The organism is Lactiplantibacillus mudanjiangensis, from assembly GCF_005405385.1.
GTDB lineage: Bacteria > Bacillota > Bacilli > Lactobacillales > Lactobacillaceae > Lactiplantibacillus > Lactiplantibacillus mudanjiangensis.
Window position 1 is genome coordinate 115,344 of the sequence record NZ_BJDY01000005.1, and the last position, 57,671, is coordinate 173,014.

At 42.9% G+C, this 57,671-nt stretch carries 58 protein-coding genes and 2 tRNA genes (2 of these 60 cut by a window edge); 12 read left to right on the top strand and 48 right to left on the bottom strand.

Annotated features, from left to right (window positions below; all coding sequences use genetic code 11):
• The 26 genes from FFM84_RS11675 to FFM84_RS11800 form a co-directional block, all read right to left on the bottom strand.
• A protein-coding gene (locus tag FFM84_RS11675; RefSeq protein WP_130845655.1) for an L-lactate dehydrogenase crosses the window boundary here: on the bottom strand, positions 1–714 show its 5' portion. 213 nt of this gene lie to the left of the window's left edge; 714 of the gene's 927 nt are visible here — the first part of the coding sequence; the start codon lies at positions 712–714; the stop codon falls past the left edge of the window.
• 151 nt (positions 715–865) lie between these two features.
• Positions 866–1,696, bottom strand: coding sequence for a MetQ/NlpA family ABC transporter substrate-binding protein (locus FFM84_RS11680; RefSeq protein ID WP_130845654.1), 831 nt, complete (start codon positions 1,694–1,696; stop codon positions 866–868).
• A gap of 40 nt (positions 1,697–1,736) precedes the next feature.
• A complete protein-coding gene (locus FFM84_RS11685) occupies positions 1,737–2,426 on the bottom strand; it encodes a methionine ABC transporter permease (protein ID WP_130845653.1) in 690 nt (229 codons plus the stop codon).
• Positions 2,419–3,453: a methionine ABC transporter ATP-binding protein gene (locus tag FFM84_RS11690; protein ID WP_130845652.1), complete on the bottom strand. Its 1,035-nt coding sequence runs from the start codon at positions 3,451–3,453 to the stop codon at positions 2,419–2,421. The genes FFM84_RS11685 and FFM84_RS11690 overlap by 8 nt, the downstream gene beginning before the upstream one ends.
• A gap of 381 nt (positions 3,454–3,834) precedes the next feature.
• Positions 3,835–4,131 carry a glycine cleavage system H family protein gene (locus FFM84_RS11695; RefSeq protein ID WP_130845651.1) on the bottom strand — a complete coding sequence of 99 codons (297 nt, stop codon included), beginning with the start codon at positions 4,129–4,131 and terminating at the stop codon, positions 3,835–3,837.
• Between the two features lie 29 nt (positions 4,132–4,160).
• Positions 4,161–5,366 (bottom strand): FtsW/RodA/SpoVE family cell cycle protein, encoded by a 1,206-nt coding sequence (locus FFM84_RS11700; protein WP_130845650.1) that lies wholly within the window; start codon positions 5,364–5,366, stop codon positions 4,161–4,163.
• A gap of 89 nt (positions 5,367–5,455) precedes the next feature.
• Entirely contained in the window at positions 5,456–5,686 is a 231-nt protein-coding gene (locus FFM84_RS11705; RefSeq protein ID WP_130845649.1) for a DUF2969 domain-containing protein, read from the bottom strand.
• Positions 5,670–5,945, bottom strand: coding sequence for a membrane protein insertion efficiency factor YidD (gene yidD / locus FFM84_RS11710; protein WP_130845648.1), 276 nt, complete (start codon positions 5,943–5,945; stop codon positions 5,670–5,672). Before yidD ends, FFM84_RS11705 begins: the two co-directional genes overlap by 17 nt.
• 6 nt (positions 5,946–5,951) lie before the next feature.
• On the bottom strand, positions 5,952–6,947 hold the full coding sequence (locus FFM84_RS11715; protein WP_130845647.1) for a rod shape-determining protein: 996 nt from the start codon (positions 6,945–6,947) through the stop codon (positions 5,952–5,954).
• Positions 6,948–7,054: 107 nt separating this feature from the next.
• Complete coding sequence (locus tag FFM84_RS11720) at positions 7,055–7,609, bottom strand: GNAT family N-acetyltransferase (protein ID WP_130845646.1); 555 nt, start codon at positions 7,607–7,609, stop codon at positions 7,055–7,057.
• A gap of 95 nt (positions 7,610–7,704) precedes the next feature.
• On the bottom strand, positions 7,705–9,021 hold the full coding sequence (gene murA / locus FFM84_RS11725) for a UDP-N-acetylglucosamine 1-carboxyvinyltransferase (protein WP_130845645.1): 1,317 nt from the start codon (positions 9,019–9,021) through the stop codon (positions 7,705–7,707).
• Positions 9,022–9,436: 415 nt separating this feature from the next.
• A complete protein-coding gene (locus FFM84_RS11730) occupies positions 9,437–9,865 on the bottom strand; it encodes a F0F1 ATP synthase subunit epsilon (protein WP_130845644.1) in 429 nt (142 codons plus the stop codon).
• A gap of 11 nt (positions 9,866–9,876) precedes the next feature.
• Positions 9,877–11,280: a F0F1 ATP synthase subunit beta gene (gene atpD, locus FFM84_RS11735; RefSeq protein ID WP_130845643.1), complete on the bottom strand. Its 1,404-nt coding sequence runs from the start codon at positions 11,278–11,280 to the stop codon at positions 9,877–9,879.
• A 24-nt stretch (positions 11,281–11,304) separates the two neighbouring features.
• Complete coding sequence (locus tag FFM84_RS11740) at positions 11,305–12,249, bottom strand: F0F1 ATP synthase subunit gamma (RefSeq protein WP_130845642.1); 945 nt, start codon at positions 12,247–12,249, stop codon at positions 11,305–11,307.
• 30 nt (positions 12,250–12,279) lie between these two features.
• Positions 12,280–13,800, bottom strand: coding sequence for a F0F1 ATP synthase subunit alpha (gene atpA / locus FFM84_RS11745; protein WP_130845641.1), 1,521 nt, complete (start codon positions 13,798–13,800; stop codon positions 12,280–12,282).
• Positions 13,801–13,830: 30 nt separating this feature from the next.
• A complete protein-coding gene (gene atpH, locus FFM84_RS11750) occupies positions 13,831–14,376 on the bottom strand; it encodes an ATP synthase F1 subunit delta (RefSeq protein WP_130845640.1) in 546 nt (181 codons plus the stop codon).
• Entirely contained in the window at positions 14,366–14,881 is a 516-nt protein-coding gene (gene atpF / locus FFM84_RS11755) for a F0F1 ATP synthase subunit B (RefSeq protein ID WP_130845639.1), read from the bottom strand. The genes atpH and atpF overlap by 11 nt, the downstream gene beginning before the upstream one ends.
• Before the next feature lie 53 nt (positions 14,882–14,934).
• On the bottom strand, positions 14,935–15,147 hold the full coding sequence (atpE, locus tag FFM84_RS11760; protein WP_130845638.1) for a F0F1 ATP synthase subunit C: 213 nt from the start codon (positions 15,145–15,147) through the stop codon (positions 14,935–14,937).
• Between the two features lie 42 nt (positions 15,148–15,189).
• Complete coding sequence (atpB, locus tag FFM84_RS11765; protein ID WP_130845637.1) at positions 15,190–15,903, bottom strand: F0F1 ATP synthase subunit A; 714 nt, start codon at positions 15,901–15,903, stop codon at positions 15,190–15,192.
• A gap of 278 nt (positions 15,904–16,181) precedes the next feature.
• A complete protein-coding gene (locus FFM84_RS11770; RefSeq protein ID WP_130845636.1) occupies positions 16,182–17,462 on the bottom strand; it encodes a uracil-xanthine permease family protein in 1,281 nt (426 codons plus the stop codon).
• 502 nt (positions 17,463–17,964) lie between these two features.
• The gene (upp, locus tag FFM84_RS11775) at positions 17,965–18,594 is read right to left on the bottom strand and encodes a uracil phosphoribosyltransferase (protein ID WP_130845635.1); all 630 of its coding nucleotides are present in this window, start codon (positions 18,592–18,594) and stop codon (positions 17,965–17,967) included.
• Positions 18,595–18,877: 283 nt separating this feature from the next.
• Positions 18,878–20,116 (bottom strand): serine hydroxymethyltransferase, encoded by a 1,239-nt coding sequence (gene glyA / locus FFM84_RS11780; RefSeq protein WP_130845634.1) that lies wholly within the window; start codon positions 20,114–20,116, stop codon positions 18,878–18,880.
• Positions 20,117–20,172: 56 nt separating this feature from the next.
• Positions 20,173–21,192: an L-threonylcarbamoyladenylate synthase gene (locus FFM84_RS11785; RefSeq protein WP_130845633.1), complete on the bottom strand. Its 1,020-nt coding sequence runs from the start codon at positions 21,190–21,192 to the stop codon at positions 20,173–20,175.
• A 9-nt stretch (positions 21,193–21,201) separates the two neighbouring features.
• Complete coding sequence (prmC, locus tag FFM84_RS11790; RefSeq protein WP_130845632.1) at positions 21,202–22,068, bottom strand: peptide chain release factor N(5)-glutamine methyltransferase; 867 nt, start codon at positions 22,066–22,068, stop codon at positions 21,202–21,204.
• Positions 22,061–23,143, bottom strand: coding sequence for a peptide chain release factor 1 (gene prfA / locus FFM84_RS11795; RefSeq protein WP_130845631.1), 1,083 nt, complete (start codon positions 23,141–23,143; stop codon positions 22,061–22,063). Before prfA ends, prmC begins: the two co-directional genes overlap by 8 nt.
• A gap of 14 nt (positions 23,144–23,157) precedes the next feature.
• Positions 23,158–23,736: a thymidine kinase gene (locus FFM84_RS11800; protein ID WP_130845630.1), complete on the bottom strand. Its 579-nt coding sequence runs from the start codon at positions 23,734–23,736 to the stop codon at positions 23,158–23,160.
• Between the two features lie 214 nt (positions 23,737–23,950).
• Here FFM84_RS11800 and FFM84_RS11805 point away from each other — a divergent pair, with 214 nt between their 5' ends.
• Together FFM84_RS11805 and FFM84_RS11810 are read left to right on the top strand one after the other, a co-directional pair.
• A complete protein-coding gene (locus tag FFM84_RS11805) occupies positions 23,951–25,297 on the top strand; it encodes a Mur ligase family protein (RefSeq protein ID WP_130845629.1) in 1,347 nt (448 codons plus the stop codon).
• Between the two features lie 2 nt (positions 25,298–25,299).
• Positions 25,300–26,022 carry a type 1 glutamine amidotransferase gene (locus tag FFM84_RS11810; RefSeq protein WP_130845628.1) on the top strand — a complete coding sequence of 241 codons (723 nt, stop codon included), beginning with the start codon at positions 25,300–25,302 and terminating at the stop codon, positions 26,020–26,022.
• Positions 26,023–26,249: 227 nt separating this feature from the next.
• Here the strand turns inward: FFM84_RS11810 and manA are convergent, their stop codons facing one another.
• The 3 genes from manA to FFM84_RS11825 form a co-directional block, all read right to left on the bottom strand.
• Positions 26,250–27,215, bottom strand: a complete 966-nt coding sequence (gene manA / locus FFM84_RS11815) for a mannose-6-phosphate isomerase, class I (RefSeq protein WP_130845627.1) — start codon at positions 27,213–27,215, stop codon at positions 26,250–26,252.
• Positions 27,216–27,280: 65 nt separating this feature from the next.
• Entirely contained in the window at positions 27,281–28,306 is a 1,026-nt protein-coding gene (locus tag FFM84_RS11820) for a serine hydrolase domain-containing protein (RefSeq protein ID WP_225425314.1), read from the bottom strand.
• 129 nt (positions 28,307–28,435) lie between these two features.
• On the bottom strand, positions 28,436–29,464 hold the full coding sequence (locus tag FFM84_RS11825; RefSeq protein ID WP_130845626.1) for a branched-chain amino acid aminotransferase: 1,029 nt from the start codon (positions 29,462–29,464) through the stop codon (positions 28,436–28,438).
• Between the two features lie 170 nt (positions 29,465–29,634).
• On the opposite strand from FFM84_RS11825, the gene FFM84_RS11830 reads away from it, so the two are divergent.
• Positions 29,635–29,964 (top strand): hypothetical protein, encoded by a 330-nt coding sequence (locus tag FFM84_RS11830; RefSeq protein WP_130845625.1) that lies wholly within the window; start codon positions 29,635–29,637, stop codon positions 29,962–29,964.
• A 129-nt stretch (positions 29,965–30,093) separates the two neighbouring features.
• Here FFM84_RS11830 and FFM84_RS11835 read toward each other — a convergent pair whose 3' ends face one another.
• The 4 genes from FFM84_RS11835 to FFM84_RS11850 all read right to left on the bottom strand — a co-directional run bounded on the left by FFM84_RS11835 (position 30,094) and on the right by FFM84_RS11850 (position 35,455).
• A complete protein-coding gene (locus FFM84_RS11835) occupies positions 30,094–31,062 on the bottom strand; it encodes a hypothetical protein (RefSeq protein ID WP_130845624.1) in 969 nt (322 codons plus the stop codon).
• Positions 31,063–31,076: 14 nt separating this feature from the next.
• Positions 31,077–32,963, bottom strand: coding sequence for an ABC transporter ATP-binding protein (locus tag FFM84_RS11840; RefSeq protein ID WP_130845623.1), 1,887 nt, complete (start codon positions 32,961–32,963; stop codon positions 31,077–31,079).
• Entirely contained in the window at positions 32,963–34,693 is a 1,731-nt protein-coding gene (locus FFM84_RS11845) for an ABC transporter ATP-binding protein (protein WP_130845622.1), read from the bottom strand. Before FFM84_RS11845 ends, FFM84_RS11840 begins: the two co-directional genes overlap by 1 nt.
• Before the next feature lie 369 nt (positions 34,694–35,062).
• Positions 35,063–35,455, bottom strand: a complete 393-nt coding sequence (locus FFM84_RS11850; RefSeq protein ID WP_165444351.1) for a YxeA family protein — start codon at positions 35,453–35,455, stop codon at positions 35,063–35,065.
• A gap of 229 nt (positions 35,456–35,684) precedes the next feature.
• Here FFM84_RS11850 and FFM84_RS11855 point away from each other — a divergent pair, with 229 nt between their 5' ends.
• From FFM84_RS11855 to FFM84_RS11875, 5 genes are all read left to right on the top strand, one after another.
• Complete coding sequence (locus FFM84_RS11855; RefSeq protein WP_130845621.1) at positions 35,685–36,530, top strand: polysaccharide deacetylase family protein; 846 nt, start codon at positions 35,685–35,687, stop codon at positions 36,528–36,530.
• Positions 36,531–37,455: 925 nt separating this feature from the next.
• Positions 37,456–38,115, top strand: a complete 660-nt coding sequence (locus FFM84_RS11860; RefSeq protein ID WP_130845620.1) for an amino acid ABC transporter permease — start codon at positions 37,456–37,458, stop codon at positions 38,113–38,115.
• Positions 38,096–38,785: an amino acid ABC transporter permease gene (locus FFM84_RS11865; RefSeq protein WP_130845619.1), complete on the top strand. Its 690-nt coding sequence runs from the start codon at positions 38,096–38,098 to the stop codon at positions 38,783–38,785. The genes FFM84_RS11860 and FFM84_RS11865 overlap by 20 nt, the downstream gene beginning before the upstream one ends.
• Positions 38,782–39,522, top strand: coding sequence for an amino acid ABC transporter ATP-binding protein (locus FFM84_RS11870; RefSeq protein ID WP_130845618.1), 741 nt, complete (start codon positions 38,782–38,784; stop codon positions 39,520–39,522). The genes FFM84_RS11865 and FFM84_RS11870 overlap by 4 nt, the downstream gene beginning before the upstream one ends.
• A gap of 25 nt (positions 39,523–39,547) precedes the next feature.
• On the top strand, positions 39,548–40,393 hold the full coding sequence (locus FFM84_RS11875) for a transporter substrate-binding domain-containing protein (protein WP_130845617.1): 846 nt from the start codon (positions 39,548–39,550) through the stop codon (positions 40,391–40,393).
• A gap of 117 nt (positions 40,394–40,510) precedes the next feature.
• Here FFM84_RS11875 and FFM84_RS11880 read toward each other — a convergent pair whose 3' ends face one another.
• The 3 genes from FFM84_RS11880 to FFM84_RS11890 form a co-directional block, all read right to left on the bottom strand.
• Positions 40,511–41,737, bottom strand: coding sequence for an ArgE/DapE family deacylase (locus FFM84_RS11880; protein WP_130845616.1), 1,227 nt, complete (start codon positions 41,735–41,737; stop codon positions 40,511–40,513).
• Between the two features lie 243 nt (positions 41,738–41,980).
• Positions 41,981–42,053: transfer RNA gene (locus tag FFM84_RS11885), tRNA-Glu, on the bottom strand.
• A 45-nt stretch (positions 42,054–42,098) separates the two neighbouring features.
• The gene (locus FFM84_RS11890; RefSeq protein WP_130845615.1) at positions 42,099–42,305 is read right to left on the bottom strand and encodes a hypothetical protein; all 207 of its coding nucleotides are present in this window, start codon (positions 42,303–42,305) and stop codon (positions 42,099–42,101) included.
• 113 nt (positions 42,306–42,418) lie between these two features.
• Between FFM84_RS11890 and FFM84_RS11895 the strand changes: the two genes are divergently transcribed.
• The 3 genes from FFM84_RS11895 to FFM84_RS11905 all read left to right on the top strand — a co-directional run bounded on the left by FFM84_RS11895 (position 42,419) and on the right by FFM84_RS11905 (position 43,684).
• Positions 42,419–42,491, top strand: a tRNA-Gln gene (locus tag FFM84_RS11895).
• 669 nt (positions 42,492–43,160) lie between these two features.
• Positions 43,161–43,388, top strand: coding sequence for a hypothetical protein (locus tag FFM84_RS11900; RefSeq protein WP_165444350.1), 228 nt, complete (start codon positions 43,161–43,163; stop codon positions 43,386–43,388).
• Between the two features lie 23 nt (positions 43,389–43,411).
• Positions 43,412–43,684 carry a hypothetical protein gene (locus FFM84_RS11905; RefSeq protein ID WP_130845613.1) on the top strand — a complete coding sequence of 91 codons (273 nt, stop codon included), beginning with the start codon at positions 43,412–43,414 and terminating at the stop codon, positions 43,682–43,684.
• Between the two features lie 99 nt (positions 43,685–43,783).
• Here FFM84_RS11905 and FFM84_RS11910 read toward each other — a convergent pair whose 3' ends face one another.
• From FFM84_RS11910 to FFM84_RS11945, 8 genes are all read right to left on the bottom strand, one after another.
• Positions 43,784–43,975, bottom strand: coding sequence for a hypothetical protein (locus FFM84_RS11910; protein ID WP_130845612.1), 192 nt, complete (start codon positions 43,973–43,975; stop codon positions 43,784–43,786).
• A 97-nt stretch (positions 43,976–44,072) separates the two neighbouring features.
• Positions 44,073–45,425: a glucose-6-phosphate isomerase gene (locus FFM84_RS11915; protein ID WP_130845611.1), complete on the bottom strand. Its 1,353-nt coding sequence runs from the start codon at positions 45,423–45,425 to the stop codon at positions 44,073–44,075.
• A gap of 224 nt (positions 45,426–45,649) precedes the next feature.
• Positions 45,650–46,507: a GRP family sugar transporter gene (locus FFM84_RS11920; RefSeq protein ID WP_130845610.1), complete on the bottom strand. Its 858-nt coding sequence runs from the start codon at positions 46,505–46,507 to the stop codon at positions 45,650–45,652.
• A 243-nt stretch (positions 46,508–46,750) separates the two neighbouring features.
• Positions 46,751–47,932 (bottom strand): class I SAM-dependent methyltransferase, encoded by a 1,182-nt coding sequence (locus FFM84_RS11925; RefSeq protein ID WP_130845609.1) that lies wholly within the window; start codon positions 47,930–47,932, stop codon positions 46,751–46,753.
• 167 nt (positions 47,933–48,099) lie between these two features.
• Entirely contained in the window at positions 48,100–49,617 is a 1,518-nt protein-coding gene (locus tag FFM84_RS11930; RefSeq protein ID WP_130845608.1) for an ATP-binding protein, read from the bottom strand.
• Entirely contained in the window at positions 49,614–50,342 is a 729-nt protein-coding gene (locus tag FFM84_RS11935; protein WP_130845607.1) for a winged helix-turn-helix domain-containing protein, read from the bottom strand. Before FFM84_RS11935 ends, FFM84_RS11930 begins: the two co-directional genes overlap by 4 nt.
• Before the next feature lie 208 nt (positions 50,343–50,550).
• Positions 50,551–51,894: a PFL family protein gene (locus tag FFM84_RS11940; RefSeq protein ID WP_130845606.1), complete on the bottom strand. Its 1,344-nt coding sequence runs from the start codon at positions 51,892–51,894 to the stop codon at positions 50,551–50,553.
• A 9-nt stretch (positions 51,895–51,903) separates the two neighbouring features.
• Positions 51,904–52,173: an ACT domain-containing protein gene (locus FFM84_RS11945; RefSeq protein WP_130845605.1), complete on the bottom strand. Its 270-nt coding sequence runs from the start codon at positions 52,171–52,173 to the stop codon at positions 51,904–51,906.
• A gap of 285 nt (positions 52,174–52,458) precedes the next feature.
• Here FFM84_RS11945 and FFM84_RS11950 point away from each other — a divergent pair, with 285 nt between their 5' ends.
• Positions 52,459–53,385 (top strand): DMT family transporter, encoded by a 927-nt coding sequence (locus tag FFM84_RS11950; RefSeq protein ID WP_130845604.1) that lies wholly within the window; start codon positions 52,459–52,461, stop codon positions 53,383–53,385.
• A gap of 247 nt (positions 53,386–53,632) precedes the next feature.
• Here the strand turns inward: FFM84_RS11950 and FFM84_RS11955 are convergent, their stop codons facing one another.
• The 4 genes in view from FFM84_RS11955 to FFM84_RS11970 are tightly spaced (at most 4 nt apart) and all read right to left on the bottom strand, a layout consistent with a single transcriptional unit that may run on beyond the window.
• On the bottom strand, positions 53,633–55,021 hold the full coding sequence (locus tag FFM84_RS11955) for a glycoside hydrolase family 1 protein (protein WP_130845603.1): 1,389 nt from the start codon (positions 55,019–55,021) through the stop codon (positions 53,633–53,635).
• The gene (locus tag FFM84_RS11960; protein WP_130845602.1) at positions 55,014–55,907 is read right to left on the bottom strand and encodes an ROK family protein; all 894 of its coding nucleotides are present in this window, start codon (positions 55,905–55,907) and stop codon (positions 55,014–55,016) included. The genes FFM84_RS11955 and FFM84_RS11960 overlap by 8 nt, the downstream gene beginning before the upstream one ends.
• Entirely contained in the window at positions 55,885–57,405 is a 1,521-nt protein-coding gene (locus FFM84_RS11965; RefSeq protein ID WP_130845601.1) for a sialate O-acetylesterase, read from the bottom strand. Before FFM84_RS11965 ends, FFM84_RS11960 begins: the two co-directional genes overlap by 23 nt.
• A gap of 4 nt (positions 57,406–57,409) precedes the next feature.
• Positions 57,410–57,671, bottom strand: partial view of a PTS lactose/cellobiose transporter subunit IIA gene (locus FFM84_RS11970; RefSeq protein ID WP_130845600.1) — the 3' portion only. It continues 71 nt past the right edge of the window; the window shows 262 of its 333 coding nt (coding positions 72–333); its start codon lies beyond the right edge, outside the window; it ends in the stop codon at positions 57,410–57,412.

The following is a 57,671-nucleotide window of genomic DNA, read 5'->3' on the forward strand; positions in this document are numbered from 1 at the left end:
GCGAACACCACAAGTCGCAATTGCAAAGTTGGTATAGTGTTTACCATTCATAACCGCGAACGCCCCTTGCCGCGCATCTTCTTCTAATTGATCTAAATCCAAGTTCGCATTCTTTTGGAAATGGGCAATTGGTTGACCGTTAACACGCACCGTTGACCAGGCCACAAATTGAGAATTACCGTGTTCACCATAAACGTAGCCGTCCACGTTTTTACTGTTGGTATGTAACGCTTGACCGACACATTTTTGCATCCGCGCCGTATCTAAGAACGTCCCAGTCCCAAACACCCGATTGTGATCAAAACCAGTTAACCGTTGTAAGTAATCCGTCATCACGTCACAAGGATTCATAATATCAATTAAGATACCTTTGAAGCCGGAAGCCACAATCTTGGGCGCAATATCACGAACAATCGCTTGATTCGAGTCGTATTCACCAAAACGACCCTTTGAGCTATTCATGTCAATGGCTTTAATATTACCACTCGCAATGATTAGCACTTCAGCATCGGCTAAGGCCGAATAATCATTTAAAATGATTTTAGTCGAAGTTGCCAACCGGGGTGACGCATCTTCCAAATCAATCTTTTGTGCTTGGGCTAGGGCCTCGTTATGATCGATCAATACTAATTCATCGACCGTCCCACGTTGAACTAACGTATAAGCAACCGTTGCACCCACTTGGCCTAAACCAATAACACCATATTTACGCATTTTATTTGCCCCATTCTGCATTTTATTTGACTAGCATTAGCGTACCTTGGAAGCGATATAAAGTCAAGCGGGACGCGGTCTCATGAGATTTTAATGTTCAAAAAAAAAGCCGACCAGGTTATCCCTAGTCGGCTCAAACATGCTAATCGTTTTAATCACCAGATACTGGTAAAATGGCGCCCTTGTACTTCTTCTTGATCCAAGCTTGCGTGCTCTTAGAACGTAAGGCTTTCATTAATTTCTTAATGGCTGGCTTATTTTGGTCACCCTTCCGAACGGCCACAATATTTGCATATGGCGAATCAGATTTTTCAAGTGCAATGGCATCTTTAGTTGGATTCAATCCAGATTGAACAGCGTAATTAGCGTTAATAACAACCGCATCGCCTTCGTTATTCTTGTAAAACTGAGGCATTAACTTGGCTTCGTAAGAATGCTTAAAGACCAAATGACGTTTATTTGTCTTGATATCACTGAAAGTGGCCGACGTAATATCGGTCCCCTTCTTCAACGTGATCAACCCGGCATCCTTGAACAAGGTTAAGACCCGACCATAATCGGCAACGTTGCTGCTGACCAAAACGGTAGCGCCCTTCTTCAAGTCTTTCAAACTCTTAACTTTTTTAGAGTACACACCGATTGGTTCCAAATGAACGGCCCCAGCGGATACAATCGTGCCATTGTTTTCCTTATTCCAGTTCTTTAAGAATGGGATGTGTTGGAAATAGTTGGCGTCTAATTCTTTTGAGGCCAATGCTTTGTTTGGCAAGACGTAATCTTGGAACACTTTAATCTTTAAATTAACGCCTTCCTTTTTCAATTGTGGTTGCACATGCTTCAAGATTTCGGCATGTGGCACAGCGGAAGCCCCCACCGTAATGGTTGTGGTCTTACTTGATGAAGAAGATGATTTACCACAACCGACTAATAAAAATGCGGTCGCAGCTACTGCTAATAACCCTAAAATTCCCTTTTTTTGCATAACTAAATGCCTCCTATGTGATTAAAAACCCTAACTAAATTTATGCCCGTTTATCAATATGCTTAACAGCAAAGTCACCGATAAATTGGAAAATAAACACGATAATAACAATAATAACGGTTGCCACTAACGTGATCGCATTATTATTAGATTGGAACCCATCTTGATAAGCAAGGTTACCGAGCCCCCCGGCCCCGATCGCCCCAGCCATCGCGGTATAGCCAATTAACGAAATCGTTGTCACGGTAATCCCGGAAACTAACGCTGGTAAACTTTCAGGTAATAAGACCTTCCGAATAATTTGCCAACGGGTTGCCCCCATTGATTCGGCGGCTTCAATCACCCCATGATCGAGTTCATGAAAGGCCAATTCGACCATCCGTGCATAGAACGGTGCCGCTGAAATAATCAATGACGGTAACGCCGCCCGTGGACCGATAATCGTCCCAACCAATTTTTGAGTAATTGGTAATAACAACACGATCAGAATGATAAATGGAATTGACCGAAAGACATTGACGAACAGCGAAACGACCCATTTGAGTAACTTCACTAGTGGATTGTTGCTGCCAGTACTTTCAAATAACAACAACCCTAAGGCAATGCCTAAAATAGCGACGACAATCATCGAAACTAAGGTTAACCAAATGGTTTCCCATGTTGAGGTCATCATGTTGCCCCAGTCGACATTAGAAAACTTAAAATATGAGCTGAGTCCTTGATCATTCACGATTTAAAACCTCCGTTTCGACGCGTAACTTTTGTAAGTAAGCTAAGGCGCCATCAATATCTGCCTGTTCACCAGTAATTTGAAGATACAACGTCCCAATCGCACCTTCTTGGGTTTGATGAATAGTCCCTTCAATAATGTTCAAATCCAAATTACCATATTGTTTTAAAACTTCTGAGACAATTGGTAACTTCGCTTGATCACCATGGAACGTCAATTGTACGATCGTTCCCTTAGGATACTTCGTCAACAACTGGTCAACGACAGCGGTCGTATCAGTTAAGGACGGCGTCACTTCTTCATTAACGAAGCGCTTCGTGACTGCCTGTTGTGGGCGCTTGAAGACATCCAAGACAGGACCTTGTTCGACAATCTTCCCAGATTCCATAACCGCTACATGATCCGCAATCTTACGAATAACGTGCATCTCATGAGTAATCAAAACAATCGTTAAATTGAGCTTTTTATTAATATCCAACAACAAGTCCAAAACTTCATCGGTCGTTTGCGGATCTAACGCACTAGTTGCTTCATCAGATAGTAAAATTTGAGGATCATTAGCTAACGCCCGAGCAATCCCAACCCGTTGCTTTTGACCACCAGATAATTCTGACGGATAAGCTTGTTCGCGACCAGCCAAGCCAACCAAATCGGCTAAGTGTTCCGCTTGCTTTTTGGCTTCGGCTTTAGATTTGCCAGCAATTTCCAGTGGAAACATAATGTTTTGTAACACAGTTCGTGACCAGAGTAAGTTGAAATGTTGGAAAATCATCCCAATGTGTTGTCGCTGTTCGCGTAATTTTGAGCCGCCTAACGCTGAAATTTCAACGTCATCAATACTAACAGATCCTTCAGTCGGCGTTTCCAAACCATTGAGCATCCGAATTAAGGTACTCTTCCCAGCACCGGAATAACCAACGATGCCATAAATATGACCATCTTCAATTTTCAAATTAACGTCTTGGACCGCATGAACCGTGCCTTGCTTGGTCTCAAAGGTTTTGGTCACGTCTTTAAATTCAATCAATGCAATTCCTCCTTGCGCCTGTATCAAAAAAAGCTGCTCATCCTAATTATTATAAGTTGCTTATAATAATAGGACGAGCAGCTGGGTCTCGTGGTACCACCTATATTTATAACTGACTCACGCCAGTTATCTCAAGAGTTAAAAATTAACTCTGCACGGTAATGGGTGCCACCAAGGCCGGCTTACTTACGCTCACCAACCTACATTGATTCAAGACCATCTTCAGTTTCACGATTAATCTCCTTTACACCAACCGGAGACTCGCTTGGTAATCGTAGCCACTTACTCATCTTTTCAAAATGTTATTTTTTAATGATTTATTAATGTTTCGAGTATACCGAGGCGCTTTGAAATTGTCAAGTCCTTGCAAACTAATTAAATTTAGTCAACATCAACTAACCAAGCAACCCCATCTTCAAGACTGTTCAATGCATCAAAGTTATCCTTTAACGCAGGATTAACGGCAACAACCGTCCCGTTAATCGGGCAATTAAATTCAGAAACGGCCTTGGTCGCTTCCACGCTAAGGAACGCCTTATTTTGACTAACTTTATCACCAATTACTGGTAATTCAGCATACTTGATTTCACCTAACGCTTCGTGGGCTGACTTCGTTAAGCCAATCCGGGTATGACCATCAGTATCTTTTGTCCAGAAATAAGTTGCATCTTCACTCATTTAAAACACCCAACTTTCCTTGATTTTAGTTATTCAAACCGATCATTACGGCTGAACATGTAAGACTTGTAGTGGAATCGCATCGACATCATTAAGCCGATCCCGGCCATATTGGCAATCAACGCCGAACCCCCTTGACTAATAAAAGGCAACGGAATCCCAGTCATTGGTAGCAACCCAATACTCATCCCAATATTTTCAAACACGTGGAACAAGATCATCATAATAACCCCGGTTGAAATATACGCATAAAATTCGTTTTTCGTATCAAACGTGACCCGAATCATTTGGTAAATCAACAAGAAGTACAATAAAATGACAACGACACAACCGATAAACCCAAAGTTTTCCCCAATGACTGAGAAAATCATATCAGATTCTCGCACCGGCACCGTCACGTGTGACACGTTAAAGCCCCGACCCGTGATTTGACCAGATCCAATGGCTTTCATACTTTGCCACACTTGATAGGCATTATTAGACGTATCCGTTGATGGATTCAACCACGTATCGATCCGAGCAAACTGATAGGCTTTAAACCCGATGGCTTCTAGCACTTTCCGGCCACTATCAGAGATAACCAAATACAGGGCAGTCCCAGCAATGGCAAATACAATGCCAAAGGTTGGTGCCAATAATCTCCAAGAGATACCTGAAACTAAGATGACCCCACCTAAAATGGCAAAGAACACCAACATCGTCCCAAAGTCATTTTGTAACTTTAAGAGTACGGCAACAGGAACTGTGTAAGCAATCAGCTTCCCAATCAATAACCAGTCGCTTGACATCGAATGAACGGGATTTTCGGTATTATGCATCGTCACCACGCGTCCCAACATCAAAATAAACGCGGGTTTCATAATTTCCGACGGTTGGAAGGTCAGTGACCCAACTGCAAACCAACTTTTAGCCCCGGTGCTATCAAACATTGCTTTACTATACAAAAGCAGCACCGCAACGAGTAGGAAGATCCCAAACCAGTAGGCAATTGGTGCCACGCGCCACATTTGTTCGGAATCAAACTGCATAATAATCACGGCCAAGGCCGTCCCAATAATAAACCACATTATTTGGGTAATAACTTGTTTTGTCACGTTGACGGAACTGGAATCATGACTAGCGGCAACGTAAATTGAGGCTAGCCCGATTAGGCCCAACATCATGACTGAAAATATGATACCGTAATCAATTCGTGACTCTTCTTCTTGAGTACGGAGTCTGGATTCTTCTGCCACAATAACGCTCCTTATTTTTCTAAGATATCCTTGATTATACAACAACCTGGTACCGATTAACGACACCAGGTTGCAAGGTTAACTAAAAATTAGCCTTTGTGTAAATGATAGGCGGATAAGACTTCTTGTAAACTTTCATCAAACGATTTGGTATGGGCAAATGCTTGATTACTACTTGCCATTTCAGCATCAAATCGATCAGCGGCAACTTCGGTCACTTGACCAATCAATTGCTTGCCAATTAACACTTCGGTAACGGTTTGACCATTAACTTGCGTTTCGTTTAATGCGACAGAAACAGCTTTATCTTTTTTTGACACGCGTCGGTTCCTCCTTGAATTCAGGCTGCTGACGTCGCAGGGAGAATTGGGTTGGAACAGGATCAAACCCACCCTTTACAAACGGGTGACAGCGCAAAATACGCGCTAACCCCATTAAACTGCCCTTAGCGGCGCCAAAACGTTCAATCGCCGTAACCGTATAACTGGAACATGTCGGCCAATAGCGGCAATGTGGTGCTGTATTCGCTGAAATCACTCGTTGATACCAGTGAATACTCTTAATTAATAACCGTTGCATCACGGCTTATTTTTTACCTGCTTTTTGCATGTGTTCCAATAAAATCCCGGCCCCTTGGGCAACGTTATTTAATGGATGTTCGGCAACGACCACGGGTATTTTCAAGTTTTGGCTAATTAATTGATCTAAGCCACTTAAAAGCGCACCCCCACCAGTTAACGTGATGCCACGATCAATGATGTCTGAGGCAATCTCAGGTGGTAAGGTTTCCATCACATGATGAGCTGTGTTGACAATTTGCATCAACGTTTCATGAATGGCCGTTTCAACTTCATTCGAGTCGATTTCTAATGACCGTGGCATCCCAGTAACGGTATCACGACCACGAACTTGCATATGCTTGTCCGCATCGCCTTCTTGTTTGAAGACCTGGGCGATTTGAATCTTAACTTGTTCGGCACTACGTTCACCAATCAACAAGTGATGTTGATCTTTGACATAATTGACGATGTCTTGATTCATGCGATCCCCAGCCATGCGCAATGAACTGCTGGCCACGATATCACCTAATGACAAGACCGCGATATCACTCGTCCCACCACCAATATCAATCACCATGTTTCCACGTGGTTGGAAAATATCCATACCGGCACCAATTGCCGCCACTTTAGGTTCAACTTCCAAATAGACCTTGTTACCACCAGACTTTTCAGCTGCCTGTAAAATCGCCTTGCGTTCGATTTCGGTCGTGTTGGTTGGCGTACAAATCATAATACTTGGCCGTGACATAATGCCGCGGACGTTTAATTTTTTAATGAAATAAGATAGCATTTCTTCGGTCACATCAAAATCCGAAATAACGCCATCCTTCAATGGCCGGATTGCCCGAATGTTGCTAGGAGTTTTACCAACCATTTGGTAAGCTTCTGACCCCACCGCTAAGACTTGATTCGTGTTCGTATCAATCGCAACGACAGAAGGTTCGTTTAACACGATCCCTTTCCCCGAAACGTAAATCAAAACATTGGCAGTACCCAAGTCGATACCAATATCTAAAGCCATGTTTTTTCTCCTCTCAAACTTACAGTTATACAACAGACAATTATAGCATACCTAATTGGCGTCTGAACACCCAAGCAATTGGGGTCTGACACCATTTTACTCTTGATTTAGTCGTCTTGACGTTGTGACCATTCATCGACAGTTAGTGAGTAAATGACTTCGTCAACATAATGACCGTTGATAAAGGCATGCTCTGGTAAGGTAGCATCTAAATGATACTGACGACGCTCAGCCACTGCCCGACTTGCCGGATTATCAACATCAGCATCCAATTGCAATTTGTGCAATTCTAGTTCAGTAAAGGCAATTTCTTCCAAGCGTTCCAAAGACTTGGTCATGACCCCTTGACCGACAAACGCTTTACCAAGCCAGTAGCCGATCTCACCGCGATGATTAGCTTGATCAATATTGTGAATATCTAGCATTCCGGCAACTTCACCGTCAACAATAATGGTCGTGATAAAAACTTCACCACGCGCTTGTTTCGTCAGCATACTTTCAATAAAGTGCCGTTCATCAGCAACTGTTTTAGTGGCATCCACCCAAGGCATCCAAGGGTGTAAATGTTCACGGTTCGCATCCACTAAGTTAAATAAGGGTTCGGCGTCCCCAATTTCAGTGGGTTTTAATGAGATATGTTGGTCAATAATATTAATAAACATAAATTTCCTCCTGAATGATCGTGCAATTTCCGTAAAAAAACCTTCAAACACGATTTTATCGTATTTTGAAGGTTTTGGTTAGACCTAATTTGTGACTATTCGGCCGCTTCGTTCGCAAAATCGGGATTTAAAGCATAAACTGAGGCGTCAGGGACTTTAATGCGTTTAATTTCAGCCCCTAATTTCGCTAACTTACCATGGAAATTAAAGTAACCACGATCCAAATATTTTAAGTTCGTCACTTCTGTATAACCACGACTGACCAAGCCAGCGATCACTAATGCCGCTGCTGCTCGTAAATCAGTTGCCGCCACTTGGGCCCCACTAAAATTAGTTGGCCCATACATAATGACCGAACGTCCTTCAATTTTGAAGTCAGCATTCATCCGGCGCAACTCATCTAAATGCATGAACCGATTTTCAAAAACGGTTTCCGTCAACAAACTCGTGCCTTGCGCACAAAGTTGTAAGATCGTCATTTGTGGTTGCATGTCGGTTGGAAAACCAGGATGAGGCATGGTTTTCACTGAAGTCGGTTTCAATGTCAATGGTCCAATCACGCGAATACCTTCAGGTTCTTCAGTGACACTGACACCCATTTCGCGCATCTTAGAAATTAACGGCTTATTGTGTTCGGCAATAGCATCTTCAATCAACACGTTACCTTGGGTCACAGCTGCCGCCACCATAAAAGTTCCGGCTTCAATTCGATCTTGCACGATGCTATGATCACACCCATGCAAGGCAGGTACGCCTTCAATCCGAATGGTTTCGGTACCAGCGCCGGTCACATTAGCCCCCATCTGATTTAGCAAGTTCGCTAAATCAACAATTTCAGGTTCACGAGCCACATTCTCCATCACGGTGGTCCCTTCGGCGAGCGTGGCTGCCATCATGATGTTTTGAGTCGCCCCCACACTTGGAAAGTCTAAATAAATTGAAGCACCGTGTAATTTTTCGGCAGTGGCTTCAACGTAGCCATCGTGGCGTTCAATTTCAGCACCCAAGGCATTTAAACCTTTCAAGTGTAAGTCAATTGGTCGCGACCCGATCGCACAACCACCAGGCATCGCAACTTTAGCATGTCCCAAACGTGCCAACAACGGTCCCATCACAACGATTGAGGCCCGCATCTTTGACACATATTGAAACGGTGCTTCAGAAGATAACTCATGGCTAGCATCGATACTAACTTCTTTATTGATTTCATCAAAATTAACTTTTGCATTCAAAAAACGTAAGACATTATTCATGGTAAACACGTCGGACAAAACCGGCACATTGGTCAGATTGGTTGTGCCACTACTAGCTAACAGTCCTGCTGCTAAAATGGGCAAAACCGCATTTTTGGCACCTTCAATATGCACATGACCTGCTAAACGCCGACCGCCATGAACCAAAATTTCTTCCATGGATAAACCCTCCATACACTAACGATTATTAACATACCAGCTACACTAGTTTTTGGATTGCATCAAGAATTGACTAGTTGGCTAGTCAATAATCATTGGTCATTACATTTACGATTTGGGTCATATTGACACACTATCTATAAAATAAACCACAATAGTTGCCATACCCAAAAAGCAATCCAAATAAAGAAAAACAGCCTAACAAGTTTTGATCACGTTTAAACACTTATCTCGTGCCTTAGCCTGTTGGTTTCCTAATCATCATAACATAGGAAGGCCGCCGCAAATATTACATTTTACAATTTCGTTACATTTTTGGGTTAGCCGGTATTAACCATAGTTAGTTAATCGAATATGACGGCACAAAAAAAGTACCAACAACCAACTTGGTTGTGGTACTTTTTGGTGACCGACATTAACGCCGAGCCACATTCAATCGGTTCATAGCCCGTCGCAAGGCAACTTGGGCGCGAGACAACTCAGCATCATCATGCTTTTGTTGTGCCGCTTGAATCCGACTTTCAGCACGTTTCCGTGCATTTTCCGCCCGCGCAACATCAATATCATTTTGACGTTCAGCACTATCAGCGACAATGGTTGCCGTGTTATTACTGAATTCTACGAAACCACCGTTAACGGCAATTTCATCGTCTTCTTGATCTGATTCGAGTTGTTTGATACGGACCTCGTCAATTGCCAACGATGCAATAACTGGAATATGGTTTGGTAAAATCCCCAATTCCCCGTTAATCGTCCGAACAATCAACATCGGTGTTTTATTTTCGTAGACCTGACCGTCGGGAGTTACGATGCTAACGGTTAATGAGTTTGCATTGTCAGCCATATTAACCCCTCCTAATCAGTGACCATCGATTTCGCTTTTTCAACGACATCTTCGATCTTACCAACTTGACGGAAAGCATCTTCTGGTAAATCATCATATTTACCTTCAAGGATTTCTTTAAAGCCTTTAACGGTTTCCTTGATTGGTACGTATGATCCAGGTTGGCCCGTGAAGTTTTCAGCCACGAAGAAGTTTTGTGATAAGAAGAATTGAATCCGCCGTGCACGTGCAACAACGGTCTTTTCATCATCAGATAATTCATCCATCCCTAAGATTGAAATGATATCTTGTAATTCACGATAACGTTGCAAAACACGTTGAACTTCAGTGGCAACTTGATAATGTTCGTCCCCAACAATTGATGGGTCCAAAGCGATTGATGAAGAAGCCAATGGGTCAACGGCAGGATAAATCCCTTGTTCTGTCAATGAACGTTCCAAGTTGGTCGTCGCATCCAAATGGGCGAAAGTCGTTGCAGGTGCCGGATCGGTATAATCATCGGCAGGCACGTAAACGGCTTGAATCGACGTAACGGAACCTTTCTTCGTTGACGTGATCCGTTCTTGCAATTGACCCATTTCAGTCGCCAACGTTGGTTGGTAACCAACGGCTGATGGAATCCGACCTAATAAGGCGGAAACTTCAGAACCAGCTTGCGTGAACCGGAAGATATTATCAATGAACAACAACACGTCTTGGCCAGCAACATCCCGGAAGTATTCCGCGATTGTTAACCCAGTCAAGGCAACCCGCATCCGGGCACCAGGTGGTTCGTTCATTTGACCATAAACCATGGCAGTGTTCTTTAAAACACCAGAACCCTTCATTTCGAAGTAAAGGTCATTCCCTTCACGAGTCCGTTCGCCGACCCCCGTAAAGACAGAAATCCCATTGTGTTCTTGCGCGATATTATGGATCAATTCTTGGATTAAGACGGTTTTACCAACACCGGCACCACCGAACAACCCAATCTTACCACCACGAACATATGGTGCTAAGAGATCAATAACTTTAATCCCAGTTTCCAATACTTCCGTACTGGTTGTCAGTTCATCATAAGCAGGTGCATCCCGATGAATCGGGTTACGTTCTGCATCTGGACCGAATTCTGGACCACCATCAATGGTTTCCCCTAAGACGTTAAATACCCGACCTAACGTTTCTTTACCAACGGGAACCGTAATTGAAGAACCAGTGTCTTCAGCGGCCATCCCGCGACGTAAACCATCCGTACCGTCCATTGCGACAGTCCGAACAACCCCATCACCTAATTCTAGCGAAACTTCAACCGTTAAAGTATCGTCGCCATCTTTATGGATGATTAAGGCGTTATTAATATCAGGTAATTTATCGTTTAGAGAGAATTCAACGTCAACGACGGGTCCAATAACTTGTACAACTTTACCTGTACTCATTAGTCGTTAATTCCTCCCAATTCGTTATTCTTGCGCGACCAAGCCACCAGTGATTTCGGTAATTTCAGTGGTAATTGCGGCTTGACGAGCGCGGTTATATTTCAGATTTAGCTTATCAATTAACTCGCCAGCATTATCTGATGCCGCCTTCATCGCCGTTGACGATGAGGCGTGTTCAGCGGTCTTGGCATCCAAAACGGCGCCATACACTAAACTTTCAGCATATTGTGGTAATACGGCTGATAAAATCGCTTCTTCCGATGGTTCCATTTCGTATTCCGGACCAACATCGACCCGGCTGTCTTTGGCTTTACGATTATCTTCTTCACTTTGTTCAAACGTTTCTTCAGAAATCGGCAGCATTTTAACTGTCCGAAAACCTGAAGATAACCGGTTGATAAAGTGATTATAGAAGACGTAAAGTTCATCAAACACTTCGTTATGGTACATCGACGTCACGGTTTTAACGATTTCACGAACTTCTTTGAAGGTTGGGACGTCAGAAACGCCGCGGTATTCATAAGCCACGTTTAACCCGTTCTTCTTATAGAAGTCAGCACCCGTACCACCAACCGCCAAAACAACCGAATTATCAGCGTTTAGTTGGTGTTCTTGCATAAAAGCGTTGGTCTGTTTCAAGACACTACTGTTATAACTCCCAACTAACCCCCGGTCGGAGGTAATCACTAATAAACCGGTATGTTTAACGGGGCGTTGCGCCAACAATTCACTTACCGAAATGGTATTAGAATTACTGTTGGGTACGCCGGCACTAGCTGACATCAGATGAGCTTTGGCAAGATGTGAAACGATACTTTCAACCTTAGAAGCATACACTTGATACGTGCCCGTATGCTTTTGAATCTGGCTCAACTTAGATGTTGACACCATTTGCATTGCGGACGTGATCTGGTGGGTCTTCTTGGTTGAGTCGATCCGGCGCTTGACATCCATTAATGATTCTGCCATGCACTACTCACCATCCTTTTCAGCGCTTAATTACTTAGCAGCTGCCGCAGTTGGTTGGAACTGCTTGGCAAATTCATCTAAGGCCGCATTGACCTGATCAGTATCTGGCAATTTCTTCGTTGATACAATCGTATCAAAAAGATCTTGATGGCTACTGTGGATGAAATCAAACATTTCTGTTTGATACCGCGCAATATCGTCAACGGCAACTTTGTCCAAATACCCCTTAGTCAAAGCATACAAGATCATAACTTGTTCTTCGACTTTAAGTGGTGAATGCACAGGTTGTTTCAAGACTTCAACCGTCCGTTGACCACGATTCAATTTAGCTTGCGTTGCCGCATCCAAATCTGAACCGAATTGTGAGAAGGATTCCAATTCACGATAGGAAGCCAAATCCAAACGTAAGGTCCCAGCAACGGACTTCATCGCTTTGATTTGAGCATCCCCACCAACCCGAGAAACTGAAGCCCCGGCATCGATCGCTGGCCGAACCCCTGAATAGAAGGAATCACTATCCAAGAAGATTTGTCCATCGGTGATAGAAATAACGTTGGTTGGAATATAAGCCGAAATGTCCCCAGCTTGCGTTTCGATAATTGGTAAGGCCGTCATTGAACCGCCACCCAACTTATCATTCAACTTGGCAGCCCGTTCGAGCAACCGTGAATGCAAGTAGAAAACATCCCCAGGATAAGCTTCACGACCTGGAGGACGACGTAAGATCAATGAGAGTTCACGATAAGCGGTTGCTTGTTTTGATAAATCATCATAGATGATCAAAACATGCTTGCCGTTAGCCATGAATTCTTCACCCATTGCGGCCCCAGCATAAGGTGCTAAGTAAAGCAATGGTGCTGGTTCAGAAGGACCAGCAGTAACCACGATCGTGTAATCCATGGCGCCAAACTTCTTCAACGCTTCCACTTGAGCGCGGACAGTTGAATCTTTTTGACCAATAGCCACATAGATACAGATCATATCTTGATCTTTTTGGTTCAAGATTGCATCGATAGCAACTGATGTTTTACCAGTCTTACGGTCACCGATAATCAATTCACGTTGGCCACGACCAATTGGTACTAAAGCATCAATGGCCTTAATCCCAGTTTGGAGGGGTTCGTCAACCGATTGACGTTCCATGATGCCAGGTGCTTTATGTTCAATTGGCCGCGTATTCGTGGTCTTGATTTCACCTAAACCATCAATTGGTTGACCTAAGGCATTAACAACCCGGCCAATCATGGCCTCCCCAACAGGAACTTCCATGATCCGGCCAGTCCGTTTAACAGTATCACCTTCGCGAATACCATCAAAATCACCTAAGACAACGATACCAACATCGTTGCTTTCAAGGTTTTGCACCATCCCGTAAACACCGTTATTGAATTCTAACAATTCCCCTTGTAAGGCATTGTCGAGTCCATGGGCACGGGCGATCCCATCACCAACGTAGGTGACAGTACCAGTTTCAGCAACTGAGAGCTCAGTTTGATAACTTTCTAATTGTTGTTTGATTAGAGCACTGATTTCTTCAGATTTAATGCTCATAAAAGTTTCACCTCTTCGTAAAAGACTTTTTTAATTGTTGATGAGTGCTCGTTTTAAATTCATTAGTTGTAACGCCACGCTACCGTCAAACGTTTGATTGTTTGATTTCACAATAACGCCACCAATGATTTCGGGGTCAACTTTTTGAGTCAGTTGAACCTGTTTGGCCCCGACACGTTTAGCAAACGCTGCTGCGATGGCTTTAGCTTGCTCATCGGACAACTTGACCGCTGACGTGACTTCGGCATGCACAATTTGTTGTGCATCATCGTAACGTTGTTCAAACGCATCGATAATCGCTACCAAGTTCCGCATACGGCCGTAATCATACAACATTTGAATAAAATTCTTAATATATTCTGACGCTTGGTCAGTCAAAGTACGCAGGGTCGTCTGCTTTTGATCAACCGTTAGCAATGATCCTGCTAGGACCTCTGCCAATTGAGGGTTGTCGATAAAGACTTGCCGCAATTGCTTCAATTCAGTCAGGAATGCTTCGGTCTGATCTTTTTCGGCTGCCAATTCAAAGAGTGCCTTTGAATAACGATTGGCAATTGTAAGATTATCAAGACTCATGCTTTCCCAACCCTTCAATATATGAATTAATTAATGCTTGTTGGCCTTCAGGGTCTAATTGCTTCTTGATAATCTTTGAAGCAATTTGTACAGAAATGTCAGCAACGTCGGATTGGACGTTCTTTAAGGCATCCTGACGCTCCTGTTCAATATCTTTACGCGCGTTTTGTTTATACTGCGTTGCTTCGTTTTGAGCATCAGCCACAATGGTTGCCCGTTGTTTTTCACCACTTTGCTTAGCATCAGCCACAATGTCGCTGGCTTCGCTCCGTGAATGTGATAAGGCTTCACGCCGTTGATCAGCTAAGTCGCTGGCTTCTTGCCGTGACTTTTCAGCCGTATCAATGTCGTTAGCGATTTTGTTAGCCCGTTCACCCATCATTTTCGTGATTGGATTCCATGCAACTAACGCAATCAAGGCCATCAAAACTAAGAAACTAATTGCAATAAATAGCATATCGCCCAGATATAGACCGGATGCACCGATAATTAAATGCGAGAGCATCTAATGACACCTCCTTCTTCCATTTTTATCAAAATGAATACGTTAACCAATGATTATTTGTTCATAACCATTAAGGCTACAACGAAGGAAATGATCGGCATCGCTTCAACAAGCCCAACCCCGATAAACATGTTAGTCCGTAATTGACCAGATAATTCTGGCTGACGGGCCATACCTTCAAGCATTTTAGAAATAATCAAACCGTTACCAACACCGGCACCAATAGCGGCACCAAACATCGCAATACCTGCTGCAAGAGCTCCCATAATTTGTGTATCCTCCTTAAAATTAAAAAACTAAAAATTTCTTTATTCCTCAGGCGAAAGCTGTTGAGAAATATAAACTGAAGTCAAGGTGACAAACACGAATGCTTGCACACTACCGATAAAGACTGAGAATCCTTGCCAAGCTAACTCAACTGGGAATGAATAAATATAACTGATCCAATTATCACTACTGGTTAACCCACTGATCAAAGTCAGTAACATTTCACCAGCAAAGATATTCCCAAACAACCGCAAACCTAATGTTAAGAAGTTTGTAAATTGTTCAAAAATGTTTAGTGGCAGGAACAACGTAAATGGCGCTAAATAACCTTTAAAATAGGCCTTGGCACCATTCTTCGCAATTCCGGCGTAATGTGCTAACGCAATCGTCATCAACGATAACGTTAAAGTCACCACTGGATCGGCAGTAGGACTTTTGACGTACGTATACTCCCCAACTTGGATATGAATAAATAATCCAATTTGGTTAGCAACGAAAATGAAGAGGAATAACGTAAACGCATATAAACCGAAATGTGATGCGTCGTTCCCCTTAATCGAACCTTTGACAATGCCATTCGTGAACTCAACGAGCCACTCCAGCACATTTTGCCCACCTTTTGGTTTCATCGCAATGTGCCGTGACAGCGCAAAGACGACCACGAAAACGATCAGACAAGTAATTAAAACTGACAGATCATTCGCCACGTTAAACGTTAAACCAAGGAACTTGACGGTAGGAACTGGATCATTCACAGAATATCACCTCTTTCCTTAATTTCGGTGTTCACGATAACCATAACGTGTGTACTACATAACGTCAATTGTATCGAAACATGAAATAGTAAATTAGAGTTACCCCTAATTAAAATACAATGGTAATAATACCACCACAACCATAAAATTTCAAAATAATTTCAACTTTTCGATAAATGGCAAAAATCCTACGGCGCCAAGCTTTCATGTCGCTTTCACACCGTAGGATTTTCATTTTGTCATCGAAGTTTTCAACTTTCACTCATACTTGTTAGCGGTTACTGTTCGTTTACAGCCGCCTTTGGTAAAATTAAATTCATTAAAATTCCTAACACAGTTGCCACGGCTAACCCACTAAATTGGAAGGTGCCTAATTGTAAATACGCATTCCCAATCCCGATAACCAAAACAGCTGATGCAATCATTAAATTACGCTTTTGATTAAAATCTATCTGATTATCGATCAAGATCCGCATCCCACTAGAAGCAATTACCCCAAACAGTAAGAAACTAACACCACCAATAACAGGTGACGGAATACTCTGAATCAACGCAGAAAGCTTGCCAACAAAACTGAAGATAATGGCAAAGAGTGCCGCACCACCAAGAACATAAATACTGTGCACACGTGTAATTGCTAGCACACCAATATTTTCACCATAAGACGTCACTGGCGGGCCACCAACAAAACCGGCAATAATTGACGCAGTCCCGTCACCGGCTAACGTGTGATTTAACCCAGGATCCTTAAAGAAGTTTCGTTTGGTTAACTTATTTAAAACCATAATATGACCCATGTGTTCTGACATCGTCACAAAGGCAATCGGCGCCATACTCAAGATAGCACCCCAGTAAATCCCCGGATGATACGTTAGGAATGGAATCTGAAAGTCTGGCATCGCAAACCAAGGTGCCGCAATCACCGGCGCAAAGTTAACAACCCCAAACAAGACCGCAATCAAGTAACCACAAACAATACCTAACAAGATTGGGACTAAACTCATAAATCCGCGCAAGTACATATTGAAGATAACCGTTAAAATCATGGTTAACATGGCCACTGCAAAGAACCGTAAATCATAATGAGTCCCATTCATGGTTGCATCTTTAGCCGCCGTACTAGCTAGTGACAGTCCAATGACCATGACGATTGGCCCAACGACAATTGGCGGCAACGCTTTGTCAATCCAGCTTGAGCCAATCAAGGTGACCAACAGACTCACTAACAAGTACACACAACCAACCGCAATCGTTCCTTGCGCAATTGCCGGATATCCAGCCGTTTTCATCAATGATTGCATGACCACAATAAATGAAAAACTCGACCCCATATAAGCCGGAATCTTATGCCGTGTGATTAAAATGTACATCAAGGTTCCAACCCCAGAACTGAATAACGCAATCCCTGGATTTAACCCCACTAAAATTGGCACTAATACAGTTGATCCAAACATCGAGAACAAATGTTGAATCGATAACCCTAGCCAGCTGCCAAGTTTTGGTCGATCGTGAATATCTAAGACGACGTCATCATTATGAAATGCCGTTTGCTTTGACATAATGCACCCCTTACTAAGACTTTTTGGTAAAAGAAAAGACAGCCCCCCACTCGAAAGCGGCTGGTCTGTCTGAATAGCGTTCACCTATCCTAGGTCAACGTCCGGTCATCCTTTTCAGCCTCTCTGAGCTAAATTAAAGGAACTATTTAAATGTTAAGTTTAGAATAGTCGTATTCTTGTTATTTGTCAACCGTTCACCGTTACTAAACCTAACTAAAAATATATCGGTAAGAAATTTACTCGAACTGTCTCGAGTCACCTCCATCAGCCAGCGATTCTGGTTATCTTGTGATCGTTAATTGATTCAGTAACCATCATAACCAAGAGTGAGTCCACATTGAATCCCTTGGCTCGAACAGTCCCAGCGTTTCGGCTCAAGGTGGGCAAACGACAGGTAGCAAGTCGAACCGATCAGTGATTATGGCTAAAAAGTCACTTGCAACCTTTAGAGCCTAACAAAAAAACACCCCACAACTTAATGTCGAGTGTTTTGAGCGTTCACTTATTTAGTACCGAATAACCGATCACCGGCATCGCCCAAACCAGGTACGATGTAGCCATCTTCGTTCAAGCCTTCATCCAACGCCGCCGTGTAAATATCAATGTCTGGATGTGCTTCTTGTAAGGCTTTAACGCCTTCTGGTGCGGCAACTAAACACATAAACTTAATGTTGCTAGCGCCACGTTTTTTCAACATGTCCATTGCCATAATTGCTGAACCACCAGTAGCTAACATTGGATCAACGACAAATAATTGACGTTGTGAAATGTCACTTGGTAATTTAACAAAGTATTCAACGGGCTTCAATGTCTTTTCGTCCCGATACATCCCCACGTGACCCACTTTAGCAGCTGGAATCATGTTTAAAACACCATCAACCATACCAAGACCAGCCCGCAAGATTGGCACAATTGCCACTTTCTTACCAGCTAATGTCTTTTGCGTTGACTTGACGATTGGTGTTTCAATTTCAATATCTTTCAATGGCATGTCGCGTGAAACTTCATAGGCCATCAATGTCGAAATTTCATTGACCATTTCCCGAAATACTTTCGTTCCGCATTCTTTTTCCCGAATGATCGTTAACTTATGTTGAATGAGCGGATGATTCAAAACCTCAAACTTACCCATGTTACGCTGCACGCTCCTTAGTGATTTCTTTCTATTGTAGCTAATTTAGGTCGAAAAAACTAGGCCTTAACTAGAAAAGCTGATAAAAAAAGCCGACCATCAACAATAAATCCCGAAGATTACAAAGAAGTCAACACCAAAAATGACCGACTTCACCACAATTATTCAACCTTCGTCCAATTAATTTTCGTGATTACCCACAGTAAAACGCTTTTTTCATTAAAACTGTACGAAAAAACCAGCCTTGCCAAATAATTGACAAAGCTGGTTCAACTTTTAATCGTTAATCAACATCAATCGGATGTTTAGCGGTTAGTGCCATGGCTTGTTCTTTAACTGAAGCCAGGCTCTCTGCATCTTCTGGTGCTTGGAGCACTTGCAAGATTAATTTAGCCACTTGGGCTGCATCCGCTTCATCAAACCCACGAGTCGTAATCGCTGGCGTTCCCAAACGAATTCCAGATGTCTTAAAGGCACCCAACGTTTCATTAGGGATGGCTTCCTTATTAACGGTAATGTAAACCGTATCCAATAAGTCTTGAACTTGACGGCCATTTAAACCGGATTTAGTCACATCTAAGGTCATCAAATGGTTATCCGTTCCGCCAGAGATAACTCGGACGATGTCAGATTCATTAAAGACTGCGGCCATCGCCTTGGCGTTCTTAATAATTTGTTGCGCATACGTTTTAAATTCTGGTTGTAAGTCTTCACCTAAAGCAACGGCTTTCCCCGCAATCACGTGATCCAATGGCCCTCCCTGGTTACCAGGGAAAACAGCGGAATTGATCTTCTTACCATATTCCGCTTTAGCTAAGATCAACCCACCACGAGGGCCTCGTAACGTTTTATGCGTCGTGGTCGTCACTACATCCGCATATGGCACTGGGCTTGGATGTAATCCAGCCGCCACTAACCCGGCAATATGTGCCATATCTACCATTAATAATGCCCCAACGGCATCGGCAATTTCACGGAATTTTGCAAAGTCGATCACCCGACTATATGCAGAAGCCCCCGCCACAATTAGTTTAGGTTTAAAAGCTTGAGCTTGTGCCAAAATGGCATCGTAATCTAATTCTTCCGTTTCAGGATTCAAACCATAATCATTAAACTCATAGAGTTTCCCTGAAAAGTTGACGCTGGCACCATGCGTTAAATGTCCCCCTGCATCCAAAGACATCCCCATGACACGGTCACCAGGTTGGATCAACGCCATATAGGCGGCTGCGTTGGCTTGTGAGCCTGAATGAGGTTGAACATTCGCATATTCTGCGCCAAATAATTCTTTAGCCCGATCAATGGCTAATGTTTCAACTTGATCAATAAATTCATTACCACCATAAAAACGATGACTTGGGTAACCTTCCGAATACTTGTTAGTGAGAACACTGCCTTGAGCGGCGCGGACGCCCTTCGAGACAATATTTTCCGAAGCGATTAATTCAATATTGTGTTGTTGCCGAGCAGCTTCTTTACTAATTGCAGCCCAAACAGCTGGATCTTGTTCCTGGTAATTCATGAATATTATCCTCCATTTCGCAAGTGACAACTTTCGGGTTTTCCCGATAGCCATTATTATACACTAAAATGAGTCTGACCGGCAGATTTATTTAATCGATTCATGTAAGCCGCGCCCAGTCCGGTATTATCAAAGGCTTGGCAAAGAATATCTTTAATTTCAGTTTCAGTATCGAAATGACGTAGCCCAGCAAATAGTTCGCGACTAGCCGACTCTACGTCTTCTCCTAGCGAAAATTGTTCGCAATTAGCTGGTAACTGATTGGTCGTAAATACGTCGTCAGTTGCCATTACCCCGACCGAAACATCCTGCTTAGCCGCCCATGCTAAGGCAGCCGGCCAATCTTTAACATGATCGACAATATAAACCTGCGCTGCAGGGGCATAATGCTTATACTTCATCCCAGGCGCTTTTGGCACTTCTGTCGCGCCCACATGATGTTGTTCCGTTAAAACGGGTTCACCAATCACAGCTTCAATCTGAGCAGCGGTCACCGCCCCAGGTCGTAAAATAGCTGGCTGAGTGCCAGATAAATCTAGAACAGTCGACTCAACCCCAACTTGGGTCGCACCATCATCCAAGATACCTGCAATCTTACCATCTAAATCATGTAACACATGTTGGGCTAATGTCGGGCTAGGCTTGCCAGACGTATTAGCTGACGGTCCCACAATTGGGGTCTGCGCTGACCGAATTAACGCTAACGTTGCGGCGTTATTTGGGTTCCGAAAAGCAGCGGTCGTCAGGCCACCGGTCACTTCAGGGGCCAAGGCATTAGGCTTTAAGTTAAAAATCATGGTCAATGGTCCTGGCCAAAAGGCTTTAATCAACTTTTTAGCTGACACCGACAACGGTTTGGCAAAACGCTCAACCGTTTCGACATCGGCAACATGGACAATCAATGGATTATCACTTGGACGCCCTTTAGCTTGATAAACTTGTTTAACGGCGGCCACATTTGTGGCATCGGCACCAAGACCATAGACGGTTTCAGTCGGAAAAGCCACTAGTTGCCCTGCTTTAATAAGGGCGGCTGCTTGATCAACGGTTGTGGCATTAAAAATTTTTGTTTCCATATTATATTCTCAATCCTTCTTCGTATTAATAACCCTTAACATTCGGTCGTGACCGGCCATATCTTGACGCAAAGTCACCTCTGCTTGTGGTAGGGCCTGTTCAAATAACTGTTGGACTGCAGGTCCTTGGTGATAGCCAAATTCTAAATATAAGCGGCCATTGGGGGACAAATGGTCAGCCACTGTTGCGGCCAACCGTTCATAAATCGCCAAACCATCATGCGCCGCAAACAACGCTGTTTGGGGTTCATAGTCACGAACACTCGCATCCATAACGGTTGTCTCACTCGTCGCAATATATGGGGGATTGCTGACAATCACATCATACTTAGTCGCTGGCAGTGTCGCAAACAAATCACTTTGCATAAATGTGACCGATAACTTCAAAGCGGCCGCATTTTGTTGTGCAACGGTTAACGCTGCGGTTGAAATGTCACTGGCTGACACTGACCAAGTCGGTTGATTTTGCTTTAAAGCTAACGCAATTGCACCAGAACCAGTCCCAATATCTAGGACATTAGCCGTGGTCGTCGTCGCCAAATCCGTTAAGATCCAATCGACTAACTCTTCAGTTTCCACTCGTGGAATTAAGACCGCCGGATTGACTGACAATTCCAACCCATAGAATGGCGCAGTCCCTAGTACGTATTGCGCCGGCTCGCCAGCGACAACCCGATCAATCGCTACTTGAAAAGCGGTCCAAGTGGTTGCTGGAACCTGTTCTTGATACCGAACCAACAGTTGGGTTTGATCGAACTTAGTTAAACCTAATAATAAAAATCGTGCTGCATCGGTGGGTAATTGAGCCGTTTTTAGACAAAAAGAAGCCCATTGCTGGGCTTCAAAATAAGTCGGTTGGCTTGGCCGCTTAGTCATTAGCCAATTGCTCGATTTTCTTCGTTTGATCCGCTAAAATCAACGCATCAATCACTTCATCTAATTCACCATTCATCACACGATCAAGCTTGTTCAACGTCAATCCGATTCGATGATCAGTAACCCGGTTTTGTGGGAAGTTGTAAGTCCGAATCCGTTCTGAACGATCCCCGGTCCCAACGGCCGATTTCCGTTCTGCATCGTATTGGTTTTGTTCCCGTGATTGGTAGTAATCATAAACCCGTGCCCGCAAAATTTCCATTGCTTTGGCCCGGTTTTGTTGTTGTGACCGTTGATCTTGCATCGAGACAACGATTCCAGTTGGTAAGTGGGTCATCCGAACAGCAGATGACGTCTTGTTAATATGCTGACCACCGGCACCAGAAGAACGGAACACATCGACCCGAATATCTTTTTGATCAATATCGATATCGACATCTTGTGCTTCAGGCATAATCCCCACCGTCGCAGTCGAGGTATGCACCCGACCAGCTGATTCCGTCACTGGAACCCGTTGAACCCGATGTGCACCACTTTCATACTTCAGTTTGGAATAAACTTTATTCCCAGAAATAATCAAGACGATTTCCTTGAACCCACCAACTTCAGTTTCATTCCGATCGGCAACTTCAATACTCCAGCCTTGGCGTTCCGCGTATTTCGCATACATGTTGAATAAATCAGCGGCAAACAAGCTGGCTTCATCCCCACCGGCGGCCCCATGAATTTCCATGATGATATTTTTATCATCGTTAGGGTCTTGTGGCAACATCAATAAGGTGATGTCATGTTCAAGTTGATCTTTATCAGCGTTTAATTGCTTTAAATCATCCTTAACCATGGCGCTCATGTCATCGTCCAATTTTTCCCGTAACAATTCGTTATTTTCGGTAATTTGGTCAGTCACATCTTTATATTGGTTATATTTTTCAACCGTTTCACGTAAACTGGCTTCTTCTTTAGATAACTTCAAAAAGCGTTGCGTATCCGCAATGACTTCAGGATCACTCAATAATTCGCCGAGTTCTTCATAACGGTCGGCCACCGCTTGCAACTTATCAAAAAACTTATCCATACTCGCTTAATTCCTCACTTTGTTAATTTCGGGGGACAAAAATAATGTCGACGGCAAACGGGGTAATACATTGAATTACCACCAACTAGGACTTGTTCGCCTTCATAGACCGGTTCGCCATCGTTAAACCGTAAGTTCATAATCGCCTTCTTGCGACAGAACCAACAGATCGTCTTCATTTCTTCAATCTTGTCCGCATACAACAATAAATATTTACTACCTTCGAACAACTCATTTTGGAAATCATTCTTCAAGCCAAACGTCATGACTGGAATATTCAAGTCATCGACAATGTGGGCTAATTCTAGCACGTGGTGTTTTTGTAAAAACTGTGCTTCATCAATTAAGACGCAAGCCGCGTCAGTATTGAGGGCCTTCACCGTTTCTAACACATTGGTGTCATCAAAAATCGGGGTGGCATCTCGCGATAATCCAATCCGACTCTTGACATGCCCGATACCTGCGCGCGTGTCAACGCCACTCGTCATAATGATGACGGACTTATTTTGTTCTTCATAGTTATGGGCGACTTTTAAAATCTCAATCGTTTTACCACTATTCATGGCTCCATATCGGAAAAATAATTGTGCCAACTTACTCGGTCCCCTTTTTTTACGCATTTCTAATTAATTATAGCCGATTTAAGCTGGAATTTCAGCAATCCGCAATGAAAACTCATTAATGATTTCATAAACCACGGTTAGAAGCGGTAGTATCGCTTTTCTTTTCGTTAAGTTCAGTATAAAATATTTGGAAGTAGCGTAAACGTAAACACGCTTGAATTTAAAAGTTAGGGGCAACAACACGATGTCAATTAATAGTCTGCTAGCAACTTGGACGGGTAAGTCAGCTTACTGGTTCTTGCATACTTTCCGTGGCGGTGGGAGTTCTTTACCCGGAAAACTAGCGTTGAAGCTAGATCCAGCCATTTTAAAACACTTGGCCCGCAATTACGAGGTCATTGTGATTACCGGGACCAATGGAAAAACGTTAACGACCGCTTTGACGGTCAAAGTGCTCCGTGAACAATATCCTGACATTTTAACGAATCCAACTGGTTCCAATATGAAACAAGGCATCGTCACGACCTTTTTGACCGCACCGAAGGCACATCAAAAACCTTTAGCCGTGTTAGAGGTCGATGAAGCCAATGTCATTATGGTCACCAAGTACATTACGCCTAAAGCGTTCGTCTTCACTAATATCTTCCGTGACCAAATGGATCGCTATGGCGAAATTTACACCACTTATCAAAAAATATTAGACGGGGTCGCTTTGGCCCCCGATGCAACCATCATTGCCAATGGTGATTTGCCATTATTTAATTCAAAAAAATTACCGAACCCAATCTTATATTACGGATTCGATTATCAAGCTGCTGGCGATGAACACGCCCCCGCTAACACGGATGGCCTACTTTGTCCTAACTGCCAACACATTTTGCATTACCGTAGCCGCACATACAGTAACATGGGTGACTACTTCTGCCCACACTGTGGCTTTGAACGGCCACAATTAACCTATAAACTAAACGCCTTAACCGAAATGACGCCAACGTCATCTGACTTTGAAATCAACGGCCAAGCTTTACATTTAAATATTGGGGGTCAATACAATATTTATAATGCGTTAGCGGCCTTTGCCGTTGGTCGTTTCATGGATGTTCGACCAGCTAAAATTGCGCATGCCTTGAGCGACAACGACGAACAAGTCTTTGGTCGCCAAGAAATCTTTCATGTTGGCGATAAAGATGTCACCTTAATCTTAGTTAAAAATCCGGTTGGGTTAAACCAAGTCTTACAAATGATCAGCACCGATGAACGGCCATTCTCATTTGCGGCCCTGCTCAACGCTAATTATGCCGATGGGATTGATACCAGTTGGATTTGGGATGGTGACTTTGAAAAATTGCCTGAGCTCAATATTCCAGCCTTTATTAGTGGTGGTGAACGGTACCGTGATATCACCTTCCGTTTGAAAGTAGCCGGCGTCTCAGAAGATCAATTGACGGTCATTCCAGATCTCACCAACATGACTGCGGCAATTCAAAACTTGCCAACTAAACAAGTCTACGTTGTTGCCACTTATACGGCGATGTTGCAATTACGGAAACAACTTGCTAGTCAAGGAATTATCGATGGAGGGATGGCTTAATCATGACTTATACTTTAAATGCCGCCCACTTGTACGGCGACTTGATGAATACGTACGGTGATATTGGTAATATTTTAGCGATGCGCTATTACGCCAAGGCCGTCGACGCCACTATTAACGTCGACTTAGTCAGTCTTGATGACGAATTTGATCCTGACACTTATGATTTTGCCTTATTCGGTGGCGGTCAAGATTATGAACAAACCATCGTTTCGAAAGACCTACAGACTAAAAAAGCAGCGCTTACCGCTTATATTGAAGCAGGCGGTCCCTGCTTAGCTATTTGTGGTGGCTTTCAAATGCTTGGCCACTACTATATTGGTGCCAACGGTGAAAAGATTGCCGGCATTGGCGCCCTTGATCATTACACGCTCAGTCAAGACAATCACCGTTTTATTGGGAACATTACGATTAAAAATGCGGAAACTGGTCAAACTTATTATGGCTTTGAAAACCATAACGGCACCACGTTCCTTGGTAAAGGCGAACGCCCACTAGGCGAAGTGCTTCAAGGAAACGGGAATAATGGTCAAGATAAATCCGAAGGGGTCATTTACAAAAATACTTTTGGCTCGTATTTCCATGGCCCAATCCTAGCGCGTAACGAAGCCTTGGCCAAACGAATCTTGAAGCTGGCCTTACAACGCAAGTATCCTGACGCCGACTTTAGCGCTTTAGATGAACTTCACGAAGATCTGACTAAAAATGTGGTTATCAAACCTTAATTTAGCTAAAAACACTCACTTTGGTGGGTGTTTTTTTATCAACCAACACGATCAATCAGTGGGACGTTTTTTGTCCCCTAGCCGGTTTTGCTCATTAGTAAACCCGTTTAAGTTATAAATATTATTTATACTAGCTATTTTCCCTAGTTATCAGCAACCCTAGCTAACAAAAAAAGATTGATGATCAGTTAAACCTGATCATCAATCTTACTTATAACTTAAACCCGTTAAGCTTTTTCACCGGGTTCTGAGGCGATGAGTTGTAAATCACCTTTAATCGTCCATTGTTTAACATCAAATGGCAAGATAAAGTGAACACCCTTAGCCAATGGATAATCTTTCCCATCAACGGTGATGCTACCTTGACCGTCCAAAACAGAAACTAACGTATATGGTGCCTTTTCTCGATTGAAGGTCGCTTGTCCATCGGTGATCCGCCATTGCCAAACACCGAAGAATGGTGATTGCACGTACTTCGTGACCGTGGCATCACCAACTTGCGTTTCCGTTATATCCAATTTAGGATCCACATGCGGCACAATCGTCGTATCGATAGATTGTTGCAAGTGCAATTCACGTTTTTGACCAGTTGTCTTGTCCACGCGATCCCAATCATATAAGCGATAAGTAGTATCAGAACTTTGTTGGGTTTCTAAAACCATGATCCCTTTACCAACCGCATGAATCGTGCCAGATGGAACATACAAAAAGTCCCCTGGTTTAACGGGTACTCGCCGGAATAATTTGTCCCATTCGCCATTATGAATCCATTCAGCTAATTGTTCACGAGTTTTGGCGTAATGACCATAGACCATGGAAGCGCCTGGTTCAGCGGCAATGACATACCAGCATTCAGTCTTGCCAAGTTCGTGTTCATGTTCAGCCGCATAAGCATCATCTGGATGTACTTGCACGGATAAATCTTCACTAGCATCCAAAATTTTCGTTAACAATGGGAAGACGTCGCCTTTGGCATTACCAAACACGTCACGATGTTGTTCCCAGACCTTGTCCAAAGTCATCCCAGCATAAGGGCCATTTTCAACCGTTGCTGGGCCATGTGGATGGGCCGAAATTGCCCAACATTCACCGGTATGATCGCTTGGAATTTCATAACCAAAGTCAGACTTTAGCCGCGTTCCACCCCAGATTTTTTCATGGAAAACGGGTTTTAAGAAATAAGGTTCACTCATGACAACACACTCCATTGCTCTTTTTTGATACGTCTAGCATAGCATAACTGTAAGCGGTTGTGAAACTAATCCAACAAGAATGTAACCGTATCCGCTAACCAGGCCGCAATCAACCGTCTGCGGGCCGGTAAAAAGGCCGCATTATTAGCTATTGGATGCACTCGATTCGACAAAAAGACTAAGGCCGATTGGGTTGTCCGATCTAACATTAATAAGGTTCCCGTATACCCGGTATGAAAAATAACCGGGGGTAAATCGGCGGTTAAATGCCATAGATTCCAACCAAAACTGCGCCGTAATTGATGATTGGGCGTCCAGTCCTGATATAAACTTTGAATCGTTACTTGATCCAACACGTCATCATGCGGCCGCTGCCCTAACATAAACTGGGCAAATTGTACTAAATCGGTCACACTAGCAAACATGCCGGCCGATCCACACTGCGCACCCAATACTTGTGCTTTAGGATCATGGACAACACCTTGCAATAAGCCACGCTGTCGCGAATAAGTCGTCGGTATACATTGAGCTGGGTCCGGTTGAAAAGTCGCAGACGGCAAGTTTAGCGGGACTAACACCCGTTCAGTAACAGCGGTTTGAATTGGCATACCGAGTATCTTTTCAATCACTAACCCCACTAAAATCAATCCTAAATCCGTGTAGACGACTCGATGATTCCGGTTTATTTGGCTCACTGGTAATTTTTGAATCGCCGCTAACAACTCGGCTGCTGGTAAAGCATTTCGATTGGGAATATAACCACTTAACCCACTCGTGTGCGTCATAAGATTTAAGACCGTAACTTGTCGATCTTGAAAGGTTGGTAAATAGTCGTGTACCGGACGATGAATATCTAAATCACCACTCGCCATTAATTGTGCAGCAACGGTGGTCGTCCCAATGACTTTGGTCACTGATGCTAAATCATATAATGCGTTTGGCCAGATTGGTTGCGTCTCTGGTTGGGTCTGGGCAACACCAACCTGCCCCGTTTCAACCTGCGACCCATGAATTAAGGCGTAACTTGCACCTGGAATCAATGCTTGATCAAGCATGTGCTGAATTTGTTGTTTGGTTTGTGTAAATGCCATTATTGTTCTCCTGTCCTCACTAAATGTCTTTCTCCAGTGTAGTCGTTTGCTGGATAACCGACCACCGCTTAATGGAAAAATAACCAAATAAAAAAGTTTGGATTTTCATCCAAACTTTTTTCATATTGATTAATCTAAGTCAACCTTTTGAACCCAACCTTCAGGGGCTTCACGGTCCCCGAATTGAATCCCGGTCAATTCATCATATAATTTCTTGGTTACTGGACCAACTTCAGTTTCACTGTAGAAGACATGTAACTTACCGTTGTGTTCCAAACCACCGATTGGTGAGATAACAGCAGCAGTCCCACAGGCACCCGCTTCAGCAAAGCGATCTAAATCATCAACGTAAACGTCGCCTTCTTCAACTTCCATGCCAAATTTATGTTCAGCTAAGTATAATAATGAGTACTTCGTCACTGATGGCAAGATTGATGGTGATTTTGGTGTCACAAACTTACCGTCTTTGGTAATCCCGAAGAAGTTAGCCGAACCCACTTCTTCAATCTTCTTGTGTTCAACTGGATCTAAGTAAACACAGTCAGAGAAGCCATCTTGATGTGCCGCTTGGCCTGGGAATAGGCTGGCTGCATAGTTCCCACCAACTTTATAAGCCCCAGTCCCCTTGTGAGCGGCCCGGTCATATTCAGACGTGGTGAAGTTGGTTGGCGTCATACCACCCTTGAAGTAACTCCCAACCGGCATCGCAAAGACCGTGAAAATATATTCTTCAGCAGGATGAACCCCGATGTTACCACCAACCCCGATCATTAATGGCCGTAAATATAAAGTGGCCCCAGTCCCATATGGTGGCACAAAATCCTGGTTTGCTTTAACCACTTGCTTAACCGCATCCACAAACATGTCCGTTGGCACTTGTGGCATTAAGAGCCGTTCACAACTCGTTTGCATCCGCGCCGCATTGCGGTCAGGACGGAACAATTGCACACTGCCATCTTTCGTCCGATAAGCTTTTAACCCTTCAAAATCTTGTTGACCATAATGCAAGGCAGTTGACCCTTCACTAATATGTAACGTGGCATCTTCACTTAATTCCTTTTTGTACCAGGCCCCATCTTTCCAATACGCCCGATAACGATACGGAAGATTACGATAGTTAAACCCTAAATTATTCCAATCTAATTGTACGTCTGCCATGTGCGTCAACTTCCTTTATATGTAATTAATTCCATTTATTTAATTGGAATTTAATTAAAAGATTAATAGAGTCTGTGAAATTTGTCAAGCGCTTTTCAATTCCCAGTCCCGCTTTTCGTCAAATTTTGGTATAATAGCCGTAAATTCATCAAACAAAGGACGGCCTTGTCGTGGCAAGTAATTCAGATTCAATTTATAATGTAATGTTCTATATCGTTCATCACCCAGCTGAGATCACCTTCACCACTCCGGAATACACCAATGTGGTTCGCATGGCGATTCCTGACCATATCAAGGTGGCCAATCCGGACATTTATTTTCCGGATAACAAACTCTTGGTGAATCGTTTCCAAGAAGACTTCGTTGCTAAAAATGGAAATCTGTTAGACTTCTTTTTTGATTATACAGAAAAGAAAGTCCCAAACTATCATGAAGTTTGGGTCTCAACCGCCCATTTAACGAGTAAACAGCTTTATTTTATGGAATTATCGTTTGAGTAAGCGTGGGGCAAAAGACGGGTTGGGACTGAGCATAGCCTAGGAAGTCCCAGTCTTTTATCGACAAACTACAACGACACACCAAAAAAGTCACCGCCGAATTGGGCAGTGACTTTTTTGGTGTTGCCAGATTTACTTGGTAATAAAGATATACAAATCAGAAGTCGAAACCCCGATGGTGAACTTCACATGCTTCGAGTAAATCGGATCAATAGTCGTGGTACTACTATTGTTACTCTTAGTTTTTTTCGCGAACTTCTTCATGACTTGCTTGGTGTTAGCGCCACTAACGCTACTCATCAACGCAAAGGCCGTTCCAAAGTTCTTCTTCCGGGTCGTGTTCTTCATTGCTTTAACCGGCACAATCAAGGCCGTCCCCATGACATCACCAGATTGGACGTTCATCCGAATCTTGTAATCCTTGGTGGTTAAGACGTTTGTTAACCCTTTAGGTGCCTTAGTTGGTAGCAATTGGTCTTTAACCTTGGCTTTGGCCGTCTTCATGGCCGCCGCGACCGATTTTTGACTGGCTTGTAAACTAGCCGCTTCGGTTTGTAGCTTAGCAGCAGCAGTTTGTTGCGCTTGTAAGACTTTCGCCCCAGCCACTGCAGCCGTACCGCCCTTAGCAACTTGGGCCTTGCCAGCTTTAACTTTAGCTTGGATCGTGGCTTGTTGCTTTTTCAAACTCGCTGCTTGAGCTTGTAACTTTTTAGCAGCAGTTTGTTGTTTCTTCGTCATCTTCGATGCAATTAAAGCTTGATTATAACTAGTTGATAGTGTTTTGTAACTCGCAACCCGTTTAGCCGCTTTAACATGGACCGTCTTACTTTGACTACCAGCCGTCAACTTGATTGTTTGGCGGGTTGTCTTGGTTGGCACCTGAATCACAAAGGTGTTGTTGTGAACCTTTTGCTTTTTCGTTTTACCGCCGTCAAGCTTGTAACTAACCGTCTTGGTATTGGCGTGACCTTTGACAGCCGCAACCAAGCCATTACGTGTATAAGTTGACTTCGTTGTCGATAATGTGGACGTTCCACAGCCAGCTAATACTAAGGCTAGTAAGCCAGCTGAAACCGCGACCAATGTCATTTTTCGAAACACGTGACACCCCTCCTTTAATCCAGGCTGATATTCCCAGTGAATTGACTATTGTATAAGTCGGCATAGAAGCCATTTTGAGCCATTAATTGTTCATGGTTCCCGGTTTCAACTACTGATCCATGGTTCATCACAATAATATTGTCGGCACCTTGAATTGTTGATAACCGGTGCGCCACTACGAAACTCGTCCGGTTCTTCAATAAGCGTTCCATAGCATGTTGGATATGAACTTCAGTCCGTGTATCAACCGAACTTGTCGCTTCATCCAAAATCAAGATTTCAGGATCAGCAACGAAGGCCCGCGCAATGGTTAAGAGTTGTCGTTGCCCTTGCGAGATATTGGAGGCTTCTTCATTCAAGATCGTGTCATAACCATCTGGCAACTTCCGTACAAAGTCATCCACATGGGCCGCTTTAGCTGCCGCATAGATTTCTTCTTCAGTCGCTTCTTCACGACCATACTTCAAGTTATCATAGATTGTACCAGTGAATAACCAAGTATCTTGTAAGACCATCGCAAAGTGTGACCGCAAGTCTTCTCGTGACATATCGCGAGTATCGGTCCCATTCAAGCGAATTGACCCGCCTTTGACGTCGTAAAAACGTTCCAACAAGTTAATGATGGTCGTCTTTCCGGCCCCAGTCGGTCCAACAATGGCGACTTGTTGCCCACGTTTAACATCTAAGTTATAGTCGGTCATCAACAAATCACTACCATCATAACCGAATTGCACGTGATCTAACTTGATAAAGTTATCATCGTCAGGCGTTGCTGGTAAGTTAGACTTAGTTTGCTTCATTTCTTCTTCGTCTAAGACTTCAAAGACCCGTTCAGCAGAGGCCACTGTTGATTGAATTGTGTTCATCAAGTTGGCAATCTGAGAGATTGGTTGTGAAAATTGTTGCGTGTATTGTAAGAAGGCTTGGATATTCCCTAAAGAGACATGCCCATTAGCAACATCAATCCCACCAATAATCGCCACAAACACATAGCCGATGTTATTCAAGAACATCATTAATGGCATGATAATCCCAGAAATGAATTGAGCTTTCCAAGCAGATTGATAGTAGTTATCATTTTGTTCTTCAAAGGCATCAATCGTATCTTGTTCCTTATTAAAACTCTTGATAACCACGTGACCAGCATAGTTTTCTTCAACTTGATCATTCAATAGCCCTAAACTCTTTTGTTGTGTGCCAAAGAACTTTTGTGATTTAGGTGCAATAACGCCAACAACAACCACACTCAACGGAATCGTCACTAAGGCGATTAAGGTTAACTTCCAACTAATCGTCAACATCATCCACAAAGTCCCAATAAAGGTCATAATACTGGTAATCCCTTGGGTCAGATTTTGTTGCAACGTATTAGCAATATTATCCATATCATTGACAGCCCGACTCATAATGTCCCCATTAGAATGGGTATCATAATAAGAAATCGGCACATCGCGCATCTTTCCCTTAAACGACCGTCGCATTTTATAAACGGTTCGTTGAGAGATCCGCGTCATGATGAATTGTTGAATAAAGTTGAACAAAGCAGACAACAGATACATCACAATGACAATCATGATGATTTGGAAGATTTTTTCAAAATTAATCGGATAACCTGACTGGCTAATCCCAGCCTTTTGTTGCGCGGCACCCTTCATAATTCCTTTGTAAATTTCAGTCGTGGCTTTCCCTAAAATTTTAGGTGTCCGAATTTGGAAGATTACCGAAGCAATCGCGAAAATCAGGACGACAGATAGGCCTAACCAACGATCAGACATATACCGCATCAATCGACCAGCAGTTTTCCAGAAACTCTTTGGCTTTTCAACTAACCCTTGTGAACCAGGTCCATGACGTGGGCCAGCTGGGCGTGGTTGAACAGCACTACTCTTCTTTTCGCTCATTAGATGTCATCCTCCTCTCGTAATTGTGACTTCATAATTTCTTGATAAACTTCATTTTCAGCTTTAAGTTCAGCATGGGTCCCTTTACCAACTAACTTCCCGTTATCTAACACGAGGATTAAATCAGCATCGGCAACCGTGGCAATCCGTTGGGCCACAATGACCACGACCCCTTGTTGCACGGTTTTATCTTGACGTAATTCCGCCCGTAATTCCGCATCGGTCTTAAAGTCCAAGGCTGAGAACGAGTCATCGAAGACATACACAGCGGCCTTCTTAACTAATGCCCGCGCAATCGCTAAACGTTGACGTTGACCACCAGAGAAGTTACCCCCACCTTGTTCAACGTGCGCATCTAGGCCACCTTCTTCTTTAACGAAGTCCGTTGACCGCGCAATTTCTAAGGCATGCCAGATTTCATCATCGGTCGCCTTTTCGTTCCCAAATCGCATATTATCACGAATTGAGCCGGTAAACAGTGTCGCCGTTTGTGGGACAAACGAAATCGCCGCATGTAAGTCCGTGGTCTTCAATGACCGGACATCGGTTCCATCTAAGTTCACATGCCCACTTTCAATATCGTAAAAACGTGGAATCAGGTTAACTAAAGTGGTTTTCCCAGAACCAGTCCCACCAATAATCGCCACGGTTTCACCAGATTTGGCCTTAAAGTCAATATCGGTTAACGCTAACTGCTCAGCGCTTTGATAACGATAGTTCACATGGTCAAAGTCTAAACTGTGGGTCGTTGTTGCAGGTAAGGTTTCTGGTGATTCTGGATCATTAATTTTAGGTTCAATATCTAAGACTTCTTGAATCCGTGATGCTGAAGCGGCTGCCCGAGGAATCAAGGCAAAAACCATCGCCAACATCATAAAACTCATTAAGACTTGCATCGCGTAAGTCATAAACGCGATCATGTTCCCAACTTGCATCGTTTGACTACTGATCAATTGACCACCAAACCAAACAATCGCCACGTTGGTCCCACTCATGATTAACGTCATGACCGGATAAGCCAAGGCAACAATCGTGTTAACTTTGATCGCATTTTGCGTATAATCTTGGTTGGCATCTTCAAAACGATCTTGTTCAAACTTGTCTTGCCGGAACGCCCGAATAACCCGAACCCCGGTTAACCCTTCCCGGAAAACTAAGTTTATCCGGTCGGTCTTGGTTTGCATGGCCCGGAATAATGGAATGGCAAACGCCATAATTAACCCAATAAAGATCAATAAAACAGGAATAGAAACCACGAAGATCCATGTTAATTCATGACTCTTGGTATATGCCAAGAAACTCGCGCCGATTAACATGATTGGCGCCATGATCATCATCCGTAACGCCATCATGGCCACGTTTTGAATCTGGACCACATCATTGGTCGTTCGAGTAATTAACGAAGAGGTTTCAACTTGATCAAATTCATCATTTGAAAAATGAATGACCTTCTTATAAATATCTGAACGTAAGTTTTTCCCTAACTTTTGTGATGACCGTGCGGCGAGAAAGACATTCCCAAACGCAGCAACCACAGATAACAATGAAAAACCAATCATTTCAAAACCAATCTTCCATATATAACTAATGTCACCAGTGGCAACCCCGTTATTCACAATATCGGACGTTAAACTGGGTAAATTCAAATTCGCAACAACTTGCACGATCATAAATAAGACCGCACCCAAAACGGCCCAATATGAGATCCGGCCTTTCGCTATTTTAAGCATTAACACGCTCCCCTTCATTTGGTTATTCCTGCTTTTAACAGGCAGTATTCTAATCTAACTAAAAACGGTCTGCTTGTCAACCATCTTTACAAGATTCACGCAAACTATTGTAACTCAGCCACACCAATTTGACAGCTAAAAGGTCTTAAGATTTACTTAACATTCTAAATTTTTAAGAAACAAAACAATGTCGGACAATCAAAAAAAGGTCGAGACTTTTATCCCGACCTTGACCTTAAGTTAAACTCATTATGCTGCTTGCCACCTGACCTAAAACGCTGTGGCTGGACTTACTCTCGATTATATTCGTGATCACAAACTTACTGCGATATAACCGGAACCAGCCAGTGCTACCGCCATATTTATCTTTCAATTTTTAATTAACTGCTTTAAAACCGACGTGGGGACTTCAGTTGCAGGAACTGCTGACCATGATTCAACATTTTGCCCTTTGGTTTCAATCTTCAAATAGCGTTGCACCTTCAAGCGCTTTTGCGCATCAAATGTTAGCAAACGCTGACGACCAGTATCATCAATTGTTTTGATCCGATAAGTGTATTCATCTTCGCCAGCACCACCAATTCGATGACCGATTGGCCGATTAGTCACGCCATAAACGGTCGTCACTTTGACCAACGGATTAACATTGTCCAGCGCCATTGCCAATTCACCGCTTTGATTCTTCGTCATCGCCGCTGAGCCAAATAGTAGACCAGCACCAATTCCCACAATCGCTAATAAACTAATCATCCCTTTTTTCATCGTAATTCCCCCTCGTATAGCCCTTTTCCTTAACGTAGGCCTTAGCATACCAAGCCAGGAAAACCTTGGCTAGTCTCACTAACAGATTCTTAATCATCTTAGTAAAGGGCTAACGATCTTAAGTTCGGCTTAAAAGTCTGTTTAGTGACCTTATCAAAGCTTCAAATTAAGTGTTATTCACAGTACAATATCTTTAAAGCTCATAAAATCAATTTGGGGGGAATTTTATATGGCTTTCATCACTCATCGTAGCTGCTTATTGGGGAGCAGTCTACTATTATTAGTTCTAGCAACCGGTTGTACTCAAGCAACTAGTACCAAAACGACGGCCAGTCAACCTGAATCAAAGCAGACTAGTCGCATCAAAACAGTCTCATCAACACGCAAAAAAACGCAGCCTTATGCCAATTGGCATACTGTTAAGTCCGTTAAACTACCAATTTTAATGTACCACAGCATCGCTCACGGAAATACCTTACGTGTTCCTGCTAAGCAATTCAAAGCTGAACTCAACTATTTAAAGCAACACCATTATTATTGTTTAACTGCCGACGAAACTGTGCACGTTTTAAAAACCCGGCAAGTCCCACAGAAAAAACTGGTTTGGATTACTTTAGATGATGGCTATCAAGATAATTACACCAAAGCTTGGCCTTTGTTAAAGCAAACTCACAGTCATGCAACCATTAACTTTATCACCAGCTTCGCACATAAACGCCATCATTTAACTTTAGCCACGGCTAAAACCATGAAGGCTTCTGGTGTCGTTGACTTTCAAAGTCATACAGTGCATCATTTGGATTTAAATCGACTCACCTACCGTCAACAGTTCGCTGAAATGTCCGGTTCTAAAACCTGGCTTGATCAACACTTAAGTCAACATACACAAGTCGTCTGTTACCCAGCTGGTCGTGCCAACGCCCAAACTAGCCGTGCCGCCAAACTGGCCGGCTATCAAATTGCCCTATCTACTACTCCAGGCATCGCCACGAATCACAGTCCACGCTACAATTTACCACGTCAGCGCGTAACACCTGGTATGTCACTGGAGAGTTTTCAAAGTCTATTGCATTAAATACTAAAGGAGGTCATGCTAAATTGATCACCTACGCCAGCCAGTGATTCTGCCGGCTGTGGGGACCGGCTCCAGCCAAAGAACGGGCTGCCACCTCACTTTTGAGCCTAGCCAAAACCACTAGTCTCAAAAGTCGTCCACATCGTAAAGTCCGGGAAAATCACCCGGACTAACGATGTTGTCACGGCCGGCGCCATCACTGACTGGCTCCGGTTAGATGTTAATCAAGTTTGTAGTCACTAACATAGCCGAGAATGAATCCACATTGAGCCCAACCGTGGGGGCTCTTAGCGATTTATCGCTTAGAGCTTGGCGCTTTTGAAACATGGGTTAGGTGGTTCAAAACGACGGTTCAGAACGCTGTGGCTGAACCGGCCCGTCCACAGCTTTTCGGCTCAAGGTGGGCGAACGGTAGGTGGCAAGTATGACTAGTTTTGATCAGCAATATTCTTCTTATCAACGATTTCAACGATTATTGCTAAATAAGTAGCTTTCAATCTTTCGTAAAAAAATAGTTTCTTACTATATTTTAACGTGACTTTCTGCTTACCAGTTCAACTTTTCAGGTTGACAGTTGTAAATCATCGTGCTAGTTTATTAGATAATGATTTGCTTTTTAATTTAATTTTAATCTAAACAACGTTGATGAGAAGAGTAAGCACAATAGTAACCGACTAAGCGACCACCGACAGTGTAAGGGTGGCGGTAAACTTGTGCTGAAGATGAGCTCGGAGTTATGGTTACGGTGCAAGCTAGTAACCCGTCAGGATACGATATCATCCCCGACATTCTTAACTGGATGTTTTTGAGGTTAGCCATGGCTAACAAACTTGGGTGGTACCACGATACGTTCGTCCCTGTATTTTAATACAGGACGAGCGTTTTTTTATTGAGCAAATCAAATCTGAAAGGAAGTGACCGGAACATGAGCTGGGCAATTATCCAACAAAGTTTGCCATTATTTGCCAAAGGGTTTGTCCTGACCTTAAAGTTAGCAACCTTAGGTATTATCGGCGCCATCATCGTTGGCTTAATTTGTAGTTTGATTTACTACTTCAAACTGCCAATCTTAACACCAATCGTCACCATTTATACTGAAGTGGCTCGCAACACCCCACTGTTGATCCAGTTGTTCTTCTTATACTATGCTTTTCCGATTCTGGGTTGGCGCCTGACGGCCAGTCAATGCGGCATCATTGGCCTAATCTTCTTAGGCGGAAGTTACATGGCAGCCGGATTTACAGGTGGTTTTGACGGCATTACCAAATCACAAATTGAGGCCGGTCAAGCCATTGGATTCACTCGCTGGCAACTTGCACGTTATGTCATTTTACCCCAAGGGCTTGCCTTAAGCGTCCCAGCATTAGCTGCCAATGTTATTTTTCTGATTAAAGAAACCTCTATTTTTACAGTTATTGCTATTCCAGAACTAACAAACACCGCTTTGGATCTAATCGGGATGTACTACCACACTAATGAGTATCTCTTCGTGCTAGTCATCGCCTACGCCATCATTTTGATCCCATTATCGTTAATTTTAACTTATTTAGAAAGGCGGGTACGCTATGGCACATTCGGGCATTGACGTTTTAACCATGGGTAGTAATTTTTGGCGCTTACTTGGTGGTTTGTGGATCACAATTAGAATTGCCCTAGTCGCGAGCATCATCGGAATCCTATTGGGCAGCTTGCTAGGGATCTTACGCACCTTGCCTAATCGACCGTTACGAGTCGTACTCCGATTATATTTGGAATTCTTTCGGATTGTCCCAACGGTAGTGCTGCTCTTCTTGTTCTATTATATTTTACCTAAACAATTTAATTTAAACTTGCCCGCTAACCAGGTCGCCACACTAGTTTTCGCGCTGTGGGTCGCTGCCGAAATGAGCGACATTGTTCGTGGTGCGTTGCAATCAGTATCAACTCATCAGCGTGAAGCCGGCCAAGCAATTGGTCTTAATTATTGGCAACTCCAGCGCTATGTCCTCATACCACAGGCCTGGCCATTGTGTTTACCTGCGACCGTTAACTTGCTGACTCGCGTCGTTAAAACCACGTCACTACTCATGCTCATCAGTGTGATGGACGTCATCAATATCGGCCAGCAAATTATTGAAGCCAACAATAAGACCGACCCCAACGGTGTCTTTTGGATTTACGGCATCATCTTCTTATTCTATTTCTTAATTAATTATCCCTTGTCGCGCTGGGCAAAGCATTTAACTCAACATCAATTGGAGGCGACACATCTATGAGCACCCCGCTATTAACCGTTAGCCATTTAGAAAAGTCCTATCAGAAGACTCATATTTTGCATGACATCAGTTTCGATTTAGATGCAGGTGAAGTCTTGACCTTACTTGGACCCTCAGGCTCAGGTAAAAGCACCCTGTTGCGTTGTTTGAACGGCCTAGAAGCCTTTCAAGCCGGCACGCTAACTTTTGCCGGTGAAGTCATTACTCAAAAAGCCAAACAGTGGCAACAGCTGCGTCAACAAATCGGGATGGTCTTTCAAAGTTATGACCTTTTCCCTAACCGAACAGTCTTAGAAAACATTTTGTTAGGGCCCTTAAAAGTTCAAAAGCGCTCACGCGAGACCGTCTTACCAGAGGTCGAAAAATTACTCCAACAGGTCGGAATGCGTGACTATCGCGATGCTTACCCACGACAACTTTCTGGTGGGCAAAAGCAACGTATCGCCATTGTCCGTGCCTTAGCGCTGAAACCACGATTAATGTTATTTGATGAAGTCACTGCCTCACTGGACCCGGAAATGGTTCGCGACGTTTTAACCATCATCCGTCAATTAGCCGATACCCATCAAATGACCATGTTAGTCGTCACTCATGAAATGGACTTCGCACAACAAATTTCAGATCAAGTGCTATTTTTAGCGGATGGTCGGATTCAAGAACAAACACCGGGACCGCAATTCTTCAAGCGACCACAAACTAGTCGAGCACAAAACTTTTTAGCTAGTATGGATTTTTAATCAACACTATTTGGAGGTATTTAAGATGAAGAAATTAGGAAAAGTTATTACTTTATTGGGGGCACTTGCCCTATTGATTGGCGGTCTGGCTGGCTGTGGTAAAAGTAGCAGCAACAGCAGCGGTGCTAGCGATAATCAAAGTACTGTTGCCAAGATCAAAAAACGGGGAACCTTGCGTGTCGCTGTCTTTGGGGATTTGCCACCGTATGGTTGGGTCAATAAATCTGGTAAACGCGTTGGTTATGATATTACCTTAGCACGCCGCGTCGCCAAAGACTTAAGTGTCAAAATTAAATTCGTCCAAGTTAACGCCAACAATCGTGTCGATGCTTTAAATGCCAACAAAGTCGATATCGTATTAGCCAACTTCACCGTGACTAGCGAACGTAAGCAAGTCGTTAGTTTCGCTAAGCCTTACATGAAAGTTTCCGTTGGCGTGGTGTCACCAAAGCGCGCCCCAATCACTAAAGTGAGTCAACTAAAGGGTAAAAATCTGATTGTGACAAAAGGAACCACCGCTGAAAACTACTTCACAGCTAAACAAAGTAGCGTTAACTTATTAAAGTTTGATTCCAAAACGCAACAATTTAACGCGTTGAAGAACAGTCGTGGTGTGGCGTTGGCCGATGACAATTCTTATTTGTATGCTTGGGTGAAGAACAATCCAAAATATACCGTTGGCATTAAGGGAATTGGGCCTAAACAATACATCTCACCGGCTGTCAAGAAAGGCAACACGTCGCTATTAAACTGGACCAACAAAGAAATCACTAAGTTAACCAAAGCCGGCTTCTTCAAAACTGACTACCAGAAACAACTCAAACCCTACTTCGGTAAAGAGGTTAAAGCGAGTGATATTATTATCAACTAATTGACAATCAAGCGTTTGAGACAAGATCCGAAAAACTGATGACCAAATTTATAACATCCAAGTCTGAAACTGAAAAGGCGTCCCCCAATTTTGGGAGACGCCTTTTCACTATATTGCTTATTTTGTGGCTAAGTAAGCGGGGAACAAAGCTTCATACATCTTAATAAAATCAAGATACATTGCTTGATCCAAATACTCATTTGGTTGGTGTGAAGACAAGTTACCGGGTCCAAAGACCGTATAATCTGCCCCATTTAAGTGATCAATTAAGAATCGCCGCGCATCAGTTCCACCTGGTGTACCCAAGGTTGGAATTGTCTTTTGATCAGCTGGCAAACCCAATTGTTTCATCACTTGTTGGTTCTGCTGTTGTTCAGCCGCCGTATACGTTGCTCGTTCAGCGTACGGCTGCGCAACTTGCTTGATCAGTTGTATCATGCGACTGTTGCCATCTCCGATCACCGGATCAACGACCATCTCAGCCTTTAAACTGATTTGTGCGTTATAAGTCTGATTAAATGTCGCGACCGTTTCATCGAAAACTTTTAATAGTTCGGCATTGCTGACTTCGGGGATCGTCCGTAAGTTCACTTGCGCGGTTGCCTGTCCCGGAATCGTATTGACCTGATTGCCACCGTGGACAACATCGATATTAAACAACGTTTCTGTATTCAACACGGGGTTAGTCTTGCCAGCAATTAATTGGGTGATATTGGTCTGCAACTGATAGAGTACATTAACCAAGTCAGCCAAGGCATTATGTCCTAAGCTTGGCATCGAACTGTGGGCGCTTTGACCAGCTGCATTAATCGTCATGTCAATCGACCCTGCTTGCCCATAACAAATTCGATAGCCCGTTGGTTCAGCAATCATTAACGCCGCGACATCCTGCATATAACCAGCAGCCGTTAAATCCGCGGCCCCTTGTTCTGCAAACTCTTCACCATATGTCGCTAACAATCGAATCGTGCCGTTTAGCGGTACTTGACGCTGTTTTAGCTCAATCATCGCAATCACTAACGCCGCTAAACCGCCCTTCATATCGTTAACACCGCGACCAATTAAATGACCATCAACCTTAGTTAACGTAAACGGATCTTGATCCCAGTCGTCAGGATTAACGGCGACCGTATCCATATGGCCAGAAATGGCTAGTACCGGTTTACCGCTGCCGATTTCTGCAACCAAATTAGCACGCCCATCTTTGGTCGGTAAGACTTCGCAAGTTATCTCGTTTTCCTTAAACAAATTGGCTAAATAAGTTGCCACTTCCAGTTCGTTACCATTAACTGACTGGATGTGAACCAAATCCTTTAAAATTTTGATTTTTGCTGTAGTTTCCATACATTTACCCCCATTTTTGCTAATAACTCAAAACTGCCTTCATTATGGCACCAATTTTACCAAATGGGAAGTATTTGCCATTTGCTTTTATGTCAACTGAACTTATTGTCTGCATTTTTTGTTTTCACGTGTAAACCATTCATTGAGATTCTTATTGACTAAAAATATCGAACAAAAAAAGTGGTTCAACCGCTGTATACTCAACGTTTGAACCACTTCTATTTACCACGATAACTGCGTTTATCACCCGCATGGGGATCGAACCCATAATTCCGCCTTGAGAGGGCGACGTCTTAACCAATTTGACCAGCGGGCAAATTCAATATTAATCTTACAAAAAGATAAGTAACTTGTCAATCGTTCATTTAGCACGCAGCCGCATAATCGTCACGATAACGAGCGCGATAAACAACAATAAACAGTATACTACGCTGCCCCAAAAGACCCAAGTAAGTAATTGCGGTAAGATAAATGTCCGCATCACGGCTAGACCTACCGCAGTCACTGCCCACACAATGAGCTGCTGTCGCAAATAATTAAACGTTCGTGTTAATTCCGCCGATGACATTTTAATCACACCCCTTAGTCTTAGTGTGCCTGTCTCGCACAATAAATTCAAGTAATTTCCGAGCGGTGCTTGACATGGTTTCACCTTAAAGCTAAAATTAAATAGTTGTTTATTGGGTATTCGCCAAATTGGTAAGGCAGCGGACTCTGAATCCGTAATTTACTGGTTCGAGCCCAGTATACCCAATTGGAACCATTCGATAGCGATCAATATGGCTTAGACGCTTGTGTTGATCGCTTTTTTGATACTTTCAAACATAGTTATTCACGGACTGGTTGGACCGCAGGCGAGACAAGTAGCGGGCAACAGCTGACCTCACCCGTTTGATCTTACATAAACGTATAAAAAAGCCCTCGACTACTGCAATAGTCGAGGGCTTTGGTGAAACATTGTGTTTCAGATCATTTATGCCTTCATTATAACAGGCCTTCACTCTAAGTGAAAGTATATTATATAACATATCTAAAGGTTGAAAGCTAGGTTTTAGCAATAATCGCTGATATGATAAGCATTCATCGATCAAAGGTAATCATACTTGCCACCTACCGTTCGCCCACAGCCGGCAGAATCGCTGGCTGGCGTAGGTGACAATTTAATCCAACTTAAGTCAATGTTGGTAAGGTTTCGACCAATACATTTAACTTTTAACCTTTAGTAACATATTTAAAAAAAAGTGCCAGATTCCTATCATACCGGCGATTGCCGGCCCCTTTTCCGCTATTTTTCAAGCAATATCACTTTACGACTTGCGTGACGGGTCTATAATAGAAGTGTAGATTGGTTAGTAACGGGCCGTTAACCGACTCGTTTTAGTAAACTTTAACTGTTGCAAACCGGAAAAAGGAGATCCTATTATTGGTATACAAAGATGTATTTGGTATTAATCATGATGATTGTCATATTGTTCAAACTCGTCATGAATTCAATCGTATCTTTATTGTTGAAAACGAAGTCGGGTCACGCTTTACTTGTATTAAGGACAATGCCCCATTAGAAAAGAAAATGTCGGGTCATTGGAAATACGCTAAAGCTAGTGACGCGCCTAAAAACTACGCAGTTCCTTATAAAGCTCAAAAACGCTAACTTAAGCTGAAAAGAGGATCAAGATGCACCTTTATAAACCTGTAACTAAGACTGACGGGCGCGCTAATCGCGCCGACAATCGTCACATTAATCCCTACTACGGCCAACATGGCGCTGCTTGGGTCAAAAACGGTAACGCCTCGCTATACAATGCCGAACATGAGCACTCCCAAGCCAAGTTACACTTACAACATCGGTTTGGTAAGGCAATGTATAACGTTTTATGGGCCGTTATCGCCATTATTTTGATGCTCGTTGGTGGCTTGATTATCTACTCTCTAGCAATTAACTTTTAAAAAATGGACGTTAAACCAAATCTGGTTTAACGTCCATTTTTTTAAATCCAACCAATGATTCTGCCGGCCATGGGGAACGTCCCTTAGCAAGCAGCCCAACTATTTCAAAAATGATTTCCGCGTCACCAAGCGATAGATCGCATCACTCAACCCAACCACAAAGACCAGTCCTAAACCGGCGATTTTTAACCACGGCCAGGCTTGGTTAATGCTATCGATTTTGCTTCCAATCCCGAAAACAAGTAACCCAATTAAAATCAAGATACTTTCGATGATATTTAAGTTTTTCACCTTGCCACCTCGTTTCTATCCTACTCATTATACTAAAAAACGTGATTAAAATCGGCCTTAACCAATTTTAATCACGTTTCAAGTTAAATTTTAAGGCTTATTTGTCTAAACGAGCCGTTAATTTAGCAGTTAATTCTTCATAGCCAGGTTTGCCAAGTAAAGCGAACATGTTGTTCTTGTAAGCTTCAACCCCTGGTTGGTTGAATGGGTTGATCCCGTTCAAGTAACCAGAAACAGCAACAGCTGATTCGAAGAAGTAAACCATGTAACCTAAGGTGTAGGCATCTTGGTTAGGAATATTAACGACCATGTTAGGCACACCACCGTCGACATGGGCCATAATAACCCCTTCGAAAGCTTTAGTGTTAACTTGAGCCATTGTCTTACCTTCAAGATACTTCAAACCATCAAGGTTTTCAGCTTCTTTAGGAATGTCAACGTCAGTAGTGGCGTTTTCAACTTTGATGACCGTTTCCATCAAGTTACGACGACCTTCTTGGATATATTGACCCAATGAATGTAAGTCAGTCGTAAAGTTAGCTGATGATGGGTAGATCCCCTTTTGGTCTTTCCCTTCGGATTCGCCCATTAATTGCTTCCACCATTCTGAGAACATCGCCATATTTGGTTCGTAGTTTTCAAGAATTTCAGTGGTGTAGCCCTTCCGGTATAAGATGTTCCGGTAAGCAGCATATTGATAAGCTTCGTTCTTCGTTAAGTCAGCGTCGCTGTAAACGTCCATGGCGTCAGCAGCACCCTTCATTAATGAATCGATGTCTCCACCAGAAACGGCAATCGGTAACAAACCAACTGGCGTTAAGACAGTGAAACGACCACCAACGTCATCAGGAATAACGAAAGTTTCGTAGCCTTCAGCATCGGATTCTTGCTTCAACGCACCGCGTTTGCGATCAGTTGTGGCATAGATCCGGCCCTTAGCGCCTTCTTCACCATACTTTTCAATTAACTTTTCTTTGAAGACCCGGAAAGCGATTGATGGTTCAGTCGTCGTCCCAGATTTTGAAATAATGTTAACAGAAAAGTCGCGGTCGCCGATTAAGTGAACTAAATCGTTGACGTATGATGATGAAATTGAGTTCCCAGCAAAGACAACTTGTGGGAATTTACGGTCTTCACGTGAAAGTGATGACCAGAAAGTTTCATGTAAGAATTCAATGGCTGCCCGTGCACCGAGGTATGAACCACCGATCCCGATTACGACTAAGACGTCAGAATCAGATTGAATCTTCTTTGCCGCCGTTTTGATGCGTGCAAATTCTTCCTTATCGTAATCTTTTGGTAAATCTAACCAGCCGCGGAAATCATTCCCGGCGCCAGTACCTTCACGCAGCTCCTTATCAGCAGCTGTGACCATAGCTTGCAATTCACCAAGTTCGTTATCATGAACGAAGTTAGTTAAATTAGAGCTGTCAAATGAAATGTGTGCCATTTATTATTACCTCTTTCTATACATATTTAACAACTCACATTATACAATACGAGTCGCTGGAATGAAAAGCGCTTCCGCCTGCTTTTTCTTAAATTTTCGCAATTTATGTAAAAAACAAGCATTTTTATGAAAAAAAGACCTGCTCAGCAACAGTTAATTACCAAGTCGGGTCTACTTTTGAATCGTTTTCAAATAATTTATTTAATTTAATAGTAAAAGTTTTACTAAGCCTTCATTAAGGATAAGGCAACCCCACCAACGATGACTAAAATCGAACCAATGATGACATAAATCATTTCGCGATGCGTCTTCCGTTCACCTAGCAGGTAAATACTCCCGAAAGTTGAGATAACGATCCCCATCTGTGATAAAGAGTAGGCAATAGCTTGACCAATTTGGGCCATCGCCATGAACATGAATAAGTTCCCGATACCCCAGACTAACCCGGTCACAATATTGCGATAGGTTGCTGTTTCTTTCCATGGACGATCTTTGAATGACCAGATCAAGGCCCCGATTAACATCCCGACCGCTTGTGGCATCACCACAGCTTGGGCATTCACGTTACCATAATGCACGACAATCGTGTAACCGGCATAGCCGACGGTGGATAAGATTAACGCCCGAATCCCAACTGACCAGTTTTCTGATCGTTGCACGTTAGGGTCAGTTTTATCAGTTAATGACGTTAAGACGGCCCCAAAGATTAAGACGATCACTGAGATCGAACCAATCCAATACATCCGGCCATGCCATTCGTTGAAGAGTAAAACCCCAGCCAACGCGTTGGCAACTAATTGCATCCCAGTTGAAATTGGCGTCGTCCGCGAAATCCCGACAGCTTTCATTGACGTAAATTGTTGACCTTGACCAACACTCCAGAAGAGTCCGGAGATAATCCCCGTTGCCCAAACCGCCGAGTTTAAAACAGGCTGTTTAAAGAGCCACAATACAATCCCAAATACCAAGGCACCCATGGTCATCCCGAGGGTCTGTTGCCGCGCAGAACCACCCATGTGACCGCTAATTAAGCCGATACTACCCCACGCAATCGCAGGAATCAGTGCAATTAGAATTCCCATTAATCTAAATCCTCATTTCTCTATGTTTTTTCTCTTATGTCTAGCGACAGAAAATAAGTTTAACAGGAAAGTAACCGTTTTACCAGTCATAATCAGCCTTACAGCGCGAAATATAAATATATTTATATTTTCATGAATTCGTTTTCTTTAGTGATAGATACCGTTTTCATCTTATGAAAACGGCCTCTTTTTTGACTAATAAATTTTTTTAATTTTACTGATAAAAGCAGCAAATTTTACCAATTATTTATCTAACGTCAACACTAAAACCTTGAGATAGTTGCTGGCAAGATAAGCCTTCTTGGTGACGAAGTCAGCTGGCAAACGGAACGTTTCCGTAATCGTATAAGACCGGTCACTACCGACAAACGCGGCTTCAACTGCCGCCTTAAACTTCTTCATTGAGAAGTTATTGGCCGTCGTTGCAACCACTAATTGTCCATCACGACGAACCGTTGGCAGCGCATCCGTCAATAAGTCGGTCAAATCAACTGCTACTTGGAATTTTTGCTTCTTAACACGTGCAAAGGTTGGCGCCGTCACAACGACCACATCATAACTCAAATGATGTTTAGCGGTGTAATCAAGATAACGATTAACTTCAATGGCCCGAATTTCATGCTTATCAGGATCAATATTATTAATCGCTAATTGTTCAGCCGTAGCGGTGGCACCCTTTTTGTTGGTTTCAATCGAAATAGTCTTAGCAGCACCAGCGACTGCCGCTGCAGCGGTAATCCCGTTTTCTTGGCTAAACAAATTCAAGACCGTCTTACCTTGTAATTCGGCACTTGCCAACCACTGACGGATGGGACGCATGTCTAACAACAAGCCGGTTGTTAAGTCATCTTCCAAATGTACGGGATAAGTCACTTCACCTTCAGTAACCAATAATGGTTCTGGCGCTGCCGTCCCCGTAACCAGACGACTCTTCAAGCTGCCCGCTTCAACATTAAAGCGCAACTTGGCGTAGAGGCCTTTGAATTGATGATCTGCGGCCGCTTCAAAGGCGGCATAAATCATTTCACGTTGTTTATAAACCCCTTCGGCATACCATGTGAAGACGTAATAATCGGTGTAATGGTCAATAGTGACACCACCTAGGCCATCACCTTCTGCGTTAAACACGCGTTGTGGTAGCGATGGGTCCATGGTCGTTGACCGCCGAACTAAAGCTTGTTTAAATAACTTCCGGAAATAATCCGTCGTCGGCGTTTCACTTTCATCTTGGCTTAACACCCAACCTAATTGGCGACGATGCTTCGCCACTAAGGCATAGCCCATAAATTGAGAACTTGCCATTAAAGCGACAAACGACCCATCGGTTAATTTCAAGCTAGGATCTTTTAAGTCATCTTGAACTAATAATGGATAACCATCCTTAACCTTCCGTTGAGAATTACCCGTAATTTGTACTCTTTGCATATTGTATCTCCTATTCATTCTTTCAGTTCTTATCTAAAGTAGCGGTAAATCGCTGTTCACAGCCGTTTTAAGTGTAACATATCCTGTCACTCAACCGTTAGTTATTACTGATGTCTCATCAGAATCTGTAGCAAAAAAACAGCCCCCTGTCGGCGACTGTTTTATCGTTAATCTTCAATAATTGGCTTGTCAAACCCTTCATCTGGGAACGTAACTGTAAAGCAAGTCCCCTGATTAGCTTCACTCGCGACATCAATCGTCCCACCATGTTGTTGAACCAATTGATGTGAAATGGCTAAGCCTAAACCAGATTCCCCATACTTGGTATTCTTACGTGATGGATCGGCCTTGTAATACCGTTCCCAAATATTTTTCACTTGATCGGGGGTCATCCCAATCCCGTGATCTTGGACTGCAATCACGGCCGCGTGTTCTGTCCGCTTAGCCGTTACTTCAATCACACTGTCTTGAGAGAACTGAATCGCATTTTGCATAATGTTAAATAGCACTTGCACAAAACGATCATAATCTGCCCAAACTGGCAATTGATCTGGCGCCGTCAGCTTAAAGGTATCCTTGGCAGCGGCCGCCTTTTTTGTGAGTTGTTCAACTAAGTTGTTTAAGACTTCCGTACCATCGAAATTGGTCTTGTTTAACGCAATCTGTCCAGTCCGAATCTTTTCATAGTCCAAGTTCTCATTCACTAAGCGAATAAGCCGCTTGGTTTCATTTTGCATTAACTCAATGGAATGACCTTTGTCTTCTTCAGGGATCACATCGTAGGCTAACCCTTCCAAAATACCGTTGATGGTCGTCAATGGTGTCCGCATTTCATGAGCAGCATCAGCCATAAATTCACGTCGGCGTTTTTCCTGGCGCTTGATCTCTTCATCTGAAGCCCGTAAAGAGCCCACCATGCCGTTGAAATCATCAGCTAAATCATCAATCTCGTCTTTGTGATTACTATCCACTTGAATATCAAAGTCTCCACTCGCAACAGAATGGGTGGCATACCGCAGACGATTGATCCGTCGAACCGAATAACGTGCGAGAATGAAACTCAATAGTAACGCCGCAATTCCAGAAACTAGCAAAGCAATAAAGAGATTATTTTCAATTTGTTGCTCATTGGCTTGCAAGGTCTGTTCAAACGATCCAATTGAGATTGCCCCAACGAATTTCTTCGTACTCCCACTCTTATAGAAGAGCGGAACTAGCACATCGATGGTCTTCAAAGACGGTTTGTTCACTGGTCGATCTTGACTGCGTGATTTAAAACTCACGTGTGGTGACTTGGTAATCGTCTTGTTGTTCTTTAACTTTTTCCAATCACTACTCGAAATACTCGGCGCATAAAAAGAACCCGTTGGCATGTTGCTTAACCCTAAGCTATTTGGATAAACGATCTTCTTGTTGGCATCATACACTGAAAAATGAATGTGTTGATCTCGCAAAATAGCCGTACTATCATTTAAAAATTGCTGGTTAAATCCCACGACTTTATGCGTACGGGTATTATACCGAATGGCTTCCTTTTCAATACTCGTTGCGTATTGTTGTAGTTGCTGCCACGAGTTTTGATAGATCATCGTTTTGGTCGTGCGGATAAAAGCAAATCCCAGCACCACAATCACCGTAATGATCACTGCAAAAAAGGACAACATTTGTTGATAGATCAGCTTCATTTAGCTTCAACTCCACTATCGTCGAACTTGTAGCCAACCCCCCAAACCGTTTGGATAATTTGTGGACCGGCCTTTTCGATCTTCTGACGTAACTTCTTAATGTGCGCATCAACCGTGCGTTCATCACCATAGTATTCATAGTCCCAAACCAACTGTAGCAATTGTTCACGTGAGAACACTTGGCGAGGCTTTTGGGCCAAGGTCTTCAATAAATCAAATTCCTTTGGCGTCAAATCTTGAATTGGCGTCCCCGCTAAGTAAGCTTCACGGGTCTTCGTATTCAACTTAAAGTGATCTGTTTGAACATCAAAATCACTAATCGCATCATCAGTTGGTTCACTAGGCGCCGTCTTACTAAAATCAGCCCGACGATGTAACGCTTTGATTCGCGCAATCAAGGTAATGGGTGAAAATGGCTTGGTGACATAATCATCCGCCCCCATTTCAAGTCCCAGCACTTGATCGCTTTCAGAATCGCGAGCCGTTAGCATGATGATTGGTACAGTTGGCGAAACTTTGCGAATATCTGCACTAACTTGCATGCCGTCTTTGCCTGGTAAGTTCAAGTCTAACGTGACCATATCCCAGCTATCCGCTTCGGCCTTAAACATGTCAACGGCTTCGTTACCATCATAGGCAAAGTGAGCGTCCCACTTTTCTTTCTTAAAAAACATCGCCATCATTTCTGAGACGGATTTATTATCTTCAATCATTAATAATTTCATTAACGGATTCCTCCAAATTACGCATTTTAATGTTTTAGTCAAGCCCGTAATCACTGACACACTAACAAGTCAGTGCCTGCTTCCAAGTATCATCATACCCCACTTGTGACTAATTATCAGTCTTAGTATATCAACAAATTACTAACAATGCGTGGTCGGTTTGTGAAAAAAGTATGGCGAAAACTCGATAGCCATGGGTTCAACTGACCTAATTTTTGAAGGAATGAATTGGTGCTGGAATGTGCCCACCACGTTGAATGAACGCTTGTGGTTGACTCGGATTAACTGCCATCACTGGCGCACGACCGAATAGGCCACCAAATTCAACACTGTCACCAACCTTTTTACCAGTTGCCGGAATTACGCGAACAGCCGTTGTCTTATTATTAATCATCCCGATAGCCGCTTCATCAGCAATCATCCCACTGATTGACGCCGCCGAGGTCTCACCTGGCACCGCAATCATATCTAGACCAACGGAACAAACCGCCGTCATCGCTTCCAATTTTTCAACACCTAAATGACCGGCTTCAACCGCGCGAATCATTTCAGCATCTTCAGAAACTGGGATAAACGCACCAGACAAGCCCCCGACATGTTCACAAGCCATCACGCCACCTTTTTTAACGGCATCATTTAGTAACGCTAAAGCCGCGGTGGTTCCGGGCGCCCCAACTTGTTCTAACCCGATTTCTTCTAAAATCTCTGCAACCGAGTCACCTTCGTTCGGTGTTGGTGCTAAAGATAAATCGACAATGCCAAATGGGACGTTTAAGCGTTCAGCCGCAATTGACCCGACTAATTGGCCCATCCGTGTTACTTTAAAGGCCGTCTTCTTAATTTGTTCAGAAACCACATCAATAGACTGGCCGCGGACTTGCTCTAAGGCCCGTTTGACGACGCCGGGACCACTAATCCCCACGTTGATCACACGATCGGCTTCACCAACCCCATGAAACGCACCGGCCATAAATGGATTATCATCGACCGCATTAGCAAAGACCACTAAACTCATACAGTTTACCGGATCATCAGTGGCAATTTGCTTGATCACACGGCCCATTTCGCCAACAGCATCCAAGTTAATTCCGGCCCGTGTCGACCCAACATTCACGGAACTGCAAACTCGTGTAGTTTCAGCTAAGGCTTGTGGAATTGAGGCAATTAAGGTTCGATCGCCATTTTGATACCCTTTTTGTACGAGCGCTGAAAAGCCCCCGATCAAATCAACCCCTAAAGCCACCGCGGCACGTTCCATTGTTTGGGCATAGGCAACATAATCGTGATCACCACTGGCCGCCGCGATTAGGGCAATTGGCGTCACCGCGATCCGTTTGTTAATAATCGGCACACCATATTCAGTTTGAATCTGATCCGCGACAGTGACTAGATCACGAGCACTAGTCGTAATTTTATCGTAGATTTTTTGTCGCGCCTTAACGCCATCACTGTCAATACAATCAAACAGCGAGATGCCCATCGTGATTGTCCGAATATCTAGATTCTCTTCGGCAATCATTTGAATTGTTTCTAAAATTGATCGACTTTCCATCACGGCCTCCTATAATTTTTGAATTGCATCAAACAACGCTTGCCGTTGAATCCGAATCGTCAAGCCAGATTGTTCACCTAACTTATCCAAAGCCGCTTTTACGGCCGCAAAGCTCAAGACTTGATCATCCCACTCACCAGAGAGCATCATCGTAAAATTGTGATCCATTAAGGTTTGAGACATATCCACAATATTAATTTTTAATTGGGCCAGTTCGTTAGCGACCGTAGCAACAATCCCAACTTGATCCTGACCCACAACCGTAATAATTGCTTTCATGAAAAATCCTCCAGATTAAAATTTAATAAGAGCACTTGTTGCCCATATCATAGCATGGGCTCACCCTAAAAGTCAGCCCTTTTCAAATCTAAGTCGAGATTTCTCATCTCATCACTGGTGAGCGTTTTATTAAGCGGTTACAATTATAATCACATGAAGAATCGCTGAAAACGCCGGGTTGTCAGGCAGAGCTTTGCTATAATAATCAACATTGACTTTATAATTGGGACTAAGAATAAAGGGGTTGGCTAATTTGAGTTTGAAGACATTTGGGGTGTGGGTTCGATGACACAACAACATCATTTAAAAGGCGTGTTACTAGCAAGTGTTGCGTGTATTTTATGGGGAATTTCAGGCGTTGCTGCGAGTACGCTCTTCCAATTAAATCCACATATGACAGCGCTCTGGTTGACCCAAGTCCGGATGATTATTGCCGGGATTATTCTCATTATTATGGGACAACTTACCGGCGCAAAACCATTTAGGATTTGGCGCCATCGTCGTGACAGCATCCAACTTGTAAGTTACGGCTTGTTGGGCTTAGTTCCCGTGCAGCTCTGCTACTTTGAAGCGGTCCGCTTTGGGAATGCACCAATTGCAACGATTATTCAATTTTTAGGACCATTCATCATTAGTATTTATTTCTTCCTATTTAAGCATGTGACGCCACGTCGCTCTGAAGCCGTTGGAATGCTCATGGCTTTTATCGGAACCTTGCTCATTGTTACCCATGGTCATTTAGGGAGCTTAGCCATTTCACCAGTGGTCTTATTTTGGGGCGGATTATCAGCGATTGGGGTCGCTACTAATACGTTGATTCCGCGACGCATTTTAACTAAGTACGGTGCCCAAACAGTGACTGGCTGGGGATTACTAGTCGCCGGTATTTGTTTAAATGTTTTTCAACCACTCTGGCAAGTCCATGTCAGTTTGACCGGATCAGCGATTAGTTTGCTCGTGGTGATCATTATTTTAGGAACTGTTTGTCCGTTCTTAATGTTTGCCAACAGTTTGAGTTACATTTTACCGACAACTGCTAGTTTAATGGATGCATTTGAGCCTTTGGCGGCGACCATCTTTTCAATCGCCTTTTTGAATGTTCAATTGACGAGTTTTGATCTCATTGGCGGACTTTTAATTATTTTAGCCGTTATGGCTTTATCGCTCAATGTGCGCAAGATGATGGGCTTTTTGCATCGGCGGACGGAATAGAAAATACTGATTCAAAACCACTTTATTTACTCTAGTTCCCCTTAAGATCGACAGATGAACAACAATAATTCATCTGTCAATTTTAAGGGGATTTTATTATATTCAGAATTAGATTTGAACAATATCTTCGTTACTTCACAATCCGGTAACACACAAAAAGCAGCTTTACTATGGTAGTAATACCACGGCAAAGCTGCTTACAAAGAACTTAACAAAAACTGGCACACTCAGTTTATTTTTGAGGCCACTATTCTAAGCTGTGCGTTGTACTCAGTTGATAATACCATTGGCCTGATTTCTTTAATGTTTTAACTTGAGTATGAATATCATCGCGAATCAATCCATAGCGATTATGATAAGCATTCTTCCAAGACCAACAATCAATAGCCGTCCAAACAAAGTATCCCAAACAATTACTACCAGCCATTATCCCTTTATTCAAAGCTGTAAGGTGATCTTTAATGAACTTGATTCGATAGTCATCTTGAATAACCCCATTGGCATCCATAAAGCGTTCTTCATTCGCAACGCCCATGCCGTTTTCTGAAACAAACCAAGGAATATTATGATAATTATCACGAATATTTATCGCAATGTCATAAAGTGCATCTGGGTAAATCTCCCAATCTTTATCAACATTCATCACTCGGCCAGGCATATCATAATCATCAAAATAAATATCCGGCATCCAATCTGTTAAACTCAATGGCGAAATATCTGGTTGCTTGACCCGAAATGGATGGTAATAATTGACACCCACTAAATCAACGGTATTTTGTGCAATGAGCTCTAATTCAGTAGGAGTTGCATCCCACAAAACATTATCATGTGATAAAACATCCGTTAATCGTTTTGGAAAAGTCCCTAAGATTGCTGGGTCAAGAAACATATTATTTGACCAATCCTCAGCAAATTCAGCAGCCTTTATGTCCGCTGGATCATTGGAGGCTGGATACGCTGGGGTTAAGTTAAGTATAGTCCCAATCTTATCATCCGTATCACCTAAAATCTTACGGAATTCTGCAACAGCTTTAGCAGAGGCTAGATTCAAGTTGAACGCAACCTGAACTGCCTTAGAGCCGTCTTTTAATAATGGATAATGAAATTGATATAAATATTCACCATCAAGAATCACTTTAGGCTCATTAAAAGTGAACCAATACTTAACCCGATCACCAAAAAGTTGAAAACATTGAGCAGCATATTTAGCAAACAGATCGACAACATGTTTTGACTCCCAACCACCGTACTTTTGATACAGTTCAACTGGGAGATCAAAATGGAATAAATTAATATAAGGTTCTACACCGTTATCAAGCATTGCATCGATGATATGATTATAAAAATCTACCCCAGCTTGATTGACTTCAGCCGTCTCAAAATCTTTGATAAGTCGTGACCATTGAATAGAAGTCCGTAAGGCTTGAATACCAGCATGTTTCATTAACGGGAGATCACTTTGATAGCTATTATAAAAATTAGAAGCCGTATCTGGGCCAACCGATTGATAAAAGGCCTCCGGATCCTTCGCATACCAATAATCAAAAACATTCTGGTGAAGTTTATCAAAGTTACCCTCACTTTGTGGTCCTGAAGTAGCCGCCCCAAATGTGAAATTATCTGGGAATTTAATCATTTTGTTTAGCCTCCTGATGTTCTTGTATAAAGTCAAACGCTGCTCCTCGCAAATTAGCCTCATCGGTAAAATGACATGCAACTACGGTTGGCTTAATCGATGCAATTTCAACAACTTTACGTATCTTTTCAATTTCTTGATTAACTGCTGATACTAGTTGTGGATTATTTGAAACGGCACCGCCTAAAACTATCATTTCTGGATCAAAACTATATTGTAAATTGTAAATAGCCTTGGCTAGCGTATGATACATTACTTGCACTTCCGCTTGGGCCGAAACACATCCCTGATCAGCTAAATCAAAAACTTGTTTACCAGTAAGGGGGGCTTGTTCAGGGTGATTAGCATTGTACCGATTAGCCACTGCTACCGAAGTTCCTAGATTGCTTAAAGTCGATCGATCATCAACAAGTGTAAAGCCAAACTCACCACCAAATAGATGAGCACCATGCCAAATTTGATGATTCATAATAACTGCCCCACCGACACCAGTACCGATAATCAAAAAACAAAGGCTATTAACATTTCGACCAGCACCACCTGCTAATTCCGCTAAAGCAGCACAGTTGGCATCATTTTCCATACTAATTGGCAAATCAAAATATTTTTCTAGTACTGATTGGATCTTAAAATTATGGATGTATGGTAATGCACTGGCTCCTTCAATGATGCCAGTCCGTTTATTGACTGCTCCGGGTGAACTGATACCAACACCAACAATTTTATAATCTTGTTTCATCTGATTGATTTGGATAGTCAGTTGTTCATAAAAACTATTTAAATCTTTTGGTGTCGCAATCCTAGTCCGTGAAACAAGCTGACCATCTTGCCAGACGGCAAATTTAATGGTTGTACCCCCAATATCAATTAATCCAATTGGTTGCATTACTTTCATTCCCCTCAATCTGATAACTAAATGGTGTCAGCGGGTCACCCAATTCGTTAAAAATCGTCAGTTGTGTATAGTTCTCATATTGATAGCGAACCGCCGTTACTTCAGCACAATCATGTAACACAATGCGTTGATCATCTATCTTTCGAACAATTCTCTGAACCCACTTATGCCCAACCTTTACTTGCATGGTCGTATTCGGTCTAACTTCTAACTGATGAACTTGGCTAATATTAAACACAACATCATTACCAATTCGCTGTATATCAATGACCACTGGCGTCTGATGATAGTCTTGACCACTCAGCAAACGACCAATTCGTTCGCCTAACTGACGTTTAGACGTTGGATGAATATTATGTCGTTCCCCAGTGTCGCTACCCGATATCAAGTTCACATTTGGCTGCAGATTAGCAACTGTTAATTGTGCTTGCCGAATCTTAGGCCAAGCCTCAAAAGGTTCATCCTCATAACCAGGTAGTTGAATAATATTAAATACTAGCGATGTATCCGCTAACATTTTTCGCCAACTCTGAATTAATTTTGTCAACATCACTTGATAGATATCAGGCTGTGACGCATCGTTTTCACCTTGATACCAGACTACCTGATTGAACGTATAATGCTGTACTTGGCACACCATCGTATGATATAAACCGCATGGCCGTAGGAAGCTGGTTGGTGACAGTGGTGGTGGCCAAGGTGTATGTCCTACATGGTTTTTAGCATCACTTAGTGATATTTTTGGATTAGCCGCTTGAAAGGCCGCCAAGTCCGTATTATGTTGATTAACCGCTCGCTGATAACTTTGCATTTCTTGTGCATAGTCTGCAACTGTTTTCCCCGTAGTTGCAGCTTCAAACGGCGTCAAAAATGTTTTTATTAAAGTCGTATCACTTCTCAAGACATCTTCCGAAACCCACGAAGAAATTGATGTTCCTCCCTTATAACAGTCAACAATGCCAATCGCAGTCTGTGGTAGTCGTCGTTGTAGCTCTTGACTTAGCCAATAGCCAATAGCTGACATTTCAGCCATGTTATCACCACATAACTGATTCCAAGTTGGCTTTCGCAAATTTTGAGGTGTAACGGTACCATCCTGAGAGACATATTCAATTTTTGGAACGTTATAGTAATAAACATTAGCTAATGGCGTTTGTTGCCGTATTTGCGCATATTCATGATCATTTTGAATTTCGTACTCAATATTAGATTGACCGGCCATCAAAAAAACCAGGCCAAAACGTAATTCATGTATAATAACCGACTCATAACCATCATCAACTTGGATCGTATACACACCACGACCATCATTAATTGGTTGAAAAACAGCATTCCACCGACCATTAGCTGTACTCATTACTTTTCTAATTTGTTGACCAATCGTGACTTGAATTTGAATTTCAGCCGCTGACCAGCCACTAATTTGGAAAGTCTTACCAAGTGGCAAAACTAGCTTGTCACTAAATATCGTGTCTAGTCCTAATGCCATTTAGCTACCCCTTTGCTACTTTCAGCTGCACAATTTCTTTCTGTAAATTAATGACTTTTTCAGCCATGGTCATCATAATGTCTGCCGCCATGAAATGATCTTGAGAATGAATCAACATAATCGTTTTTTCCACTTTTTCACCATTCATTTCATCAGTCATCCACTTGGTCTGAATATTATGTGCTTCATGTAAAGTTTTGCGAGCTTCATTTAACTGTGCTTGTGCCGCATTAATCTCACCGCTCTCAGCCTTTTGCATGGCTTCA

What these genes read in the sequence shown, in the direction of transcription:
- FFM84_RS11920 (WP_130845610.1), bottom strand. Translation starts at nt 46,507, where the DNA reads ATGGGAATTCTAATTGCACTGATTCCTGCGATTGCGTGGGGTAGTATC.
- FFM84_RS11940 (WP_130845606.1), bottom strand. Translation starts at nt 51,894, where the DNA reads ATGGAAAGTCGATCAATTTTAGAAACAATTCAAATGATTGCCGAAGAG.
- prfA (WP_130845631.1), bottom strand. Translation starts at nt 23,143, where the DNA reads ATGGATAAGTTTTTTGATAAGTTGCAAGCGGTGGCCGACCGTTATGAA.
- FFM84_RS11925 (WP_130845609.1), bottom strand. Translation starts at nt 47,932, where the DNA reads ATGCAAAGAGTACAAATTACGGGTAATTCTCAACGGAAGGTTAAGGAT.
- FFM84_RS11785 (WP_130845633.1), bottom strand. Translation starts at nt 21,192, where the DNA reads ATGGAAACAAAAATTTTTAATGCCACAACCGTTGATCAAGCAGCCGCC.
- FFM84_RS11915 (WP_130845611.1), bottom strand. Translation starts at nt 45,425, where the DNA reads ATGGCACACATTTCATTTGACAGCTCTAATTTAACTAACTTCGTTCAT.
- FFM84_RS11935 (WP_130845607.1), bottom strand. Translation starts at nt 50,342, where the DNA reads ATGAAATTATTAATGATTGAAGATAATAAATCCGTCTCAGAAATGATG.
- FFM84_RS11680 (WP_130845654.1), bottom strand. Translation starts at nt 1,696, where the DNA reads ATGCAAAAAAAGGGAATTTTAGGGTTATTAGCAGTAGCTGCGACCGCA.
- FFM84_RS11905 (WP_130845613.1), top strand. Translation starts at nt 43,412, where the DNA reads ATGCACCTTTATAAACCTGTAACTAAGACTGACGGGCGCGCTAATCGC.
- FFM84_RS11890 (WP_130845615.1), bottom strand. Translation starts at nt 42,305, where the DNA reads ATGTCATCGGCGGAATTAACACGAACGTTTAATTATTTGCGACAGCAG.
- glyA (WP_130845634.1), bottom strand. Translation starts at nt 20,116, where the DNA reads ATGAATTACCAGGAACAAGATCCAGCTGTTTGGGCTGCAATTAGTAAA.
- FFM84_RS11715 (WP_130845647.1), bottom strand. Translation starts at nt 6,947, where the DNA reads ATGGCTTTAGATATTGGTATCGACTTGGGTACTGCCAATGTTTTGATT.
- FFM84_RS11880 (WP_130845616.1), bottom strand. Translation starts at nt 41,737, where the DNA reads ATGGAAACTACAGCAAAAATCAAAATTTTAAAGGATTTGGTTCACATC.
- FFM84_RS11855 (WP_130845621.1), top strand. Translation starts at nt 35,685, where the DNA reads ATGGCTTTCATCACTCATCGTAGCTGCTTATTGGGGAGCAGTCTACTA.
- yidD (WP_130845648.1), bottom strand. Translation starts at nt 5,945, where the DNA reads ATGCAACGGTTATTAATTAAGAGTATTCACTGGTATCAACGAGTGATT.
- FFM84_RS11960 (WP_130845602.1), bottom strand. Translation starts at nt 55,907, where the DNA reads ATGCAACCAATTGGATTAATTGATATTGGGGGTACAACCATTAAATTT.
- FFM84_RS11875 (WP_130845617.1), top strand. Translation starts at nt 39,548, where the DNA reads ATGAAGAAATTAGGAAAAGTTATTACTTTATTGGGGGCACTTGCCCTA.
- FFM84_RS11730 (WP_130845644.1), bottom strand. Translation starts at nt 9,865, where the DNA reads ATGGCTGACAATGCAAACTCATTAACCGTTAGCATCGTAACTCCCGAC.
- manA (WP_130845627.1), bottom strand. Translation starts at nt 27,215, where the DNA reads ATGAGTGAACCTTATTTCTTAAAACCCGTTTTCCATGAAAAAATCTGG.
- FFM84_RS11865 (WP_130845619.1), top strand. Translation starts at nt 38,096, where the DNA reads ATGGCACATTCGGGCATTGACGTTTTAACCATGGGTAGTAATTTTTGG.
- atpD (WP_130845643.1), bottom strand. Translation starts at nt 11,280, where the DNA reads ATGAGTACAGGTAAAGTTGTACAAGTTATTGGACCCGTCGTTGACGTT.
- FFM84_RS11840 (WP_130845623.1), bottom strand. Translation starts at nt 32,963, where the DNA reads ATGAGCGAAAAGAAGAGTAGTGCTGTTCAACCACGCCCAGCTGGCCCA.
- murA (WP_130845645.1), bottom strand. Translation starts at nt 9,021, where the DNA reads ATGGAAGAAATTTTGGTTCATGGCGGTCGGCGTTTAGCAGGTCATGTG.
- atpH (WP_130845640.1), bottom strand. Translation starts at nt 14,376, where the DNA reads ATGAGTCTTGATAATCTTACAATTGCCAATCGTTATTCAAAGGCACTC.
- FFM84_RS11850 (WP_165444351.1), bottom strand. Translation starts at nt 35,455, where the DNA reads ATGAAAAAAGGGATGATTAGTTTATTAGCGATTGTGGGAATTGGTGCT.
- atpA (WP_130845641.1), bottom strand. Translation starts at nt 13,800, where the DNA reads ATGAGCATTAAATCTGAAGAAATCAGTGCTCTAATCAAACAACAATTA.
- upp (WP_130845635.1), bottom strand. Translation starts at nt 18,594, where the DNA reads ATGGGTAAGTTTGAGGTTTTGAATCATCCGCTCATTCAACATAAGTTA.
- FFM84_RS11945 (WP_130845605.1), bottom strand. Translation starts at nt 52,173, where the DNA reads ATGAAAGCAATTATTACGGTTGTGGGTCAGGATCAAGTTGGGATTGTT.
- prmC (WP_130845632.1), bottom strand. Translation starts at nt 22,068, where the DNA reads ATGACTAAGCGGCCAAGCCAACCGACTTATTTTGAAGCCCAGCAATGG.
- FFM84_RS11965 (WP_130845601.1), bottom strand. Translation starts at nt 57,405, where the DNA reads ATGGCATTAGGACTAGACACGATATTTAGTGACAAGCTAGTTTTGCCA.
- FFM84_RS11955 (WP_130845603.1), bottom strand. Translation starts at nt 55,021, where the DNA reads ATGATTAAATTCCCAGATAATTTCACATTTGGGGCGGCTACTTCAGGA.
- FFM84_RS11720 (WP_130845646.1), bottom strand. Translation starts at nt 7,609, where the DNA reads ATGTTTATTAATATTATTGACCAACATATCTCATTAAAACCCACTGAA.
- FFM84_RS11950 (WP_130845604.1), top strand. Translation starts at nt 52,459, where the DNA reads ATGACACAACAACATCATTTAAAAGGCGTGTTACTAGCAAGTGTTGCG.
- FFM84_RS11930 (WP_130845608.1), bottom strand. Translation starts at nt 49,617, where the DNA reads ATGAAGCTGATCTATCAACAAATGTTGTCCTTTTTTGCAGTGATCATT.
- FFM84_RS11845 (WP_130845622.1), bottom strand. Translation starts at nt 34,693, where the DNA reads ATGCTTAAAATAGCGAAAGGCCGGATCTCATATTGGGCCGTTTTGGGT.
- atpE (WP_130845638.1), bottom strand. Translation starts at nt 15,147, where the DNA reads ATGGGAGCTCTTGCAGCAGGTATTGCGATGTTTGGTGCCGCTATTGGT.
- FFM84_RS11870 (WP_130845618.1), top strand. Translation starts at nt 38,782, where the DNA reads ATGAGCACCCCGCTATTAACCGTTAGCCATTTAGAAAAGTCCTATCAG.
- FFM84_RS11825 (WP_130845626.1), bottom strand. Translation starts at nt 29,464, where the DNA reads ATGGCAGACGTACAATTAGATTGGAATAATTTAGGGTTTAACTATCGT.
- FFM84_RS11820 (WP_225425314.1), bottom strand. Translation starts at nt 28,306, where the DNA reads ATGGCATTTACACAAACCAAACAACAAATTCAGCACATGCTTGATCAA.
- atpF (WP_130845639.1), bottom strand. Translation starts at nt 14,881, where the DNA reads ATGCTCTCGCATTTAATTATCGGTGCATCCGGTCTATATCTGGGCGAT.
- FFM84_RS11860 (WP_130845620.1), top strand. Translation starts at nt 37,456, where the DNA reads ATGAGCTGGGCAATTATCCAACAAAGTTTGCCATTATTTGCCAAAGGG.
- FFM84_RS11695 (WP_130845651.1), bottom strand. Translation starts at nt 4,131, where the DNA reads ATGAGTGAAGATGCAACTTATTTCTGGACAAAAGATACTGATGGTCAT.
- FFM84_RS11810 (WP_130845628.1), top strand. Translation starts at nt 25,300, where the DNA reads ATGACTTATACTTTAAATGCCGCCCACTTGTACGGCGACTTGATGAAT.
- FFM84_RS11770 (WP_130845636.1), bottom strand. Translation starts at nt 17,462, where the DNA reads ATGTCAAAGCAAACGGCATTTCATAATGATGACGTCGTCTTAGATATT.
- FFM84_RS11740 (WP_130845642.1), bottom strand. Translation starts at nt 12,249, where the DNA reads ATGGCAGAATCATTAATGGATGTCAAGCGCCGGATCGACTCAACCAAG.
- FFM84_RS11805 (WP_130845629.1), top strand. Translation starts at nt 23,951, where the DNA reads ATGTCAATTAATAGTCTGCTAGCAACTTGGACGGGTAAGTCAGCTTAC.